Source organism: Bacillus sp. z50, from assembly GCF_058313585.1.
Map to the genome: position 1 here is coordinate 1 of NZ_JBZFQL010000009.1, position 57,671 is coordinate 57,671.

Below are 57,671 nucleotides of genomic sequence, written 5' to 3' on the forward strand. Positions count from 1 at the left end.
AAATAGTCCGGTAATGATGGCGAAGAGGCCACACCCGTTCCCATTCCGAACACGGAAGTTAAGCTCTTCAGCGCCGATGGTAGTTGGGACGCGAGTCCCTGTGAGAGTAGGACGTTGCCGGGCAATTCATATTGTTCCGCAGTAGCTCAGTGGTAGAGCACTCGGCTGTTAACCGAGCGGTCGTAGGTTCGAATCCTACCTGCGGAGCCATTTTTTTGTCCTGTTTATTGTGCTTCCATAGCTCAGCAGGTAGAGCACTTCCATGGTAAGGAAGAGGTCAGCGGTTCGAGCCCGCTTGGAAGCTCTCGAAAGTAGTTATGACTTTAACATCTTATGAATGGCCCCTTGGTCAAGCGGTTAAGACACCGCCCTTTCACGGCGGTAACACGGGTTCGAATCCCGTAGGGGTCACCAATTAATATGGAGGATTAGCTCAGCTGGGAGAGCATCTGCCTTACAAGCAGAGGGTCGGCGGTTCGATCCCGTCATCCTCCACCATTTAAACCAAAAATATTACCAAAAAATACTTGGTGAAATTATAATCCATATAGGTTATACTAACTAAGTGTTCTTCAAAAGAAGGTTTAAAACTAATATGCCGGTGTAGCTCAATTGGTAGAGCAACTGACTTGTAATCAGTAGGTTGGGGGTTCAAGTCCTCTTGCCGGCACTCTTAATATCGGAGGGGTAGCGAAGTGGCTAAACGCGGCGGACTGTAAATCCGCTCCTTCGGGTTCGGCAGTTCGAATCTGCCCCCCTCCACCATTATTTTAATAAGCTTTGAGTAATGGACAAGATATTGTCCCTTTTTTTCTTTTTGGGCTATAGCCAAGCGGTAAGGCAACGGACTTTGACTCCGTCATTCGTAGGTTCGAATCCTGCTAGCCCAGCCATTTAGAGCCATTAGCTCAGTCGGTAGAGCATCTGACTTTTAATCAGAGGGTCGAAGGTTCGAGTCCTTCATGGCTCATTTTGCGGAAGTAGTTCAGTGGTAGAACATCACCTTGCCAAGGTGGGGGTCGCGGGTTCGAATCCCGTCTTCCGCTCCAAAATTTTATACGACTATTTTAAACCTTAAATGCATTGCATTTTAAGGTTTTTTTTATTATAAAAACCATTAAGCCCTGCGATAAGAAGAATTGGCACGCATCAAAAGCAAGAATTAAACTATTCAGCTACCGTTTTATTGGTACTAAAGAGGCTCTTTACTCTTGAGAAACGATTTGCGAGACTGAACTAAGCTAATAAGGTATGATAGAAGTTAAGTGTGTACTTTTAAAACCATTATATAAGCGATCTATAGATTAAAGAGTATTAGCATAAAGGTTCGGTGAATGACATTGCCTGATCGATAGGGGAAAAGGTGCTCTTTAAGTAATGCCAGTACGTTTGAAGAAGTTAATCTGGTTATGATATATATCAACAAATCCTGTCGATTATATATAGATGTTTTATAAAGAATCTACGGTTTGTTTGAGAGGTAGGTTAATTCAAGAATAAGGCATGGGGTCAAACGTAAAGAAAAACGACATTGAATGATAAATAGTGAAGGGCACAGGAGAAAATTTATATGACTGTCTCCTGGCTGTATACTTAGTACAGTAAAAGTTGACCCTTATCCGGAATGGATGAGGCAATGAATAGGGCCTATTCATTCTGGGTCTAAATATAATGAGTGAAACTAATACCAATTGGGATTTTGTTAGCCGTCAGTGGATACCAGAGATCATCATTCCACAAAGAAAAGCAGCAACCTTTTTAGGATTACTGCTTTACATATCTTGTGTGAGTTTGATAGAGATTGATTAATGAGTCCAGTTCAGTACTTGCTTTGATGACATCAGAGTCAAGCATTGAAGTTGAAGAGGCAAGTAGTATCATTCTTTGGCGGCATTGTTCAATATCCTTCATAAGTATATGTAGTTCCAAGTCTTCACTCCTATCTGCAAGAGGTTTTGTTACCTTTATTACCCATATTTATAAAGATTAAACAGTGTGTCAATGTAAAAAACAAAAATTATTTTTTATTGAAACTTTTCTCAAGGCCAGTGCGTATAAATGCTGAAGGCCGCCAATGCGGAGGATGGACAATTTGGAAGGACTTATTAAAGAAAGAATACAGGAAGTGCTGGGTGGTAAACAACAGGCATATGAAGACATCGTTCAGTTTTATAAAGACAGAGTATTTCAATTGTGCTATCGCATGCTGGGTGACCGCCATGAAGCAGAGGATGTGGCACAGGAAGCTTTTTTACGGGCATATATGAATATACACACTTTCCAGATGAACCGAAAGTTCTCCACCTGGTTATACCGGATTGCTACAAATTTATGTATAGACCGTATACGTAAAAAGAAGCCGGATTATTATCTCGATGCAGAAGTAGCAGGTACAGAGGGGCTTGATATGTATTCACAGATTCCATCGGATACAAAGTTACCTGAGGATGAACTGGAGAGTTTAGAGCTTAAAGAAAAAATGCAAAAGGAAATTCAGAATCTGCCTGAAAAATACCGCTCAGTTATTGTATTAAAATATGTGGATGAGTTATCTCTGAAAGAAATTAGTGAAATCCTTAATTTACCGGTAGGAACCGTGAAAACACGAATTCATAGGGGAAGAGATGCACTGAGAAAATCGATGCGATCTATATAAATGAGGTGGATTAAAATGAAACAATGCCCAGAAAACATCGCAGATTATATGCATGATTATCTCGACGATGACATTAATGAAGAACATTCCAATGTGCTTCTTTCGCATATAGCAGAATGTGATGAGTGTAAGAAAACCTTTCACGAGTTGAGTAAAACAGTTGCCTTTCTTCAAAGTAACCATATTACAGCACCTAGCGGATTTACCGCAAATGTAATGAGAAATCTACCTAAACAATCGAAAAGGCGAAGGTTTGAAAAATGGCTGCAGCGCAATCCAGTGTTAATTGCCGCTTCGCTCTTTATTCTATTGATGGGCAGTAGCTTATTTTCCTATTGGGGAGAGGATGAACAGTTCTCATTCTCTAAAGACCCTAACTTGGTCGTCGAAGGACAAACTGTGATTGTTCCGGAAGGAAAGACGGTCAAAGGGGACCTTGTTGTCAAAAATGGAGATATAAAAGTTGAGGGCAAAGTCAATGGGAACGTAACGGTTATTAATGGAGATAACTATTTAGCAGGAGCTGGTGAAGTGACTGGAAATATAGAAGAGATTGATCAACTGTTTGAATGGATTTGGTTTCATACTAAGGATATAGCATCAAGAGTTTTTTAATCTATAGATAGAAATAGACCTATTTAAGGCAATCCACCGCGGATGGCCTTTTTCTTTTTCTATCAATGAATTTGGGACTGAATTCTTAGAGTTTGTGGAACAGTATGTTATAATAGTGGGGTTATACAACATAGCGGTATATACACCGTTCATGGGAAAGGACATGACTGGAGGAAATGACATGCCGTTTCTAAACAACTTTTCTTTATTAGATTATATTATCAACATAACCGACATCTTTCTCGTTTGGTTTGTTTTTTATAAATTATTGCAAATTATTAAAGGGACAAAAGCCGTACAGCTATTACGTGGAATCCTTTTAATTGTGATTGGACGCTTTGCGAGTGAAATCCTTGGCTTAAATACAATGAGCTATTTAATGGAAAATGTAATGACTTGGGGAGTTTTAGCCATCATTATTATCTTTCAGCCTGAATTACGACGAGCGCTCGAACAGTTGGGGAGAGGCCGTTTATTTTCCAGGACAAATTTTCAGGAAGAGAATGTGCAGGAGCAAACAATTGAAGCTATTATTAAATCGACAACCTATATGGCCAAGCGCCGGATTGGTGCCCTTCTTTCAATTGAAAGAGAGACGGGTCTTAATGATTATATTGAGACAGGTATACGTCTCGATTCCAGAGTGTCATCTGAGTTATTAATTAATATTTTTATACCGAATACACCACTGCACGATGGAGCGGTAATTCTGCAAAATGGCACAGTTGCTGCAGCAGCATGTTATCTTCCTTTATCTGAAAGCCCATTTGTTTCAAAGGAACTGGGAACAAGGCACAGGGCGGCGCTGGGAATAAGTGAAGTTACCGACAGCTTGACAATCGTTGTTTCGGAAGAGACAGGGAATATTTCTTTAACGAAAAACGGAGAGCTTTATCGGAATCTTTCGTTAGATGAACTGCAAAATATGCTTGAAAATGAATTGTCCATAAATAATAAAACGACCTCTTCGAATCTTTGGAATTGGAGGTCGAGAAAAGATGGATAAACTTATTTCTAGCAGTTGGTTTATGAAAATTGGGGCTTTTCTGATTGCACTATTCCTGTTTTTCTCTGTCAATAGTAACCCAATCAATAATTCCAGTAATCCTTATAATACACCTTCAAGCACAGAAACAGCCACGATTAAAAACGTGCCTGTTGAGGTTTATTATGATACCGATAATTTAATTGTCAGCGGGATACCCGAAACTCTGGATATTACGATTGAGGGACCTAAGAGTATAGTTATAACTGCTAAATCTACAATGGACTTTGAGATTTATGTAGACTTATCCGATCCTAAAATTGGTTCTCAAAAGGTACCAATCAAGGTAAAGAATTTATCGGATAAAATTAACTATACACTGACACAGGCCAATGCAACAGCAGTGGTAGAGGAGAAGGTAACAGAGAACTTCAAAGTCGAGGCTGAATTTGATAAAACACTATTAGCAGAAGGATATTCATCAGACCCGCCATATCTAAGTCCAACAGAAGTGGAAATAACGGGTGCCAAGAGCCATGTCGATAAGGTTTCTGTTGTAAAAGCAACTGTTAAAACGGACTCACATGTAACGAATGATATTCTAACTGAAGCAACAGTACAGGCATTTGATAGCAATATGAACTTGTTAGATGTGAATATTGAACCTAGTACAGTTGATATCTCGATAAATGTAAACAGTCCTTCAAAAGAGGTCAGCCTATCTGCTAAAGCTACAGGAGCACCGCCTGAAGGAGTTAAAATTGAAAGTATTAAAATTGATTCGGAGACAGCTACCATCTATGGAGGAGAATCCATTCTTAAAGATATAAAGGAGATAACGGTACCTGTTGATGTCAGCAATATTGATGAGGATACTGTAATTGAAATTCCAGTCAGCTTGCCTGATGGAGTGGTTGGATCTTCTATAGATACGGTTAAAGTGACAATTAAGATAAAGAAGGAAAATACTCAAACAATCTCGAATATACCTATTGAAATAAAGGGACTAGACAATGAGAAATATGAGGCGGAAATTCTTAATCCTTCAAAAGGGATGGTGGACCTGGCCATTGAAGGCGAGGCATCTAAGATTAAATCCCTGAAATCCAGTGATTTTGATATATTTATCGAGGTAAAAGAGTTAAATGTAGGAAACCATACAGTACCCTTAAAGGTGAATGCACCAGATGAGGTACATTGGGAACTGCCTAACAATAGTAAGACAATTACAGTGGAAATCTCAGAAAAAAGTTCAGATGGATAACAACCTACACTCTTTCATAAGACAGTTAGGTATATATAGGCAATAAAATATGAAGTGTATTAGTAGAAGGAGAGATTTTTAATGGGTAAATATTTCGGTACAGATGGTGTGAGGGGTGTAGCAAATAGCGAACTGACACCGGAGCTTGCTTTTAAGCTAGGCCGATTTGGAGGATATGTGTTAACAAAACATAATGAAAACCGTCCAAAAGTAATCATTGGCCGTGATACAAGAATATCCGGCTTCATGCTGGAAAGTGCCCTTGTAGCAGGTCTGCTCTCAATTGGAGCGGAGGTCATGCGCTTGGGAATCGTTTCAACACCTGGAGTTGCTTATTTAACAAAAGCATTAGGCGCAGAAGCAGGTGTAATGATTTCTGCCTCCCATAACCCTGTAGCGGATAATGGTATTAAATTCTTCGGATCTGATGGGTTTAAGCTTTCAGATGATCAGGAAGAAGAGATTGAAGCATTATTAGATATGGAAGAAGATCAACTCCCAAGACCAATCGGAGAAAACATTGGTAGAATCAATGATTACCTCGAAGGTGGGCAAAAATATATTCAATACTTAAAACAAACGGCGGACGAGGATTTCACAAATATCCATGTAGCCCTCGATTGTGCACACGGAGCTACTTCTTCTTTAGCAACACACTTGTTTGCTGATTTAGATGCTGATGTTTCGACTATGGGTGCTTCACCAAATGGTCTTAATATTAATGAAGGAGTCGGATCCACGCATCCAGATAAGCTGGCTGAATTTGTTCTCGAAAAGGGAGCGGATGTTGGTCTGGCTTTTGATGGAGATGGAGATCGATTAATAGCTGTCGATGAGAAAGGTAAAATCGTTGATGGAGATCAAATTATGTTCATTTGTGCAAAATACATGAAAGAACATAACCGCCTTAAGCATAATACAGTTGTTTCAACAGTTATGAGTAATATGGGATTTTATAAAGAATTAGATGTAAACCAAATCTTAAGTGCGCAGACAGCTGTTGGAGATCGGTATGTTGTAGAAGAAATGAAAAAAGGTGGATATAATCTTGGCGGAGAGCAATCAGGGCATATTATTTTCCTTGATTACAATACAACAGGAGACGGATTGCTGACAGGTGTACAGCTCATTAATATTATGAAGCTGACAGGTAAGCCACTTTCAGAACTTGCAGGCGAAATGAAAGTTTATCCACAAAAACTTGTTAATATCCGTGTAACAGATAAGCATCATGTAACGGATAATGATAAAGTGAAGGCAATTATTGATCAAGTGGAAGAGGAAATGAGCGGAAACGGGAGAATTCTTGTTAGACCGTCCGGAACTGAACCACTCGTTCGTGTAATGGCTGAGGCACCTACACAGGAACAATGCGATCAATACGTTGAGAGAATTGCCGATGTTGTAAGGGCAGAGATGGGCTTATAATAATAATCAATAACAATTAATGCATAAGGGGAACAGTTCTTCCTCTTATGCATATTTTATATATGTATAGCTGAATTATGAGATTTAAATGTATATTTTTGTAAATGTTGACGGAATGAGAGCAAATAGTGTATGCTGAAAATTGAGTTCAAAATAGAAGAGGAGGGAAGATGTTATTTAGTTATTAAAGCGCCAGGACTGGAGTAACCCAGTTGACGAGGTGGAGGTTATCGATCTTTCGGCGGATGCCTTCCGGTTGCATGCACAACTGACCCTCTTTTTACTAAATCAGTTTGGTGACAAATTGGACAGAATAAAAAGAGATGCATATATCAACTAAAAATTATTCAGAGATAAGGGGGCAAGTGTGCCCCCCTGGGCATTCTTGTTCCCTTCATCTTTTTTATAGGAGGATAAACAAGTATGTGTGGAATCGTAGGATATATTGGACATCAAGATGCTAAAGAAATTTTACTAAAAGGCTTAGAAAAGCTTGAATATAGAGGATATGATTCAGCTGGTATTGCTGTTATGAATGAGAACGGTGTACATGTGTTCAAAGAAAAAGGAAGAATAGCTGATTTACGTGAAAGCGTAGATTCATCTGTACAATCTTCTAAAGGAATTGGACACACTCGCTGGGCAACTCATGGAGTACCAAGCATAAGAAATGCTCACCCTCACCAAAGTTCGAATGGACGTTTTACGATCGTTCATAACGGTGTAATTGAGAACTATGAATTATTAAAGAGGGAGTACCTTCAAGATACTGATTTAGTGAGTGATACGGATACTGAGGTAATCGTTCAGCTTATCAGCAAATTTGTTGAAGAAGGACTTAACGTAGAAGTAGCTTTTGCAAAGGCTCTGGGTCTATTGCATGGTTCATATGCAATTGGCTTACTGGATGCACAAGATGAAGAAATCATTTATGTAGCTAAAAATAAAAGCCCATTATTAGTAGGTGTAGGTGCTGATTTCAATGTAATCGCTAGTGATGCGATGGCTATGCTGCAAGTAACAGACCAGTTTGTTGAACTTATGGATAAAGAAATTGTTCTTGTTACAAAAGATCATATCACCATTAAACAATTGGACGGTACAGTAGTTACTCGTGAGCCTTACACAGCACAGCTGGATGCAAGCGATATTGAAAAAGGAACGTATCCGCACTACATGCTAAAAGAAATTGATGAGCAGCCTTTAGTAACTCGTAAAATCATTCAAGCTTATCAGAATGAAGCGGGTGAGCTAAAAATAGACGACGCAATTATTAATGCGATAAATGAAGCGGATCGTCTGTACATTGTTGCTTGTGGAACAAGCTATCATGCTGGCCTTGTTGGAAAACAAATGTTTGAAAAAATGGCGAAAGTACCGGTAGAAGTTCATGTAGCTTCCGAATTTGGCTACAATATGCCTTTACTATCAGAAAAACCATTGTTCATTTTCATTTCCCAAAGCGGAGAAACAGCAGATAGCCGTGCCGTACTTGTGCAAGTAAAAGAGATGGGCTACAAAGCCTTAACGATTACTAATGTACCTGGGTCAACATTGTCTCGTGAAGCTGACTTTACGTTGTTATTACATGCTGGTCCTGAAATTGCGGTTGCATCTACTAAAGCATACACAGCACAAATGGCTGTATTAACAATCCTGGCGGCTGTTGTGGCGAAAGAAAAAAATCAATTAGCAGATTTTGATGTAGTAAAAGAATTGGGAATCGTTGCGAACGCAATGGAGGCTCTATGTGATGACAAAGATAAATTCGAAATGATTGCACGCGAATATCTTGCTGTTACACGTAATTGTTTCTTTATTGGACGTTCTGTCGATTATTTCGTTGGCCTTGAGGGTGCGTTGAAGCTAAAAGAAATTTCCTATATTCAAGCGGAAGGCTTTGCCGGCGGTGAACTAAAACACGGTACAATTGCCTTAATTGAAGAAGGAACACCTGTTATTGCTTTGGCAACACAGGAAGCTGTAAACTTAAGCATCCGTGGTAACGTAAAAGAAGTGGTTGCACGTGGCGCTAACCCTTGCATCATTTCCATGAAGGGACTTGATCAAGAAGGAGACGCATACGTACTTCCAGAAGTTAACCCAATGTTAACACCTCTTATCTCTGTAATACCATTACAACTAATTGCTTACTATGCATCCCTTCACCGTGGCTGTGATGTGGATAAACCTCGTAATCTAGCAAAATCGGTTACGGTTGAGTAAGGAATCAATATAGTATAAACTCAATACCCAGCTACTCTTCGTTTGAAGGGAGCTGGGTTTTTTGAATTTGATAGAGGAAATTTTAGATGTACAATTAGTAAACTCATCCTTACTAGGTTATTTCTAAAGGTTAAGACTAAATGGGCTGTACACAAGAGCAAGTATATCTGGCTTCCCAGTACAGCCTATTTGTATATTCATACTCCCTAATTTACGAAAAATATAGAGGAGAATACAAATATAAGTTTGATAGACTAATGAGTCTGCACATTTTACATATTACTAAGCCGGTAATGATTTAATTTTGTTGAAGAGTTAGTAACTGTTTTCTCAAACAAATCACTCTTATAACGGAATACTATCCTTTAATAAAATTATACAAAACTTATATTTTTTCTATATATTTTGGTTTAAGTATCCGTGATTACGTGAATATAGTAAATGATTACAAAAAACTTACAAAGGGGAAATGAAAATTGAGTATTTTACAGAAAATAGCACTTGTATTAACGATCATTGGAGCTATAAATTGGGGGCTGATAGGTTTGTTTCAATTTGATCTTGTAGCAACTTTATTTGGAGGACAGGATGCCATTCTTTCTCGAATCGTCTATGCGTTAGTAGGTATTGCTGGTTTAACTAATATTGGGTTGCTCTTTGCTCCATCAAAGGAATCACGTATTGCGGCTTAATGATAATTTTAATCTCCCCCCTCTTTAAAGAGGGGGGGTGTTTATGGGAAGATAGATGAGCTGACTAAAGATGAGGTCCTTTTCCTTGGACCTCTATTTGCCTAATGGGTGAACCTCAGGTGAGCTAATGAATTTTTATAGAGAAGAACGTAAGCGGTATATACATATTCTTGTTTAAGTTAGAAAATGGATAAAAAGTTCAAAATTGAGTAAGACACAGATAGCCCCGTGTAGTATCTTTTTATAGCTTCCCTCTTCATCCTCCTTTTAGCATAAATTTAAAAAGGTCGGCATATCGACCAAATTCATAAATGAAAATGATTGACAACATTCTGTAAAATCATGTAATGTATTATGTAACCGGTTACATATGGTACCGGTACCATATTTTGTTTGGAGATAAAATGGCTACTATAAAAGATGTTGCAAAGTATGCAGGAGTTTCTGTAGCGACTGTATCGAGATATTTAAATCAAGGCTACATAAGCGAAAAGGCACGTATGCAAGTAGAGGATGCAATTAAAGAATTAGGATATCGGCCCAGTATAATTGCTAGATCCTTGAATACAAAGCAGACAAATGCAATTGGGCTCATCATACCAGATATAACAAACCCTTTCTTTCCAGAGCTGGCAAGAGCAGTGGAAGACGCAGCATATGAAAATGGCTACACGGTTATTCTCTGCAATACAGATGAGCAGGCGGAGAAAGAACGCCAATACATTGAAACACTAACGAGAAAGTATATAGCAGGTATTATTTTGGCAACAAACGAGTTGGATAAGGAATATTACAAAAGCCTTAATGTCCCATTAGTGGCGCTTGATCGGTCAATTGGCGAAGGTTTTCCTACAGTAATGACCCAGAATATAGAAGGGGCGAAACTCGGATCTGAATTTTTGCTTAGGCAGCAAATCAATCATCTTGTTTGTTTACGCGGCCCAGATGGACTGAAGCCGGCTGATGATCGATTGAAAGGATTTTTACAAGCTACTGAAACCAGCCAGATTAAAACTACTATACTTGAGTGTCCATTTGATTTTAATGAGGCTGAGCAGATTGTTTTTAAATTATTGAAGGAGGACTCATCGATTGATGCAATTTTTGCCTGCAGTGATGTTTCGGCAATAGGAGCATTAAAAGCAGCCCATTCTCTCAAAATAACAGTGCCCGATCAATTGCAAATTCTCGGATTTGATGGGATTATGCTTGGACAGATGACGACACCTGGGTTATCGACAGTAGCACAAAATATTTATGAGCTTGGTTCTAAAGCAACTAAATTACTGATTAAACAAATTGATGGAGAATTACTCGAACAAATGACTGAATTTGTAGCTCCGCAATTAACCATAAGAGATTCAACAAAGGGGGCAATTCAATGATTACCATAATAGGGAGTATAAATATGGACTTAGTTTGCCAATCAGGGCTATTCCCTCAGCAGGGTGAAACAGTACTGGGAGAGCGGTTTGAAACAATTCCTGGTGGAAAAGGAGCTAATCAAGCAGTTGCTGCAGCCCGCTTAGGCAGCCAGGTTGCGATGATCGGTGCAGTGGGTAACGATAGCTTTGGTGACATGCTGATTGATAACCTTGAAAAAGAAAAAATTGATACAAATGGTGTAAGCAAGGTATCTGAAAGCACTGGTATAGCTAATATCATTGTGCATAATCAGGATAACCGCATTATTGTTGTGCCAGGTGCGAATTTTAAAGTAGATAAGACCTTGATAGACAAACACCGCAGGACAATTGAACGGTCAAAACTGGTCATCATGCAGCTTGAAATTCCGGTGGAAACAGTAGAATACACTTTGGATTTATGTTCCGAATTAAAGGTTCCCGTAATTGTAAATCCTGCTCCAGCCCAAAATTTCCGAGTGGAATGGATGGATAAGATTACGTTTTTAACACCTAATGAAACAGAATGCAATGTAATATTGGGTCTTTCAGCAGAACAAGCAGTTAGAGAGTACCCAAATAAATTAATAGTGACCTTGGGAGATAAAGGAGCTATGTATAGTGATGGTAATGAGATTATCCATGTAGAAGGATACAGAACGACCCCGGTTGATACGACGGGTGCAGGCGACACATTTAATGGCGCTTTTGCTCATGCCTATGTAAACGGAAAATCTCTTAATGATGCAACTCATTTTGCCAATATTGCAGCTTCGTTATCGGTTGAAGGATTTGGCGCTCAAGGCGGAATGCCTGGAATAGATGCGGTTGAGGCAAGGTTAAGGGGGAAGCTTGATGAAGAAAAAGGGAATCATTAATCGTGAATTAGCCGGTATTTTTGCCAAGCTTGGCCATACAGATCAGATTGTGATTGCTGATTGCGGACTTCCAATTCCAGATGGAACTGTATGTATCGACTTAGCCTATAAGCTCGGAGAACCAGGATTCATTCCTGTTTTGGAAGAGGTTTTAAAAGATTTGGAAGTAGAGCAGGTCTTTATAGCAGAGGAAATGAAGGAAACAAATCCTGATATAAACCACTACGTTCATGAATGCTTCAATGATATACAGAAGGTAACGCATGAGCAATTTAAAATACAAACAAAGGCAGCTAAAGTAATCATTCGTACCGGTGAAGCTTCGCCATATGCAAATATTATTTTACAGAGTGGCGTTATTTTTTAACAGAGGGTGGGTGAACGGCAAATGATTCAGATGTCCGGTATTTCAAAAGCATTCAGTGGTAATGTCGTACTCAGGGATGTCCAATTTGAATTGCTTAACGGAGAAATTCATGCGCTTATGGGAGAGAATGGAGCAGGAAAATCTACACTGATGAAAATCATGTCAGGTATTTATACGAAGGACAGCGGAGAGGTAAGAGTCGACGGTCAATTGATGGATTTTAAGTCGGCGAAGAATTCTGAGAACCAGGGTATCCATGTGATTCATCAGGAGTTAAATATTTTACCTGACCTTACCGTGGCCGAAAATCTATTTCTCGGCAAGGAACTAGAGTATGGACTTGGAGTTTTGAAACGTAAAGAAATGGAACAGGAAACAAAAAGGCTATTGAAAAAGCTAGGCCTGGATGTTCATCCACGGACCAGAGCGGGAGACTTATCGGTCGGGAAGCAACAAATTATTGAGATTGCAAAAGCGATTGCTTCTGAAGCCAAATATATTGTTATGGATGAACCTACTGCTGCCTTGACAGACCGTGAAATCCAAACCCTGTTTAAAACAGTTAGAGAGCTGAAAAGCAAGGGAATTTCATTCGTCTATATTTCCCACCGTATGGAAGAGATATTTGCAATTTGTGATCGGATTACGGTATTGCGTGATGGAGAATATGTAGGAGTGAAGGAAATCTCGGAGACAACATTCGATGAAATCGTTGCTATGATGGTTGGACGTCAGTTAGGAGAACGATTCCCTTCCAGAAATGCCAAGATAGGCAACAAGAAGCTGGAGGTGAAGGGTTTAAGTGCGGATAATGCCTTTCAGGATGTGTCATTTACCTTGCATCAAGGGGAGGTATTGGCACTCTCAGGATTGATGGGGGCTGGTAGAACTGAAATAGCAGAAGCTCTATTTGGACATAGGAAATCTACCCAGGGGGAGATTTTTATTGATGGTCAGAAGGTCCAAATTAAAACTCCCATAGAAGCTATGAAGCTTGGAATTGGTTTGGTGACAGAGGATCGAAAATCAAAGGGATTAATATTAGATTTCTCAATTAAAGAGAATATTATGTTGGCAAATTTAGAAAAGGGCTCTAAAGCTAGCGTTATACAGCCAGGCAAGGAGAATGAGTTTGTTCAAAATTACATAAATCAGTTACGAATACGCTCCTCTGGTGCAGAACAAATCGTTAAGTCTCTATCAGGCGGTAATCAACAAAAGGTTGTTATTGCCAAGTGGCTCGGCACTCAACCAAAAATTCTGATTCTGGATGAACCGACACGAGGGGTTGATATTGGCGCTAAGAAGGAAATCTATCACATTATCAATCAATTAGCCGAGGCTGGGGTAGCTATTTTAATGATTTCTTCAGAACTACCGGAAGTCATAGGTATGGCGGATAGAGTGCTAGTGATGCAGGAAGGTAAATTGACAGGGGTAGTAGAGAAGAAAGATATGACACAAGAAAGAATCATGCATTTTGCGACAGGGGGAGAGAAGATTGTCTAAAGTGAACTACAAAAAGTGGCTTTCCAAGCTAGGTCCGCTATTTGGTCTATTGTTATTAATTGTGGTAATTACAATCATGAATCCGAGTTTCTTGACGGTCTCAAATATTTTAAACGTTTTACGACAAGTTACAATTAGCGGGCTGATTGCATTTGGGATGACATTTGTGGTCTTGACTGGGGGAATTGACCTTTCTGTCGGCTCTACATTGGCATTGACCGGTGCAGTGGCAGCAAGCCTTCTTGCCAGTGGTACAGATCCAATCATAGCAATGGGTGCTGCTCTAATACTTGGGTTAATCCTGGGTGCAATTAATGGAGTGATCATTACAAAAGGAAAAGTTGCCCCATTTATTGCTACTTTAGCAACAATGACTATTTATCGCGGATTAACGCTTGTTTATACGGAAGGAAAGCCAGTTTCGGGGCTGGGTGACTCTCTTACTTTCCAAATGTTTGGTAAAGGATATTTATTAGGAATTCCTGTTCCTGTTGTTACAACAATTTTGGCCTTCGTTATATTATATTTCATTCTCCATAAGACAACTTTTGGCCGCCGAGTTTATGCTGTAGGTGGAAATGAAGACGCTTCCAAGCTATCTGGAATCAATACGGATCGAGTGAAAATTTGGGTTTACGCAATTACAGGTCTTTTAGCCTCTGTCTCAGCATTAATTTTAACATCACGTCTGAATTCAGCTCAGCCGACTGCTGGAGAATCCTATGAGTTGGATGCGATTGCCGCAGTTGTTTTAGGGGGTACTTCGCTAACTGGAGGACGTGGTTGGATATTCGGTACATTAGTAGGTGTATTGATAATCGGAGTACTGAATAATGGAATGAATTTAATTGGGGTTTCATCATTCTTCCAACAGGTTGTGAAGGGTGCAGTTATATTAATGGCAGTTCTTTTAGATCGCAAAAAACAAGCATAAAAGGGAGTGTATTAAATGAAAAAGTATTCATTAATTCTGTTGGCAGCAATGTTATCTGTTGTGTTGGCAGCCTGTTCAATGGAATCAGGAAGCAAATCAGAATCCAAGTCATCCAAGGAAAAAGGAGATATGGTTATCGGGTTCTCAGTATCTACATTAAACAATCCGTTCTTCGTGTCACTAAGCGAAGCTGCTGAAGAAAAAGCGGATAGCCTTGATGCAAAGATAACAGTAGTAGATGCTCAAGATGATGCTTCTAAGCAAGCGTCTGACGTAGAGGATTTAATTCAGCAAAAAGTTGATATGATCATGATTAATCCTGTAGATTCTTCTGCGGTTTCTTCAGCGGTTGAATCAGCTAATAGCGCTGGGATTCCAGTTATTACAGTAGACAGATCATCAGAGGGTGGAGAAGTTATATCTCATATAGCATCCGATAATAAGGCGGGCGGTAAATTAGCAGGCGAATATTTACTTACTTTAGTAGAAAAAGGTGCTCAGGTTGCTGTGTTAGAAGGGATAGCTGGTTCATCAGCTGCTATTGACCGTGGAGAAGGATTTAATGAAGCAGTAAAAGAATCAGTAGAGATTAAAGCTAGCCAAACTGCTAATTTTGATAGATCAGAAGGATTAACAGTTATGGAAAACATTCTTCAGGCTAATCCAGATATTGAAGCAGTATTCGCACAAAATGATGAGATGGCTCTTGGAGCTCTAGAAGCAATTGAAGGAAGCGGTAAAGATATTATCGTTATTGGCTTTGATGCGACAGATGATGCATTGAAAAAGGTTGAATCCGGTGAGATGGCTGCTACCGTTGCTCAACAGCCAGGTTTAATTGGTGAAAAAGCAGTTGAGGCTGCCGTAAATCATTTAGACGGCAAAGAAATCGATAAAGCTATACCTGTAGAGCTTAAGCTTATAAAAAAATAATAGATTTCTGTATATTTGTTAACTGAAAGAATAGATTTAGAGTGTCTTTACAATGGACAGTTGTCGATAGAGTCGGCAGCTGTTTTTTTGTGTGCATATTAATAAAATGGGAACTCTTTTACCCTTCAAAATCATTTGCCAGTAGATAGAAGAAAGACGTACTTTTATTGCTGTATCTTTCATATAAATATAAAACTTGGACAATATGGAGGAATGCAAATGAACTGGGATGAAGAATATGACGTTATAGTAGTAGGCAGTGGTGCGGGAGGATTGGTAGCAGCTATTACATCTGCGTATGGCGGTCTTCGCACAGCTATTATTGAAAAAGGATCTGTATGGGGTGGTTCATCGGCTTTATCTGGCGGAGGTTTGTGGATTCCAAATAATCATGTTTCGAAAAATGCTGGCTTACAGGACAGTGAAGAAGAAGCTCTTACTTATATGCAAAAAATAATAGAGGACACAGGGCCAGCATCTACGTATGAGCGAAAAGAGGCCTATGTGAAAAATGGTCACAGGATGGTAAAGTTTTTAGAGGATTTAGGGATGAAGTGGGTAGCGGGCTCATTGTATCCAGATTATTATCCTGAAAGACCTGGTGGTAAAATAGGTCGCTCCATTGAGGCGGAAATTGTTGATGCTAGGCTTTTAGCAGAGAACGAAGAGACCTTGCGAACGGGTGAGCTTGAGGCTCCGATGCCCATCTATTCCGGCAAAGTAGCCTCTTTACCAAAAGCCTTTACAAATGCAAAAGATTTTAACACGGTTGTCGGTATGTTCCTGAATGGATTTAAGCATAAGATCAAAGGTGAACATGCTATATCGATTGGAGGCGGATTGGTCAGCCGTTTACTCATAATTGCAAAGAAATATCAAGTCCCACTGATGTTATCTACACCCTTAAAGGATTTAATCATGGAGGAAGATAAAATTGTAGGGGTCGAGGCAGAAAAAGAGGGGAAACCATATTTTATCAAGTGTCGGTCAGTGATTTTGGCGGGTGGAGGATTTGAACGAAATCTGGAGCTGCGCAAAAAATATCATCATGTAGGAACAGACTGGACAGCTGCAAGTCCGGATAACACAGGAGATATGCTGTTAATCGCAGAAAAGCATAACTTAGATACTGCTTTATTGGATGATGCCTGGTGGGGACCTACAGCGATTGACGCAAGCGGTGCCCGAAAATTCCTTGTGCATGAACGTTCAATGCCACATTGTATAATAGTGGATCAAACGGGAGAACGTTATTTTAACGAGTCACAATCTTATACAGATGCTGGCCATGCGATTCTTGAAAGGCAAGAAAAGAATGGGAAAGCGATTCACTCATGGCTTATTATGGAGAGCAGACATCGAAATAAGTATTTGTTTGGTAACATGCTCCCAAGAAGAACTCCTAAAAGTGCAATTGAAAGCGGATTCTTAATTAAAGCGAATTCCATTGAAGAATTGGCGGAGAAATGCAAAATTAACATAGAGGGGTTAAAAAATACGGCTAACAGGTTTAATGATTTTTCAAAAAAAGGGTTGGATGAAGATTTTGGGCGTGGAAACTCAGTTTATGATAATTATTACGGCGATCCTACTTATAAAAATCCTAACCTGGGTGCTATTGAAAAACCGCCATTCTATGCCTGTAAAATTTATCCTGGTGATTTAGGGACAAAAGGCGGAATTGTAGCTAATGAACATGGGCAAGCTCTTCGCAATGGATTACCGATAGAAGGGTTATATGCAACTGGAAATTGTTCAGCATCCGTTATGGGACGTGTATATGCTGGTCCAGGTGCCACATTAGGACCATCAACGGTATTTGGCTATATATCCGCTAACCATATTAAAGAGAAACTACTAGTATCAGCTGAATAAGCCTTAGAGCTCGATATTTCACCAACGCACTCTGTATTAAGTATTAAAATCAACTCCGGTTTGAAAGTCTTCCTCTACTTGATAAAGGAAGACTTTTTGAGTTCGCTAAAATTCTTTCTTATTATTAGTTAAAATGATTTTTTCTATTAAATCAGCCATCATACATGCTTGTTTTTTTCCAAGATTTATATAAAGACGGTGCCTCCCTAACAAGATGAAGCTTATAATAGACTCAGGACATATTGTACTTGAAAGTAGGAATGTAATTCATGAGTTCGAATGAAGATAAACCTTTTCGGGAGATGGGGATAAAAGAAAAGATTACAACTGTGGTGATTATCTGCCTAATTGTACTCATTCCTTTGTCGTTTGTGTTGGGTGTTACTTACTTTAGTTTTGCGGGCTTTTTTAGATTGTTTGGGGGAGAGTATGACTCTCGATTTACACTCTTCCTATTTGTTGTGTTTCTCTTTTTGCTTGGTTTGGTGTTGGATTTGTTTTCAATGGTGCTTGTTAAATTATCAAAACTCTATATATCTGGGACCTACCAATTATTCGCTGTGAAGTTTCTGTTTAACTGTATCTTTAGTTGGCTGACTATTTATACAGTAGACGAATTTATGGGTCGCATTACAGTTCCTTTTATAGTGGAAATAATCGTGGTTATTTTTATGTTCTTCCTTGAAGAGGCTTTAGAGCAGAAGGAAACTTGAAAGACTATTAATATTTAAATACATATAATTGGTAAAAAATTTTATTATTAATCTGCTTAATTTTTAATTGGGAGGAGATTGTGATGGAAGAGGTTAATAGTAACGAGGTTTCAGGATATAAAGAAAAGCGAATTCGTTATTCCATTTTCAGTACAAATAAAGATTCACGTAGCCTGGCCATTATGTTTCCTGGGTTGGGATATACGGTTCATGGACCTCTTTTTCATTTTGCCACAGGGTTATATTTAAACAAAGGGATAGATGTATTGCAATTAGAGTACCCATATGGAGATTCTTTTTATGAGGATTTCACCTACAAACAGCTAGTTGAAGCGGTTATCTATGATTCCGGAGCAATGATTGATCATGCTCTGAAGGATAGAGAGTATGAAAATTTCTACCTGATTGGAAAATCACTTGGTACGATCGCGATGAGCAATGAGCTGAAAAAATCTCAATTCAAGGATGCAAAAGCTGTTTGGCTGACACCTTTACTAAAAAGAGATGATGTATGGAGTGCTATGAAAGACAGTTCTGTCAAAGGATTATGCTTTATTGGCGACCATGATCATCAATATATAGAGGATAGATTCAAACAATTGGATTATCATCCAAGTATGAAAACAAGGCTCTACCCAAAGGTGTACCACGGCATGGATTATGAAGGAGATATACTTAAGTCGATAGATGTATTAAAGGATATCATAGGTGAGATTGATCAATTTTAATTTCCATATAGGATGGAAAGTTTAAAAGCTTCATGCTGGGAGAGAAAGAATTTAAATCGTTTATGTGAATGAAATGCATAGGGACTATACCTTTTTTACATAATAAGAAAAATAAACAACTTAGGAGGATTCTTTATGAGAAAAAGAAGTATAGCAGTACTATTGGCATTCCTATGTATGTTCAGTTCACAGGTTCAGGCGGAAATTGGTCCTAAGGAAAAGGACTATTATGATAATTATCGAAGTATTTTGCAGGTTATGAAGGAAAGTATGTCTGAGGCTCCTAAAACAGGGGATCCATCGCTCGATTTTTTGTATGAAATGATTCCGCATCATGAAGCAGCTGTTTCTATGGCAGAAAATTTATTAAAATATGACGGTGCCAATAATCAGCTGAAAAGACTGGCAGATACGATAATTAAGGAACAGTTAAATGGTATAAGACAAATGGAGGAACTGAAAAATAAGCTAAAAAATAATCCTCAAGTGAATAAGCAGGCAGAAGCTGCTTATCTACAGACCTATAATAACATTTATAGCTCAATGATCACTCAATTGGAGGCTGCGAAACCAACGGGAAATGTTAATAGAGACTTCCTGACTGAAATGATTCCACATCATGAGGCTGCTATTGAAATGGGCAAAAATATATTAAGGTATACTCAAAATCCTGAATTAAGGACAATCGTACAAAAGATGATTGTTACACAACAAAGGCAAGTTGCAGAAATGAATAATTTATTAAAAACTATTCGATAAGCATAAAGAAGGTGACGTGAGAGTAAATCACGTCACCTTCTTGCTTTTTTTAGCATTCATATTAATCGTTATTGCGTGCTTCTCCGCCTTTTTTGCCGATCTCGCGGTAGAACTCTTTGTCTTGCTTTTTAGATGTAGCTTTTCCGCCTTTGCGTCCTGCTTCTTCTCTAGACATTTTGTCTGCCATAATAAATCGCTCCTTTGGGTTTATTTTAATTGTTTTGTTGTATACTCTGTATATTTCCAACGTGAGTATAGTAAAAACGCTAAATTGAGTCTTTAATTCAAATGTAACGTGTTTGTAAATAGTTGAAAAAAAGAATCCTTTTTGAGGAAATTGAAATGTATTAGTAAGTCTGTAAGCCTAATAGAGTCAACAATTCGGTTCATAAATTTCTATGTTTATACCAATATGCTTTGAACTATTTTATTAATTTAAAAGTGTATTTAAAAGATTGAGAGTTATAGGATATTCGAATTGTATTGAAGAATAAGTAAATCTATTCCTTTTTAAAACAGAATTCGCATTTATATTTGAGAGATATTGATATAATGGATGAGTTGAGACTAGAAAAGAGAGGAATAAAAGGATGCTGGGGAAATTTTTTTCATATTATAAACCGCATAAGCGGCTATTTTTGATTGACTTTACTAGTGCCATTATAGTTGCGTTGCTGGAGTTGGCTTTTCCGATGGCAGTCCAATGGTTTGTTGATGAATTGCTGCCGACAGGAAATTGGAGCATGGTCGTGACGGTCAGCATTTTATTATTAGCTGTTTATTTACTGAGTACATTCCTGCAATTTATTGTGAACTATTTGGGGCATAAGCTAGGAATAAATATTGAAACAGACATGCGACAGGAGCTCTTTAATCACGTTCAGCGGCAATCATTTCGATTTTTTGACAACACAAAAACCGGCCACATAATGAGCCGAGTGACAAATGATTTATTTGATATTGGTGAATTTGCCCACCATGGACCTGAGGATCTTTTCATCGCAATTATGACATTCTTCGGTGCCTTTGCCATCATGTTTAATATTAATCCTACTTTAGCGATCGTGGCGGTTATTCTAATTCCATTTTTAATATGGCTGGTGACATTCAGCAATATGAAAATGAACGCAGCATGGAAGAATATGTACGGAAGTATTGCTGATGTAAATGCTCGGGTGGAAGACAGTGTAGCAGGTGTGCGCGTTGTTCAATCGTTTACTAATGAAGCGTTTGAAATGGATCGCTTTGAATTGAATAACAGGTTATTCCGTTCTGCCAAGCTTGTTGCATACAAGGTGATGTCGTGGACACATTCTTCTATTTATATGATAACAAGGATGCTGACATTGTTGGTTCTTGTAGTAGGAGCCTGGCTCAGCTTTAATGGAACATTATCTTATGGAGAGTTGATAAGCTTCGTATTATATACGAATGTATTAATTAAGCCTGTTGATAAAATCAGTGCACTGCTTGAGCTATATCCAAAAGGAATGGCAGGCTTCAAGCGTTTTCGCGAGCTTATTGAACAGGAGCCAGATATACAAAATAAAGAAAATGCCATCTCAGTAAGTGGTTTGAAGGGGGATATTTCCTTCAGTCATGTTGATTTCAGCTATGATGAATCCAAACCAGTCTTACACGATGTCAATCTTGATTTAAAGGCAGGAGAAACAACTGCATTTGTTGGTCCATCCGGTGCCGGAAAAACCACGATATGCTCACTTATCCCACGTTTTTATGACGTGGATGCAGGGTCTATTAAAATAGATGGAATGGACATTCGCGATATGACAACTGAGTCACTCCGTAAACATATTGGAATTGTACAGCAGGATGTTTTTTTATTCACAGGAACCATTCGCGAGAATATTGCTTATGGGAAACTGGATGCCTCATTTGAGGAAATTGTAGAAGCGGCCCGAAAAGCTCATTTGGAAAAGATGATTGAACAGCTGCCGGATGGATACTATACGCAGATTGGCGAGCGGGGGTTGAAGTTATCTGGAGGGCAGAAACAGAGGCTTGCAATTGCACGTATGTTTTTGAAAAATCCGCCAATCCTTATTTTAGATGAGGCTACATCTGCCTTAGATACGGAAACGGAAAGAATCATTCAGCAATCGTTAAATGAATTGGCAGCGAACCGTACTACGTTAGTAATCGCACATCGCCTGGCAACCATTCGTAATGCCGACCGTCTGATTGTTGTAACTGAGGATGGGATAGCTGAAGATGGGTCATATGAAGAATTGCTGAATCAAAATGGGATATTTGCAAACCTGCATAGAATTCAATTTGGGAAAGAGACTGTTTGATAAAACATTAAAAAAACAGGTAGAAGATGAACGGCGTCTCCAATTGTTTAACAATCGGGAGCTTTGTTCAGACAGCTACCTGTTTTTTTGTATTATTAGTTGTTTACAATCTGCCTTGGAGTGCCACCATTGTGCGGTGAGTTTGGTTTAGAGTTCGGTTGGGCAGGCTTCTGTTGGTCAAATGATGATCTGTTCTTTTCGTTGTTTAATTGATTAGCTTTTTGTTTTTCTCTCACTTGTTGTTTGGCTTTTTCATTCTCTTTGGCTTGCTGCTCTTTTAACTCTTTTGCAGCCTTCTCTTTTTCTTGTTCCATTCTTTTTTGATCTTCAGCTTTTTTGGCAGCTTCTTCTGCCTTGGTGAGAGCGTCTGTTACTTCTTTCTGTAATTCAGCTATTTTAACTTTAAAGTTATTTTCCCATTTCATATAAGTTGGGTACTTACTTAGATTCTTTTTCTTTAAATCTATGGATTTTTTCTCAAGTGCAGGCAGCTTGTTTAAGTTCTTTTGGGCGTCCGTAAACTTATTTTCCTTCACTTGTCCTTCTATTAAAACGAGTAAGTTATAGCGTTCCACATCATATTTAGTGTCTTCAGCCGTACGTTTTGCTGGTGTAACATATTTCTGTGTAAACAGAGTACGAGCACCTTTGCCATAAAGCGGGGTCACTTTTTTCTGCATTTGCGTAATAGTTTGGTTTAATTTTTTATGTGAATCAGGTAATTTTGAGCTTACTATACCATCATTTATCATTTTGACTACTGCTTTGTCAGCAGTTTGAAGAGTGGATCCATATTTGACCGCATTCATAAAGGTCAATGAACGTGATGTATATGTTTTCATGGCGGTGATATCTGCCTTAATTGATTTCGTATGCTTGCTTGGCAGTTTATTTACTTTAGATTGCAGGGCTTTAATATCCTTTGTCACTGTATTATAGAGCTTCTGGTGAGCGTCTGTTATTTTTAGGTTAGAGGTACTCTTAATGTCAGTATAATAGTATTTTTCGAGTTTCTTAGCCGTTTTTAATTTAGCAGCGGAGTCTTTTTTCAATGTGGCTGCCGACTTTTTATCCCGTGCGTCTTTTAGCTTTATGCTCTCCTGTGCAACGTATAGGCCTACTCCCTGATTTTCTTTCCAAATCTGAGAAAACTGTGACACGGGTAGGTTTGTTTCACCTGCAGGTTTCCCAATCTCAGGTGTAAAGCTAGGCCTTTTTTTAGTACTGATAAACCAATCCGAAAATCCACCGCCCGAAGGGTTTTTTCCTGGATATACCAATGAGTAGCCTGTCATTTTGCCAATCTTCTTAGCGTATACATGATCTCTATTATAATTGGTTTTACTTTGTTTATAATTCCAATACAGAATACGGCCGCTGCTATGATAGGCAACAGTCATTTCTGGATTAATTTGATTAACAAATTTTACAACAGCCTTTACTTCCTTCGCTGATTCAGGTGCTTTCCCTTTATAGTTCTTGTAGCTTGGAGATTTCGGAGAGTTTTTGATTTTACCCCAATCTGCCTTATATTGTCTATTTAAATCAATCCCTTTGGCATTTGCCTTCCATCGTTTAAAGTTTTTGCTTCCATTATTCATTTTGATAATTGCTTTATGAGTGCTCTTAGGAAATGCCTTTAAACCTTGTTGCTGAAGAGTTACTCCATCAGGATTCACCATTGGAACAAACCAAATAGTGGAGGAATTAAGAAGACTTTTTGCGTTGTATCCGCTGATTTTTTTATTGCCCTTATAGGCCGCTGCATAATTTTCAATCATGTACATATTTAAGCTGGTCGTCAGCCATTCACGAGCATGATGGGAACCATTGATAAAAACATTGGTACTTCCCTTTCCAAGACCTACAGCATATATTTTTCTGCCGTATTCAGATGCACCAATTGTCTTTACTTGTACCAAATCCGGGTAAGCTTTCTTTAAGGTTGTAATGTCTTTCCCCATTTGTGTGTATGTATACGTCTTATTCGGATTGACAATCGTTTTCGAAGCAGCTTTCGTTTCCCCGGGTAGCTGAATCAAAAGTGAGAGTACTAGCATCATGACAATTAACTGACTTATTCTTTTCAAATATCCCCAACCCTTTCTAGTTTTGTAATCATTAACCATCTATAAGTATATTATATTTACTTAGTTAGCAGAACTTTAAGATATAGGATTGTCGAAAATTTGGTTATTTTGGAGGGATACCTAGAGTTTGTTGTCTAGCTACTAAATTTTATAGGTCAATATCACTGTTAGAAAGAATAAGACAATGGATACAGTAAATTCCTATTCATTTTTATATAGAGAGGTATAGAGACATTGTTGGGGGGATTTTTTATCCAGTAGATTTATAAACAAGAAGTTTTGCTTCCGCCATTTGCAGGGTAGATATACTCTCATTTATAGTGAATCTTTGGAGGTGCGGATTTGGCTATTCTGTCTATACCAATTTTAACAGCAGTTTCAGTTTATGAACTCCAAAAAACAGCCTGGACGTTTAATCAGTCCAGGCTGTTTCAACTTATTCTATTAAATTGCTTCTTGCTGTGATTCAGCAGGAGGGGAGAATGCTTTTTCTGATTTTGAGATTACCACTGATGCAAGAGCATTACCCAGTACGTTTACAACCGTTCTACCCATATCAAGGATACGGTCAATACCAGCGATGAACGCTAAACCTTCAACTGGAATACCTACAGTACCTAGGGTAGCTAATAAGACAACGAAGGAGACTCCGGGTACGCCTGCTATACCTTTAGAGGTAATCATTAACACAAGCATTAGAGTTACTTGCTCCATTATGGATAAATCAATATTGTACATTTGTGCAATAAACAGTGCTGCTAAGGCTTGATAAAGAGTAGAACCATCCAGGTTAAAGGAATAACCTGTTGGAATAACAAAGGTAGCAATATGCTTTGGACAGCCCTCTTGTTCCATCTTATCCATGATTCTAGGTAAAACGGCTTCAGAGCTTGCTGTAGAGAAAGCAAGGATTAGTTCGGCTTTTAACACTTTAAACAATCTGAAAATACTGTAGCCGACTGCCTTGGCAATTAATCCTAAAATAATGATCACAAAGAAAATCATCGTTCCATAGACCGTTATAACTAACTTACCTAAGGGGATAAGAGATTCCAATCCAAATTTAGAAATTGTAACACCAATTAATCCAAATACACCAATCGGTGCAAATTTCATAATGAGGTTAGTTATATAAAACATAATCTGGGCCACGCCATCAAAGAAGTTATAAACAGGCTTTGCTTTATCACCTACAGCAGCAACACCAAGTCCAAAAAGGACAGAGAAGAAGATAATAGCAAGCATATCTGTTGTAACAAATGCTTCAAATGGGTTGGCTGGGACAATATGAACGATCATATCAATAATAGATTGATCTTCCTTAGCTTCAGCAGACCCAACATAGCTGGATATATCCGTTTGCTCCAAATTTTCCATGTTTACGCCTTTTCCGGGCTGGAAAATATTTGCGGATACTAGTCCGACAACAATGGCTACCATAGTTACACATACAAAGTAAAGTAACGATTTACCACCAAGTTTCCCGACTGCTTTTATGTCTCCAACGCCAGCTATAGCAACAATAATACTTGAGATAATGATAGGTACGACAATCATTTTAATTAAATTGAGGAAAATATCTCCAAGCGGCTGTAGGTACGTTTGTGCAGTTGTGTTCTCATAAAAAATTGCACCAACAATAATTCCTAATACTAAGCCGATTAAAATTTGAGTAGCTAATGAAAATTTAAGTTTAGATGTTTTCATATAGTTAGCTCCCTTCTTTGGATGTTTTTTAGGATAAAAGCGTTTCGTGTTGAAATTCTTACTTCCTATCTATCATAAAGAGGAATATTAAAAGAGTGCGGATAGAAAGAGAGAGCAAGAAATATGAGTAGTTAGCTATGTAATAAACTAACTAAATCCTTTTAGACAGAATTAACAAAACAATAGAGGTATTACCACGGAGAGGCAAATTTAACAGCTAAGGGTATTAATGGCACAATAAACACATTTTAACACAAATGTTCAGAAAAGAGGAAATTTGAGAAACCGAGCATTTAAGATAGTATATTTAGGACTGGTAAATTAAAAGGTAAGGGTAGACTTCATTACAGAACTGTACAAGAAAATATATACATCAATGTTATTTAACAGTTGTTTTCAGGACTTAGGACACATTTTTAAAAATAATTGTTTATTTTTGGGAATGGATGGTATGGAGATACAAAAGGAGGAAGCGATCTATGTTAAAGAAAAAAGGGATGTTCTTCGTACTGTTCATACTAATTTTATTGGTAGCCTGCAATAAAGACGTAGCCGAGCAAACAACGAATGATACAAAGAATAGTGGCTCGGATAAGGTAGAGAGTAAAGTGATAGATATATACAATAATAAAGAAGAGAATATTGGAACAGCAGAGCTTAGTGAGGTAGCGAAGGGAGTAGTGATAGAACTGAAAGCAGATGGACTGCCGCCAGGACTGCATGGATTCCATTTTCATGAAACAGGAAAGTGTGAGGCACCTAGTTTTGAGACTGCAGGCAGTCATTTTAATCCAACTGATGCGAAGCATGGCATGGAGCACGAGGATGGTCCGCATGCCGGCGATCTTCCTAATTTGGAAGTGGGTGAGGATGGGTCCGTTAATGTGACGGTAAACGCAGAAAATGTGTCACTATCTAAAGGGGCCGATGCTGCTTTAGTAGATTCTGATGGAACCGCCTTGATTATACATGAAAATCCAGATGACGGAAAAACTCAGCCAACAGGCGATGCCGGTGATCGGTTGGCGTGCGGAGTCGTAAAATAAAATGAATCATAGGAAGAGTGTCATAAGGAGAGAAATATCAGGTAGGCTGAATCGTACTGGTTCAGCTTTTCTTTTTAACCAGTAATTTTTTATAAAAAAGAGATTAGACAGGGGTTCTCTCTTGAATTATAGTAAATAATATACATATTAATCCCGTATTGGAGGTATTACATCAATGACAGAACCTCTTTTTTTAAAACCTGTCTTTCAGGAGAGAATTTGGGGTGGAACAGAGCTGAAAACTAAATTTGGCTATGAGATTCCATCTGAACATACAGGTGAATGCTGGGCGATATCCGGTCATAAAAACGGCCCGTCCATTATCGAAAATGGCCCTTATGCAGGCAAGACTTTAATCGAATTGTGGAATGAGGAACGCCATTTATTTGGTGAGATGGAAGGGAATGTGTTCCCTCTGTTAACAAAAATATTAGATGCCAATGCAGATTTATCCGTGCAGGTTCATCCGAATGATGAATATGCAAACATTCATGAAAATGGTGAACTTGGCAAAACAGAATGCTGGTATATCATTGATTGTAAGGATGGCGCTGAAATGATTTACGGGCATACCGCGCAATCCAAGGAAGAGTTTGCTTCCATGATTGAGAAGGGCGAGTGGAATCATTTACTGCGTCGCGTTTCCATAAAGCCAGGAGATTTCTTCTATGTTCCAAGTGGAACGGTCCATGCTTTATGTGAAGGGACGCTTGTACTTGAAACACAGCAGAGCTCAGATACAACCTACCGTGTATATGACTACGACCGCACGGACCAAAACGGACAAAAACGAGAGTTGCATATTGAAAAATCAATTGATGTGAGTATGGTGCCGCATCAGGATGCAGAAGTGCAGGTTTCCAAGACCGTATTGCCAGGGGCAGAATTGACTACGTTTGTGGAAACGGAGTTTTTCTCAGTTTATAAATGGGATATTAGTGGATTATCTTCATTTGACCAGAATCAGCCCTTTATGCTTTTTAGTGTTATTGATGGAGAAGGGGCTCTTAGAATGAATGAGGAGACTTATCCGTTAGAAAAAGGTGCTCACTTTATTCTTCCATCGGGTACAGGTAATTTTGAACTTGAGGGGAATCTTTCCTTGATTGTGTCACATCCATAAAGAGAAGCGTAAGGGGAATATCCTCTTACGCTTTCATTTTTTCTGTGAATCGCTTTGTGATTTGCTGAGGTCTTGTTATTGCACCGCCTACAACAACAGAATGGGCACCAACCTCTAAACAGCGCTTAGCCATTTCAGGAGTTAGAATATTTCCTTCTGCAATGACTGGGATTTTGACGGTTGATACAAGATCCCGCAATAATTTGAAGTCATCATTATAAATGAATTTCCCCTTTGAATAAGGTGTATAACCAACTAGTGTGGTTGATATACAATCAAATCCAATTCGTTCTGCTTCAATTGCTTCGCCCAGAGTGGAGATGTCAGCCATAAGTAATTGATTAGGGAAGTGCAGGCGAAGAGATTGGACAAAAAATTCAAGTTCCACATTAGATGGTCTGGGACGATAAGTTGCATCCATCGCGATCATATCTGCTCCGGCAGATACAATATCGCTTACCTCTCGGAGCGTCGGAGTGATATAGACAGGTGAATCAGGATATTCACGCTTCACAATTCCTATAACAGGTAAGGGGACCTCCTGTTTGATTGCAACGATGTCATCATGTGAGTTGGCGCGTATTCCGCCAGCACCCCCCTGCATGGCAGCAAGCGCCATTTTCCCCATAATCATTGGGCTGTGCAGCGGTTCATCTTCAAGTGCTTGGCATGAAACGACTAAACGTCCTTTGATAGCCTGTAACATATGTAATCAAGACCTCCTGTAATAAATATACGAGTTACTATCCAATTCTATTTTACACAGTTGAGCTAATCATGTTTAGGATAATTAATTAAATATTATCCTGCGTTGTAATCTGTTGAGAGAGGAGTTGATTTTGTATGAAAAATATTTCACTTTATATGAGTGCTACATTAAGAGATATACCAGAAGCTATCTTACCAAGCGGTTTTAATTTTCGACTGTTCAGAGAAGGTGATGAACAATATTGGGCTGAAATCAATACGGCTACAAAGGAGTTTACCAATATGAAATCCGCTCTGAAACGGTTTGAGTCTGAATTTATGCCATATAGGATAGAGGCGAAAAAAAGGGTAATCATTCTTGAGACAGACGAAGGAAAACCGGTGGGAACCGCTGCTGCCTGGTTTGGCGATTTTAACGGTAAACAAACTGGCAGGCTACATTGGGTTGAAATACTGCCTGAATATCAGGGAAGGAAATTAGGTAAACCCCTTGTAATAAAGGCACTCGAAATTCTGAGCTCTTTCCATAATGAAGCCTATCTGAAAACCCAGACAACGAGTCTGACTGCTATCCATATTTATCTTAAACTCGGGTTTAAGCCGGTCATCAGAAACGCTGAGGATCAGGAGGGGTGGAACTTAGTGTTTTCTCATTTTCAATGTAAAAAATAGCGGTCCTGTTGACTGCCTTTTTAGATATGGATAAAAAATATATCAAGAAGATGATAAACATCTTTTTCGAATATTACTTGCAATAAGTGTGCTTGGAACAAATTATCCATACCTACGAGATAAGCTAATGTACATACTATCTAGTGAAACCGCCGTATGGAAAAGATTCCCGTTTCGTGGAAACGGGTGGAATTGAGGGGCATTCTTTTTTGTAAGAATAGTAGTGATAGAATTAATAATAGTGTAAAGGAGGGAACTCGTTGAATCAGGAATTTTTATATATTGTCATCATTATTGCACTCGGTTACCTTCTAAAAAGGACTGGAATTCTAAAGGAATCTGATGGAGAGGTAATTTCGAGAATCATCTTTAACATCACCTTGCCATCCCTAGTCATTGTATCCCTGCAAACCTCCACTATAACGGTATCTTTATTGGGAATCACTCTTATTGTTATTCTTTACGGGATTCTTTCTACAATAGTGGCCTATTTTGTGTTTAGGAATGAGACACGTGAGATTAAAGGAACTTTTATGATGCTTGCCTCAGGATATAATGTCGGACTGTTCGCCTTTCCGCTTGTTGAGGCCTTTTGGGGCACAGAGGGATTACTGTATTTTGGTATGTTTGATGTTGGTAATTCTTTTATTGTATTTGGATTGGCCTATATAGTAGGAAGTTATTTTTCTGAAAATGGAATGAAGCTGGAGGGGCGCGCCATCCTTATGAAATTTGGTAAGTCCATTCCTTTAATGACATACATTGTTATGAGTATCTTGAATTTTGGTCATATCCAGCTTCCATCGGCGCTTTTAGAAGTAGCAACAATCATATCTAAAGCGAATATGCCACTGGCCTTATTGCTGCTCGGAATATATTTGAAATTTTCTTTTGAAAAACAGTATATACGCCCAATTATAAAATACTTATCATTCCGATATGGCTTTGCATTGCTGGTCGGTATTTCATTATATTTTGTTCTTCCAGTTGATGATATGTTTAAATACACGATACTACTCGGTTTAGTCCTGCCAATTGGCCTCGCTGTTATACCGTATGCCCATGAATTTAAATATCGAACGACAATGATGATAGGTACGGTCTCAAATTTATGTATCCTCATCAGCATGATCTTAATGTATTTATTTTCCCTGTTTATTTTATAAGTACAATAGAAAACCCCTTTTTCAGCTATGTGAAAAAGGGGGCCTTTACATCTATATTAATTGATGGGGGTTACCAGTTGGAAGCCATCTTGCTCGATTTTTACCGGATGAGCCTGCTCCTTTGTTTTGTGGATAAGAGAGCGGTCTGCCAGCACGCTTTGAATTCCTCTCAGCATGAGGTTCAGAGAAAACAAGCTAAGTATAAAACCAAGTGATGGGCCAAGGACAATCCATTTATTGTAACGCAGTTCATGATAGGAGAGACCGATCATCCCGGACCATTCATGTGAAAGAGAGGTGGCAACATTATAAGGATCACTCATTGGAGCACTAAGGTCTATTGTTTCATAACCCCCAATCACGCACATAAAAGCGCCTAGCTGAACTAGCAGCACTAATGATTGGGCGATTTGCTGAAGAAAAATGACAATCAACCTTGATCTTAAATGATGCCTAATATGGACCTTTACAATCCACCATTTAGATCCTCCCAACAGACGGGATGCATCGATGAATTCATTTTTTAAGTAATACCGAAGTTCATCTCCTATTACGGAGGTTAAAGGAAGAAAGGTAATCAATGAAAGCATTAAGCATTGCTGAAAAATCACATCTATTCCACTTTCAGATATAAAAAACATCATGGCAATCAATATGGTTGGAATAAAACGAAATGCTCGAGTCAAAGGTTCTATTACCCAGTTGAAACGCTGATGATACAATCCATATAAGATTCCACTTCCCATTCCTAAAAACATCCGCAAAAGTCCAATTAATACAGCAATGAATAATGTATATTTAGCTCCTTCAATTACGTTCCAAAATGTATCCTGACCAAGTCTGTCTACACCGAAGGGATGCGTTAAGCTTGGTGGATAAGCCGGTTGATCAACAAGTTTTCCATCTTCATAAATAAGCTCAGGCGGAGGCTCGAGATGCGGTTTAATCCAAGCGGGATAGAGAAGGCTGGTTACAATAAGGATGAATAAAAATAGAAAACCAATCATAAAAGAAGGATTTTTAAGTAATTTTTTTATCATCCGTGTTCACCGCCCATCACTCGTTTTACAATCGTTTTCCCCCATATATCTAATAAATAGAAGGGGATAAATAAGAAGGTCAATCCTACAGCTATAAACTTGATGTCCAGCCCGTTTATAAAGGAGAATAGTCCATCCATATTTAATAAGCGCTCCAGAATGAGCAGGCTTGAGATGATGAACCACAGTAGATATTGCAGATTTGAAAAAATAGTGATTGTCGTGTTGCGAAGGATATGTTTGAAAAATATCTCTCTTTTGGACAAGCCCTTTGCATAAGCATATTCCACATACATCTTTTGTTGCTCTTCACTGACAGATAAATCAATCATTTGGAATAGCATAAAAATCGGCAAGATAGATAGAGCGATAATAGGTAGAAGGTAGACATGATCTTCTCCTAAAGCAACGGGATCCAGAATGAGCAAGCCTGTTTTTTTGAAAATCCATATTGAAAATAATTGAATCGCGAAGATCATGATGACATCTGGGATAGACTGAATAAAGAAGGCAATTTCACGAAAAAAATTCTGAAGGATTCTTGGTGAAAAGTAATGGAATACTTCAAATAATAGAGCGGCAATAAATGTTGCTAGTAAAGTGCCTCCTAAAATAAGAAGTGAATAAATAAACGGGTCTTTGAGACTGACCCAGAACAGTGAAAATTTCGGTATTCCTTGAGAAAAACTATAGTCTACCATGATTTGAATTTGATCGATAAATAAAAATGCCTCATAAATATCCTTGGCCTGGTTTGAGAAAGCCTTCCACCAGCTAATGGATGGATCTGCATTATTCCATACCCATAAAGAACTAAAAAAAAGAATAATAAGGTTTATAGCCAGAATGGTTAATATAAAATCTAATAAATGGGCAGAAATTTTTTTAAACTGTTTCATATGTATATTCACCTACTCCAACATGCTTTCTATATTGGCAAAATCTGAGACCAACTCCCATGACTTGTGTTGGCTTTTGCCATCTGTTTCTTTATCAAAGGTTGTCAAAATTCCATACATAACAATCCCGTCCACTTTTTTTCCGTCATATGTATAAGACCTGTATCCCAGACTGTCTTCTCTGATATACTCTCCAGATTCTCCATATATCTCTTTTACAGAAGCGGGTTGTTTATCAGGTACAAAGAGGACTTCAAGTTTATACTGCTCTGAAATTTTAGGGCGTTTGAATTCATATTTTATGTAGCCGTCTTCTTTGACTTTTGTTTCACCTTCCCATGCGATTTGGTCACTGCCGTTTTCTTTTAAGGTCACATGGAGAATAGAATTTTCATGAAGTGTACTTGAAAGTGATAAAATAACACTTCTATCACTATATTCCTTTATTGATCCCATAATTAAAACATCCTGTCTCAATTGGCCTCTGCATCCTATTAAACTGCAGAATAGGGAAATTATGAAAACTCCCATAACCCACTTCTTAAGCATCTCAATCTACCCCCCTTTTTATCCCGGTATGTTGGCACTATAATGTTCATTCTATCCAAAGATTAATCAATATGTAAACAAAATATTTGGAATTTTTAATTAATCGATTGATTAAAAAAATACAGCTTCCATTTGGAAGCTGCATTCCTTTTATCTATTTAAATCGCTTATCCCTGGAGCGTGCTCGTTTGGCATTTCCGGTAGCTGTGGAACAGGGAATCCTTGCGGTGGAGGAGTGACTGACAAGGTTCCACCGTTTCTGCTCGGTGTTTGTCCCTGGAAAACTTCGGCGATTCTAGTTGGATCTAATCGGAAGTTAAACTGAGCATTATGGAAGCCCATATCCACGAACTTTTTGCATTCAGGATATTTATTTATATCATAATTTGGAACAGGGAAAATTTTGCCCCAATCCACACCTAAGGTTTCAAGTGCTTTAGCAAAAGCATTTTGATGAGCATTATCCCGGACAATTAAAAACCCGAGAGTCTCACGAAACGTTTGATTATTACTCATTTCATATATTCTTGTTTTCTGAAGTACACCTGTTGATTCGAGCATCAAATTATTCAGCAGATTAGCAATTAAATTACCATGGTCATAAACCCATGAGCCATTCCATGGATTGCCGCCTGCATCTACTGGAAGAGATGACTGAGCTCCCATAATATAATGGTGTGGATTGGCATGTTTGATTGCTTCATCTAGAGGAGCTCCATCTGAGCCACCATCACCAGGTTGTGAAGAAAGGCCAGAATCATTTAATAGTTGATTAATGGTGTTCTGAACAAGCTCGACATGACTGATTTCTTCTAAAAAGATCCCTCGAAGCAAATCCTTATACTGAGTGTCTTTGCCCCTGAAATTGTTACTCTGAAAGAAAAATTGCATCATTGTGCGCATTTCACCAAATTGACCGCCTAAGGTCTCCTGTAAGACTTTAGCAGCAGCAGGATCTGGCTTATCTGGTTTAATTATATTGATTAGCTCTTCTTTGTAATAATACATGCAGGCTTCTCTTCTTTCTTAATGAATTTATTAGTCAGTTGTCGTTACAACATGAAGAGGAGGCGGAACTAACCAGCCTTTTTCTTTGTTTATTTTTAATAATGCGGCCCCGAATTGTGCCTTTTTCATATGGAATTGTCCAAACATTAAGCCGATGTCTTCACGAATACATTGAGCCATTGCCTGAGCACAGGCAACGAGTCCAGCAGCAATATCAGCCGATACAAGTCCAGAAACCTCTTGATCTGTAAACCGTGCACCAGGAGGAATAGCCTCGATTTGGCTTTCCGGTTTTTCAGGTGGTGCAGGCGGCAGAGCAATACCATTATGTTTTAGTAATTCCTGCAGTTGTTTTACATCTGATCTAGCATTGGCGATCATGTCATCTAATAAATCTTTTAAATCATCATCACCAGTATGGTTTTTAAGGGTTTGAAAGCCAGGAATCATGGCCTGTGCACCCATTAATTGTGACCATACAGCAAATACCTCACCATAATGCATTGGTTCTTTTTGCGGATTTCCACTTAAAATGCCCATTAATCAGTCGACTCCTTATATTTAAATTTGAAGAACTCATCTGTTAATATGAACCAATTAACTACCAATTATACGTAAAAGAGGCAACCGATTGAACGGCTGCCTCTACATTGAATATTTTAATGATGGTGTCCATGTCCGCCTTTATGAGGGTTTGTTATTTCAAAACCTGGTTCAGGTAGATGGAAGTACTTAATCCACACTCCATCCAGGAATTCTTCTCGCTTATCAAGCAAGACATCAATATCCTTATCAGTCTTAACAATTTCGTCATGCTCAGTTGGTGTACTCAATTCAATATCATAGTGAGCATGGTCGCCATGCATATGGGAAATCACTACACGAATCATTTTCCCGTCGGCTTCCTCTGTACTCAATAATTTTTTTAATTCTTTGGCGGCATTCCGATTTATTTTACAATTCATTCTATCTCCTCCAATCTACTAGATCTCTTATAAGTGTAACTTAAAAATTTCCATTATTAAAATAATGAAGTATAATATAACCATAAAACTAGTTTTATGGTTATGTGAAGAGGAGGGGAATGTAAATGTCTTGGGTCATGAAAACAGATCATCGAATGCGCTGTATATGCGAAGAAGGTAAACAACAGCTACCAGCCGTTCATAATGAACAATCATTACTGGAGCTAGTAGAAATGTTTAAGGCACTTGGTGATTCTACTCGCCTGGAGATTCTGTCATTATTATTAATTGAAGATTTATGTAAATGTGAAATTGTTACAGCTCTTTCGCTTCCTAATTCCACGGTCAGCCATCATATTAAAATTATGGAAAAAGGCGGAGTTATTAAAGGAAGAAGAGAGGGGAAATATACAATTTATCGATTATGCGAAGAAAGGCTGGAGTCAATTATCAGCTTTTTACGTAAGCAGTAAAAAAGATAGGGGGAAACAAGATGAAGGGTGCTTATAACTTAACAGAAAATGCAATCTCCTCATCTCTTCTGAAGCTTTCCGTTCCTATAATAGCAACAAATTTTATTCAAACCACATATGGAATGGTCGATATGATTTGGGTTGGCAAGCTTGGCAGCGGTCCAGTTGCTGCCATAGGTACGGCAAGTTTCTTCGTTAATTTGGCGCTGGCTCTTGCAACAATGGTCTCGATTGGGAGCGGAGTCAAAATCGCTCATTGTATGGGGGCGAACAAAAAAGAGGAAGCGGCAGAATACATAAAAAACGGGTTTATCATGTCACTGATCCTGGCTATTTTATATACGCTTGTTGTATTTATCTATAAAGATTCATTTATTGGCTTCTTTGAGCTGGGCGATTCTCAGGTGGAGAGAATGGCTGTGCAATTTTTAGTCATCTCTATGATTGGTGTTATATTTTCTATTATAAATTTACTGTACAGTATGATTTTAAATAGTATGGGAAACAGTAAAACGCCATTTCGCGTCTACACTATTGGTTTTCTCGTTAACATGATCTTGGATCCTTTTTTAATTTTTGGGATCGGATTTATACCTGGAATGGGGGTTGTTGGAGCTGCGCTTGCAACATTAACAGCAAACATTATTGTTACGCTCCTTTTCTGGTTTAATTCTAAACGATTCATATCATTAGGGAGCCATACAAATTGGAATGGACGTAAGATGATAGAAGTAATTAAAATGGGGATTCCAATTACAGTCCAAAGAGTAGTATTCATCGGCATATCCATCATTATTGCAAAGATTATTGTGCAATGGGGAGCAGAGGCGATTGCTGTTCAAAAAGTTGGTATCCAAATTGAGTCGATTTCCTATATGACTATTGGGGGGCTGCAGGGTGCGATTGCCGCCTTTATTGGACAAAACTATGGTGCAAACAAAATGGACCGAATCCATGCAGGGTATAAAATAGCATTGGCTATGACCATAGGGTTCGGTTTACTTACGTCACTACTATTTATCCTGTTTCCAGAGCAGCTTTTTTCTATTTTTATCAGTGAGCCTGATAGTATAAAACTCGGAGCAGACTATATGAGAATCCTTGGATACTCGCAGGTATTTATGTGTATGGAGCTTTTAACAGTCGGAGCATTTAATGGGTTGGGGAAAACCTATATTCCGCCTATTTTTAGTATCACCTTTACAGTGCTCAGAATCCCGATGGCCATCCTTCTTTCCGTTCCATTTGGATTAAATGGGGTATGGATGAGTATCGCAATCAGCAGTCTTTTGAAGGGTGTTGTATTGGTAATTTGGTTTATGTTTACATTGCGAAAAATAAAAAATAAGACAGCAAGAATACACGCATAAGAACGGTTGGTAAGGAGAGTACATATATGACAAATATAGACCATAGACTTCTAAAGCTCATGAAAGAAAAACACCTATCGGAAACATTGTTTAGGGGAAATTTTGGCCTTGAAAAAGAAAATAATAGGGTTCATAAAAATGGGACATTAGCTTTAACACCACACCCGTCTTCATTCGGTGACAGAGCAAAGCACCCGTACATTACAACCGACTTTTCTGAGTCTCAGATAGAGATGGTGACTCCGGTGTTCCCGACGATTGATGAGGCGTTTGAGTTTCTGGAAAATATACATGATATTGTGAGTTTAGAATTATCTAAGCAAGGAGAATACTTATGGCCAGGCAGTAATCCTCCTATTCTTCCCGATGAATGCTTGATTCCAATCGCCAAGCTGGAAAACGATCAGGAGACCGAGTACCGATATAAACTTGCACAGAAATACGGAAGAAAAAAGCAATTAATAAGCGGTATCCATTACAATTTCTCGTTCTCTGACGAACTATTGCACGTATTGTATGATGAACAATCCAGCCATAAAACATATAAAGAGTTTAAAAATGATATTTATTTAAAAATCAGCCGTAATTTTAACCGCTATCGAGATTTATTGGTTGATGTGACTGGGGCCAGTCCAGTGTTTCATAATACTTATAACCAAGACTGCGTCTTAAGGGCAGAGCAATTAAATCAAGGAAGTTATTATCTCCCTCAAGTTCATTCATTTAGAAACAGCGTATGTGGTTATAAAAATCGAAAGGACTACCAGGTTTCCTATCAATCAGTTGAAGAATATGTTGAGGATATTCACAATTTGATTCAGAAACATGAATTGTTGAGCGCAAAAGAATATTATCATACGCTCCGCTTGAAGGCAGGTGCTGGTGAAGATCCCCTGCAAGGTCTTTTAGATAAAGGGATTCAATATATTGAGATTCGGTTGTTAGATTTGAACCCTCTGTTTAAAATCGGTACAAGTAAAGAGAATCTCTATTTCATTCACTTATTTATTTTGTATATGCTTCTGCTTGAAGAAGAGGAAAAGACCGATTTGAATTATTTATCCATCATAGCTGGAATGAAGGAAATGGCACGAGAATTATCTCTAGCTGATAAATACATCCATATACTGGTCGAAGTTGAAAATATGCTAATTGATCCGGAACTCTCTTATGCAGCAAGAATAAAGGAAGGTATAAAGCAGTCATCCTACGAATTGTTTCATATGAAACATTCTTTTGATTATTTACACGAAAGTGAAAAACATTCATTCACTTTATTGGGATATGAGGATATGGAGCTTTCAACGCAAATTTTAATTAAAGATGCTATTAAAAGAGGAATAGGAATCGAGATTGTTGATCGAGATGAAAACTTTATTGCTTTATCTGATGGGAAGAAAACAGAGTATGTGAAGCAGGCGACCAAAACATCGCTCGATTCATACAGTACTGTTTTGGTTATGGAGAATAAGCTTGTTACGAAGAAGATTCTTCGAAATGCTGGGATGAGAGTTCCGAATGGAGGGGCCTATCAATCACTAGAGGAAGCAGTTATGGATTATGAGAAATATAAGGCCAAGCAAATTGTAATCAAGCCGAAATCAACAAATTTTGGTTTGGGAATTACGATTTTCAAAGATTCATTTTCAAAAGAGGACTATGAAAAAGCATTAGGGATGGCTTTTCTTCATGATCGTACTGTGTTGGTTGAGGAATTCCTCAGTGGAAAGGAATATCGGTTTCTTGTAATGGGAGATGAAGTGACAGGGATCCTTCATCGTGTCCCAGCCAATGTGAAAGGTGATGGACAATCCAGTATTGCTGAATTGGTTACAGCGAAAAATAAAGATCCTTTACGGGGAAAGGGCTATAAAACACCCTTGGAGAAGATTCAGTTAGGGGAAAGTGAAGCACTTTTCCTAAAGGGACAGGGAAAGGATTTCGATTATATCCCGGCGGAAGGAGAGCTTGTTTATTTAAGAGAGAATTCTAATATCAGCACTGGCGGGGATAGTCTAGATCTTACTGATGCTATATCAGGGAGCTATAAGGAATTGGCCATTCAAGCTGCAAAAGCTGCTGGTGCTACAATCTGTGGAGTCGATATGATGATTGATGATCCGACTGCCAATGTCAGTGAACAAAATTATGGAATTATCGAACTTAATTTTAATCCTGCGATCCATATTCATTGTTATCCTTACAAAGGAGAAAATAGAAGAGCAGGGGAGCGAATTCTTCAATTACTTTTTGGGAAGTAAAAAGCGGCCGCAGCAGGTTTAGTAATATCTGTTGCGGCCTTTTGCTAAATATAAGAAAATAAACTCCTGCCATATTGATTTAGGCAGTCATGCTGAGACAAGCATCAGCGCATTTGAAGCAAGCCCCGGCACATTTTTGGCAATGGTCATGATCGTGCTTTTGACATTCCTCGCCGCAAGCTTTACAAATCACTGCACAAAGATTACAGATTTCTTTTGCAAAAGGACTGTTAGATTGCATTGATTTAACCGCCAATGCACAAATGTCCGCGCATTCTCGATCCAGGCGGATGCAATCTGCCATCATCTTCATGTGATCCTCTTCTAAGCAAGCATCGAAACATACATTACAAGCATCTATACATTCAATACAGGCATCTATACAGACTTGGTACATGTCTTTATTCATAAAAAAACCTCCTCATTAAAAATGGTTATATCCCTATCTATTCACATTCCCTTGCTGGAAGGGAATAAACTCAATATGGATGTTGACGTTCGCTAATCTCATTAAAATATCTAAAATGCTTTGACTCTAACGTTACGTCATCATTTACGATATAGGAAGGGAGGGGTGAGAGAGGTGTATAAGATAAAGGAAGTCTCCGAGCTTGCTGGAGTCAGTGTTAGAACTTTACATTATTATGATGAAATTGATCTGTTAAAACCAGCTCATATTGAGGAGAATGGATATCGTTTATATAATGAGGGAAATTTAGCACGCCTTCAGCAAATATTATTTTTTAAAGAAATGGACTTACCGCTAAATAAGATCAAAGCTATTCTGGATGATCCCCAATTTGACCACTTGGATTCCTTGATGAAACATAAAAAGGTTCTGGAGGAAAAGCAGAAGCGGCTGGAGAAAATTATTCAATCCATAGATCAGACCGCCCAGGCAATTAAAGGAGGAAGGAAAATGTCAAGGCAGGATATGTTCGAGCCATTTGATATGAGTAGAGTTGAAGCACATCTAAAAAAGTATGAAAAAGAAGTTAAGGAAAAGTATGCAGACACGGAGGCATTTCGCCAATCCCAGCAAAAAACAAATGGCTATCAAGCAGATGATTGGAAGGCAATTGAAATAGAAAGACAACAAATTTATCAGTCTTTAGCTGAATTAATGGACCGGGATCCTGCGGATAGTGAGGTTCAACAAATCGTCCATGAATGGCGAATGCATATTTGTAAACATTTTTACAATTGCACACCGGAAATATTTAAAGGGCTTGGCGAGATGTATATTTCTGACAAACGTTTTACTGATAATATCGATAGTACAAAGCCGGGGCTTGCCCGATATTTACATGATGCTATTCAAATCTATTGCCGCTAATTAAATAGAATGACGTATAGGTGCCTGAAAAGATAGGCACCTATTTTTTATAAAATTTAAAAATCTTATTTTGCTATATATTTTTGTTGATGTTTCCTAAAAATGTTGTATAATAATCTGAGTTTGGTAGTAAACATTAAGTTTGATAATAATAAACTTTCTCTAGTTAGAGTTTACTTATAATAAACGAAATTGAGGTCATACCATGTTAATGGAAATCGGAAGCAAAATTAAAAATTTAAGATTAAAAAAAGGTCTGACTCAAGAAGAACTTGGTGAAAGAACAGATTTAAGTAAAGGGTATATTTCACAACTTGAAAGAGGTCTCAGTTCACCATCTATCGAAACATTCTTCGATATACTCGAGGTTCTCGGCTGTACCCCAAAGCAATTTTTTGATGAGGAAGAACGTGAACAAAAAGTAGTATACGGAAAAAATGATACGACAGATTTTATAGATGAAGATCGGGGTTATCAAATCCAATGGCTTGTTCCAGAATCAAATGAAAAAGAAATGGAACCCATATTGCTTACATTGCAGGAAAAGGGAGAGTTCAAAAAATTTGAGCCCTCACTTTCAGAGACATTTGGCTATGTATTAAAAGGGAGAATCATGATAACACTCGGCAGAAGGACATACTTTGCCAAGGCAGGAGAAGCAATTTATTTTAACGCAACCGAAGAACATCAGATAATTAATGATTTCAACGGGATTTCAGAATTATTGCTTGTAGCGACGGATTCTTATCTATAATTAATATCCACAAGAAGGAGTAATGAACATGAATGATCATACAATTATTCGTTTTGAGAACGTCACGAAGCAATATGATGACGATCCAGCGGTATTAAATGATGTTAGCTTTGAAATTGAAAGAGGGAAATTCTATACACTCTTAGGACCATCAGGTTGCGGAAAAACGACGATTCTCCGCTTAATTGCCGGATTTATGCAGCCCTCTGAAGGAAAGATTTACTTTAACGGTAAATTAATAAATAATGTCCCGGCCAATGAGCGCCAGGTAAATACAGTATTCCAGGATTACGCCCTATTTCCACATCTAAATGTATTTGAAAATGTTGCATTTGGTTTACGCATTAAAAAAATGAAAAATGCAGACATTGCCAAGAAAGTGACAGAAGCATTACGCTTTGTTAACCTGGCTGGTTATGAAAACCGTGAAATTAAAGAAATGTCCGGTGGACAGCGTCAACGTGTAGCCATTGCCCGTGCGATTGTAAACGAACCGGAAGTAATCTTACTTGATGAACCTTTATCGGCGCTCGATTTAAAGCTTCGTACTGAAATGCAATATGAATTGCGTGAGCTTCAACGCCGCCTTGGTATTACCTTCATCTTTGTTACGCATGACCAAGAAGAAGCATTGGCGATGAGTGATGAGATTTTTGTTTTGAACAAAGGCAGAATTCAGCAAAGCGGTACGCCAACTGATATCTATGATGAGCCTGTTAACCGATTCGTCGCAGACTTTATCGGAGAATCCAATATTGTTCCCGGTAGAATGATTGCCGACTATATAGTAGAATTTGCAGATAAACGTTTTGACTGCGTAGACGGCGGTTTCAGAGAAAATGAGTCTGTAGAAGTGGTAATCCGTCCTGAGGATTTAGAGATTACTACACTCGAACAAGGAAAAATGCAGGTACGCGTTGATTCCCAATTATTCCGTGGTGTTCACTATGAAATTTGCTGTTTTGATGAAGCAGGTAATGAGTGGCTAGTACACTCTACGAAAAAAGCGGTTGTTGGGGAAGAAATTGGGTTGAGTTTTGATGAAGAAGCCATTCATGTCATGCTGCCGGGGGAAACGGAAGAAGAATTCGATAAACGCTTAGAAGCATATAATGAGGCCGGCCATGAAGAATAAAGCGAAAACTCTCTATCTGATTCCATACTCTATTTGGATTGCATTGTTTGTTGTATTCCCGATTATCCTGGTTGTCTATTACTCCTTTATTGGGATTGACGGCCAATTCACGTTGGATAATTACAGCAACTTCTTTACACCAGTCTATTTGAAAATGACATTAAGTTCGTTTTGGTATGCTTTCTTAGTTACAGTTATTTCTTTATTAATTGCATACCCAACGGCATTTTTATTAACGAAAACAAAGCATAAGCAATTATGGCTCTTATTAATTATCTTACCAACCTGGATTAATCTACTTTTAAAAGCATATGCCTTTATTGGTATTTTTGGCACATATGGTGCTGCCAACGCCTTTTTAGAGGTTTTTGGAATAGGAACAAAGCAAATTCTATTTACTGATTTTAGTTTCATCTTTGTTTCTACCTATATATTTATACCGTTTATGCTATTGCCAATTTACAATGCGCTAGAGGAAATGAACCAATCCTATGTAGATGCAGCCAGTGATCTTGGAGCATCCAAATGGATGACTTTCCGCCGTGTCATTTTCCCTCTGACACTCGACGGAGTGAAATCAGGTGCACAGGCTGTCTTTATCCCAGCCCTGTCATTGTTTATGATTACTCGTTTGATTGCAGGTAACCGAGTGATTACATTGGGAACAGCAATTGAACAGCATTTTCTCGTTACGCAAGATTGGGGAATGGGAGCTACGATAGCGGTATTCCTAATTATCGCAATGGCATTAATCATGATTCTGACAGGCAGAAGAAAGTGAGGGATGGACAATGAAAAAGAAATTTAAGCTATCAAATCTATATCTAATCTTAGTGTTTGCCATCCTTTATGCACCAATTTTCTATCTGATGTTCTATTCATTTAACAGCGGCGGAAAAATGCATGGCTTTGATGGTTTTACGCTGCAATGGTATAAAGAAGTATTCGCCGATACGCGATTGCTTATTATTGTGTTGAATACACTGGTTATTGCTCTGCTTTCAGCTACAATTTCTACAGTGATTGGTGTTTTTGGAGCACTGGCCATACATGAGGTACGCAAGAGAAGGACGAAAAATACATTACTTTCCTTGAACAATGTTTTGATTGTAAGCCCTGATGTCATTATTGGTGCTTCCTTCTTAATTATGTTCACCATTATTGGGATTAAACTTGGCTTTATGTCCGTTCTTTTATCCCATATTGCTTTCAGTGTTCCGATTGTTGTAATTATGGTATTGCCTAAACTTCAGGAAATGAGCCCGACATTGATCGATGCGGCTCGTGACTTGGGGGCGAGCCAGTGGAATGTGCTGACAAAGGTTATCCTGCCTTACATCACATCCGGTATTTTTGCTGGTTTCTTTATGGCATTGACCTATTCACTGGATGATTTTGCCGTAACCTTCTTCGTGACAGGGAATGGATTCTCCACACTATCCGTAGAAATCTACTCCATGGCTCGTCAAGGTATATCGTTAACGATTAATGCATTATCAACCTTGCTATTCTTATTTACAATTTTATTGGTTATTGGATATTACTTTATTACACAAAGAAGCACCAAGCCGCGAATGGGGGTTAAGGAATGAGCAAGCTAACCCGTACCCTGATTCTGATTTTGGTTGTATCATTCGGCCTTTTATATTTGATCAATCGATTAAATGCACATGAAGGATATGCCGGAGATAATACCTTAACGGTTTACAACTGGGGAGATTATATCGATACGGATTTAATTGAAAAATTTGAAGAGGAAACAGGCATTAAAGTCATATACCAAACCTTCGATTCAAACGAAGCGATGATGACGAAAATCGAACAGGGCGGTACGTCCTATGATGTAGCTGTTCCTTCAGAATATGCAATCAGCAAAATGAAGGAAGAAAACCTGTTGATTGAAATAGATCACGATAAAATACCAAATTTAAAGCACATTGATTCTCGCTTCCTAGACCTTTCCTTTGATAAGGGAAATAAGTATTCCATTCCATATTTTTGGGGAACAGTCGGAATTGCTTATAATACAAAGCTCCTTCCGAATAAAGAATTCAAAAGCTGGAATGATTTATGGGACGAAGAATTAGAAAATAAAATCTTGCTTGTTGATGGTGCACGTGAAGTCATTGGAATGGGATTGAATAGCCTTCATTATTCATTAAATGACACGAATGAAGAGCATTTGCAGGAAGCTAAGGATAAATTAGATACATTAACTCCGAACATTAAAGCAATCGTGGGTGATGAGATCAAAATGCTTCTCGCTCAGGAGGAGGCAGCAGTCGGGCTGGTTTGGTCCGGTGATGCAGCTGATATTATGTGGGATAATGAAAACATTGATTATGTAGTGCCGGAAGAAGGCTCTAATCTCTGGTTTGATAATATGGTTATTCCGAAAACATCCAAAAATGTGGACGGAGCACACCAATTCATTAACTTCATGCTGGATCCTGAAAATGCTGCTCAAAACGCAGACTATGTAGGCTATTCCACACCAAATAATGCAGCGTTAGAAATTTTAGGAGAAGAAGTTTCAGGGGATGAACGCTTCTATCCACCTGCTGAGCTAACAGACCGACTTGAGGTCTACGATAATCTCGGCAAAAAGATGCTCGCGCATTATAATGAACTTTTCCTTGAATTTAAAATGCATAAAAAATGACACTTTGAAAACCGATTTCACCTGGGGGTGGGGTCGGTTTTTCTGTTTATCTAAAGAAATGATTTTCTTGAAGTAGCCAGCAAACCAGAATGTAAAAGAGGGACGTAAAATTATGTTATATTTTTCACAATCCAAAAGGAATTTTGCCAGCCATGAACGAAAGAGTAATGTATTAACTTATTAAGGAGGAAAAATACTTGTCCAACACTCTGAATCAATTTGAAATAACTTCAATTTATCACATTACCAATAGAGGGGTTAGAAAGGAGCCAATATTCCATAATATGATCGATAAGCATAGATTCATGATTATTCTTGCTGAAGCCCATAGTAAATATGATTTTAAACTCCATGCGTACTGCCTTATGAACAACCACTTTCACCTTCTCTTAGAAACCTCCAATTCTCCTTTAAGCAAAATCATGCAAACCATTCAACAAAGATATGCCATGTATTTTAACCATACCTACAAATCTCAGGGGCATGTATTTCAAGCAAGTTACTATTTCAGAATCGTTGATAGCTCAAATGATTTTTTAAATGTCAGTAAATATATCCATATAAATCCTGTTGTGGCAGGATTGGTTACAAACCCTCAGGATTATCAGTGGAGCAGCTATGCCACATTCTCCAATCACTCACCTCGCAATCATCCACTAATCGAAACGGATATTACCTATTCTTTATACCCAAATAATTCAAAAGAATTATATAAAAAATTCATTGAAAAACAATCATAATGGTTGTCATAGACTAAAAGGTGCTCATTCATTGAGCACTTTTTTTGTGGAAGAGCATATGAGCATTTCTGGTCCACCTTTATGCAGTCATAAAAAGTTCCCTATATTATGTGGAAGGTGGGTGAAAGGCAGGTGAAGTCCGGGGGAAAGCTGAGCTCTAGCCGAGCTATGAGGCACCTATGAACCAGCTATACCGGGGTAAAGGAGGGTGAAAGGCGGTTGAAGTCCAGAGGGAAGCACCTATCCCCGAGCTATGAGGCACCTATGAACCAGCTATACCGGGGTAAAGGAGGGTGAAAGGCGGTTGAAGTCCAGAGGGAAGCACCTATCCCCGAGCTATGAGGCACCTATGAACCAGCTATACCGGGGTAAAGGAGGGTGAAAGGCGGTTGAAGTCCAGAGGGAAGCACCTATCCCCGAGCTATGAGGCACCTATGGACCAGCTATACCGGGGTAAAGGCGGGTGATAGGTAGTTGAAGTCCAGAGGGAAGCACCTATCCCCGAGCTATGAGGCACCTATGGACCAGCTATACCGGGGTAAAGGCGGGTGATAGGTAGTTGAAGTCCATGACGAAGCTAAAATACGTAAAAAAACCCTCCCATTGATGGAGGGTTCAACATAGTTAGGGATATTATAACTGACTTCCAAAGAACTCTCGTGTCCGTTCTTCTTTAGGATTTTCAAATATTTGCTCAGGAGTGCCTTTTTCCAGGATGTTTCCTTCGTGCATAAAGAGGATTTGGTCAGCAACTTCGCGTGCAAAGCCCATTTCGTGAGTGACAATAACCATCGTCATTCCATCCTGGGCGAGTTCCTTCATGGTGGTCAATACTTCACCAACCAGCTCTGGATCCAGGGCAGAGGTTGGTTCATCGAATAGCATGATATCAGGTTTCATCGCCAGGGCACGGGCGATGGCTACACGTTGCTTTTGTCCACCGGATAGTTTATTTGGGTAAACATCTGCCTTGTCATCAAGGCCAACCTTTTTTAATAGCTCTAATGCTTCTTGTTTAGCTGTATCTTTGGCTATTTTCTTTACCATAATAGGTGCTTCAATTATATTTTCCAGTACAGTCTTATGAGGAAAGAGGTTAAAGTGCTGAAAGACCATCCCGATTTTTTGGCGTACTTCATTAATATTATGGGTTGTTGTTTCGATTTGTTCACCTTCAATAATGATGGAGCCGCTATCCTTTTTTTCAAGATAATTTAAGCAGCGCAGCAATGTACTTTTACCAGATCCGCTTGAACCAAGTAAACAGACAACATCGCTTTCATAGACAGTCAAACTAATATCTTTTAATACATGCAGATCTCCAAAGGATTTATTCAGATTTTCGACTTTTATCATTTCTCGTAATTCATTCATTTTTGTTTCCCCCTCTTACTAATCGCTAATTGCCATTCTTTTTTCAAGTGCTCGAAGACCCAGTGTTAACACAGCAACCAATATTAGATAGTAGACAGCAACAATGAGTAAATAGGTCATCTCGTCAAAATTATTGGATCCGAGAGTGGTCGCCACATTAAACAGCTCATTCAATGAGATGAAAGCAGCGAGAGAAGAATCCTTTAGACCGATAATAAATTGGTTACCGAGTGGCGGGAGGGCTCTTCGTAAGGCTTGAGGGAAAATGATTCGGCGCATGGCGAGTCCGCGTGTCATACCAAGCGAGCGGCCAGCCTCCATTTGTCCTTTATCAATGGATTGAATTGTTCCCCGGAAAATCTCAGCAATATAGGCCCCGTTATGAAAGGCGAGAGCCAATGATGCTGCCCAGAAATCCGGTATAAGAAAGATGCCGCTGAACCCAAAATAAAGAATGAAAATTTGGACAATTAACGGGGTTCCGCGAACAAGATATATATAAGCATCGGAAATGTAACCGAGCAATTTAATTTTCGAGATTTTAAGTAAAGCTACAAATAGTCCTATTATAATTCCGATTATGATGGAGACGACAGTCAATTCAAGAGTTAACAGAAGTGCATCGAAGAATACCCCGCGGGTATCAACTAATGTTTGAAAAAAGTGTGATAAATCTTGCAATCGTAACAGCTCCCTTTCATTCTTTATTATCTGGTTTTTGAGTAATATCTTCGCCAAAGTATTTCATACTAATTTTTGATAGAGTACCGTTTTTGCGCAGTTCCTCAAGTGCTTTATTAACCTCTTCAAGAAGTTTTGGATTATCCTGTGGAAGCACTATAGCTTGCTCACTTCGTTCAATCAGCTGTTGTCCAACAATTTTGAAGCCTTCTTTGGCAGCGGTTTTCCCAGTGACAAAATCGGTAATGACAGCATCATGTCGGCCATTGCTTAATGCCTTGAGTGCAGTCACATCACTATCGTATGTTTTAATATCAGATGTATATCTGCTCGCAGTGTCTGCATATGTAGATCCTTTGGCGGCTGCAACTTCTTTCCCTTTTAAATCTTCAACTGTCTTGATATCACTGTCTGGACGGGTGAAAATTTGTGGTCCTGAATAGTAGTAGGGAGTGGAAAAGAGGACGAATTTTGAACGTGCCTCATTAATGGTATGGCTGGCCACTGCGGCATCAGCTCTCCCAGTTTTTACACCTTCAACAATTCCCTTGAATTTCATTTGTTTTTGGACAGGCTCAAGCCCCAATTGTTTAGCGATGGCTTCCCCAACTTCAATATCAAAGCCAGTCATTGTCATATCATCGTTCATATAGCTGAAGGGCTTAAATTCCCCGGAAGCGGTGAAAACGAATTGATCGTTATTAATCAATTCTGCCCCGCTTGCCATTTGCTCCTTTTCTGCACAGGCAGTCAAGGAACCTAGCAGAAGGAGTAGAAAGATAAACGGAAGAATATTTTTTTTCATTCCAGTTGAATCTCCTTTCAGTGTCAATAGAGCTTGCTTTCTAACTAAATACCCATTAATGCCAGTAATTAACCAAAATACTAAAAAACAACTTTATTGGAATAGCAAATAGTAAGAAGAAGGACCTGTATGTCATCATAGAATACGCTGAGATTTTCAGGTATACTGATACTAATTAATAGGGAATAAATAGTATAAAGAAGAAGCTGAAAGATGAATTTATCGCTGATATAGATTTGAATAACTTAAGGAGTGATTTTCAGATGGAATATGATGATAAAGTCAAAAACCGTATTAAGAGGATGGAAGGTCAATTACGCGGGATACTTAAAATGATGGAGGATGGAAAAGATTGCAAAGAAGTCGTGACTCAGTTATCTGCGGTAAGGTCTGCAGTAGACAAGACAATTGGAGTCATTGTCAGCAGTAACCTTATTGAGTGCGTAAAAAATGCGGAAGATGTAGAGAAGGAAAAGTTAGTGAATGAAGCAGTGCATCTGTTGGTCAAAAGTCGCTGAGAGTTTCGGTTGGCTTTTTTTAATAAAATTTGATATACCTATAGGGGTAATGTTACGTTGAAATCTTAAAGGAGGCGGAATCAGTACGATGAAAACAATTGAGCCACAAGAAGTGGAAGCAAAACTAGCTGAAGGGCAGTCCTTAAATATTATTGATGTTCGTGAAGTAGATGAAGTACGTAACGGGAAAATTCCAACAGCGGTTAATATTCCATTAGGCCTGCTTGAATTTCGGATGAATGAGTTAGATAAATCAAAAGAATATATAGTTGTTTGCCATGCAGGAGGAAGAAGCGCCAGAGCTGTTCAGTTCCTTGAATCTGAAGGATACGATGTGACCAATATGAATGGTGGCATGCTAGAGTGGGAAGGGAAAACTGAATAATAAGAAAAGACGAGAACTTGGGGTCTATCCCATTCTCGTCTTTTTTGCAATCATTTTTTTGAAATTAATTGAGTTCAGGTGAATTAATAGAATCCTAATGTTTTTATTGATGTCCATATCAGTTTACTGGATCCAATTAAATTCTTTGCTCCTACATAATAGGAAAATCCAAATGTAATCAACAAAATCTTAATAAAAATGGGTTCATAATACTAACTTACTATTCTAGCAATAAGCATACAACCATTCAGTGTGTATGCTCCTTTTATTATTTACTCAGATGCTTTTTTCACTTCAATATATAAAAGATGGTGATCTTCAGCATCCTCTACAGTAAAGATGAATCCATCCTCTTCCAATGTATCCCCAATGGCTGCATCGATTTTATGAGTTAAAAACCAACCGCCTAATGTATCTACATCCGGATAGTCCATTTGTATTCCAAGCAAATCCTCAATCTCAGACAATAGCATTTTTGCATCTAGAATATAATGATAGTCACCTATTCTACGAATCTCTGGTAGCTCATCTGTATCGAACTCATCGCGGATTTCCCCAACGATTTCTTCAAGAATATCCTCAACCGTAACAATACCGGAAGTACCGCCGTACTCATCAAGTAACACGGCTATGTGTATGCGTTCCTTCTGCATTTTCACAAGTAAATCGTGAATAGGAATCGTTTCAATTACCGTGATAAGTGGTTTAACATAATCACGGATTGGCATATCTGTTTTCAAACCGCTTCTAAGACTGGCTGTTAGTAATTCTTTAACATTCACAAATCCAATAATCGTATCTTTATCTCCATCTGTAACGGGATAGCGCGTATATTGTTCATTATTTAAAGAAGCAACAATATCTTCTAAAATATCATCCTTTTGAAACGTTTGAATTTCTGTTCGAGGCACCATGATTTCTCTGGCAATCCGATCATCAAATTCAAAGATATTGTTTACATATTTAAATTCAGATTGATTGATTTCTCCCTTTTTATAACTGTCAGTCAGAATCATCCGCAACTCTTCTTCAGAATGGGCAATGTCTCCTTCGCTAGCCGGTTTAATGCCAAATAGGCTTGTGATAAATCGGGCAGAATGGTTCAATGCCCATATAATCGGAAACATCACTCTATAAAACATAATAAGCGGCCGTGCGAAATTCATTGTAATCGTTTCTGCTTTTTGAATCGCAACGGATTTAGGCGCCAATTCTCCCACTACAACATGTAAAAAGGTAATAATAGAAAATGCAATCACAAAGGAAATAATACTTGCTACAGAATCCTGGATGTGCAATTTTTCAAATAGGGGATCAATGAGATGTTTAACGGTGGGCTCCCCAAGCCAACCGATCCCTAATGATGTAATCGTAATCCCAAGTTGTGTCGCTGACAAATATTCATCTAAATGTGTTACGACCCTCTTGGCTGCCATTGCTTTTCGATTTCCTTCTGCAACAAGCTGATCTATTCTGGTCGCACGGACCTTAACAATGGCAAACTCTGATGCCACAAAGAACATCGTACTCACCAATAAAAATAAAAGTAAAACTATATTAACTATGTCCATCGTCTCCATTCAATCTCTTTACCCGTCCGGAGTAAAGATTCACCTCCTGACAAATATCCCTTTGTATATTTCTTCACCATCAGGAACGGGTTTAAACTTTTTTGCGACATATGGGAAAAAATACACATATAAACAGGATACTCCTGTAAGTGACTTTGCTCAATCTTTATGATACTCTTTAAATAGAAAGAATCATGAATGGTGGGCATTCATGATTCTGCAAAAGCCACTCCTTAACGGAGACGAGTATTGATTTTTTTAGGCCTCACTATCTTTTTAGAGCAGTGAGGTCTATTTTTTATTATTTATCGTGATTACTGTTAGAAGTAAGGTGGCAAAGCTGAATGTTACCATAAATGTCTCAAAGATTGACATGGGACATCACTCCATTTCGGATGGTTGGTGTCTGCTTAATGGAAGTGACTTTTGCTAGTTCATTATAGCATACATTTAGTAACAATAAGAACAAGTGTTCGTTTTAAGTGGAAATAATGACTTTCGACTCATCAAAAAAGCCGAGATATATTTATCCCGACTTGGATTCCAATGGTTTTTCTGAAATAATAATCCCATCATCATCAGCATACACAAATTGTCCAGGAGTCCATTCTACGTTTCCGAATGATAGTGTTCCGCCTTTTGTACCTTCGCCTCTCTTTTTACTTTTAAATGGGCATGTTCCAATCGCTTTTATTCCAACTTCTATATGGGCCAAGTCAGCTGAATCCCGGACACAGCCATTAATAATGATTCCGTTTATTTTTCTCTCAGCTGCAATGGCTGCCAACTGGTCACCCAATAATGCACAATTTAGAGAGCCCCCACCATCTACAACTAAAATAGTTCCAGGCTCAATCGTTTCCAAGCTTTCTTTTACCATTGAATTGTCTTCATATACCTCAACGGTTCGTATTTCGCCCTGAAATTCCTTTTTCTTACCATAAGAATAGAAAGGGGTTTTACATAGACTTAACCTGTCAGCGTACTCATCACATAAATCAGCCGTTTTCATGGAAACATCCTTTCAAAATTTAGTTGCAAGTTAATTATATTGAATTTTCTGTAAATTTTCCATTTATTAAGAGATGAATGTTTCTAAATACCGGCTTCATGGGAATATAAGAGATACAAGTTTTCTGAAGATAAGGAGAAAAAATAATGAGTATGTTTAATAAGGTACTATTTATTTACAATGGTTCTGCCGGTCAGACAGAAACAGATCGGGCACTTGCCGCCGTACTCCCTGTAATTAGTACTGAAACGAAAGAATTAAAAGTGGTGCAAACGGAAGAGGCAGGTGAAACCAAAAAAATCTGTCTTAAGCTTGGGGAAGAATATGACCTTGTTATTATCCTTGGTGGAGATGGAACGGTACATGAAGCTGTCAATGGGCTTGCTGCTCTGGATAAGAGGCCTGTTTTAGCTATTTTGCCGGGTGGTACATGTAATGATTTCAGCAGAATGCTTAATATCCCGCAAAATCTAAAAAAAGCGGCAGAGACAATCATGAGTGGCCAACAAGTTCCGGTAGATGTAGGAAAAGTTAATGATGACCACTACTTTCTTAATTTTTGGGGGATCGGGCTAATCACCCATACATCAAGCAATATTGATGAAAACCAAAAGAGATTAATGGGGAAAATGAGTTACTTTATTAGTGCATTACGAACGGTGAAAGAGGCAGAGACATTTCATTATAAAATGAAGACTGATCAAGGTGAGTATGAAGATGAGGCAGTCATGATCATGGTGCTGAATGGGAAATTCATTGGATCTAATCAAATCCCTCTGCCATCCATTAATATGGATGATGGATTATTTGATGTATTAGTAGTGAAAGAATCATCATTTGGTGCGTTTCTTGATTTATTTTCACTTAATTCTCCTGATATAAACCTAAATGATGCTGAAACGAGGCTGTTTCATTTGCAGACCAAATCATTGTCAATTGAAACAGAAGAAGTGCTGGACGCGGACACAGATGGCGAAATTTATTTGGAAACTCCAGCAACTTTGGAAATCCTAAAGCATCATATACACATGATTAAGGGTTATTAGTACCTTGGGGTTACAAAGTACTTCTTTTCCTTTAAAATGGTAGAAAAGCCAGAATCGGAAGTGAGTCTATGTCTAAGTTGATAGAAAATACACCATTTCCCCGTACAAGAGAGGTGCTACGTACTGACATGCGCGAATTGGGGTTAAAAAGAGGTATGAATGTCCTTGTTCATTCCTCGCTATCATCAGTTGGATGGGTGAATGGAGGGGCTGTTGCCATTATTCAGGCATTGATGGATACTGTTACAGAAGAAGGAGCCATTATCATGCCGGCTCAATCTGCGGATTTGTCGGATCCGGCTGAATGGTTGAACCCACCAATCCCTTGGGAGTGGTGGGAAACCGTGAGAAATACAATGCCAGCTTTTGAACCTGCTATTACACCTACATATGGCATGGGGAAAATTGCAGAGCTATTTCGTACATATCCAGGTGTTTTAAGAAGCAACCATCCAAATGTTTCGTTTACTGCATGGGGTAAGCGTAATGGTGAAATCCTTGCCAATCATCAATTGGAAAATGGATTGGGTGAAGGATCTCCACTAAGAAAACTCTATGATTTAGATGCTCATGTCCTGTTTATCGGAACGAGCTATGAAACGAACACCTGCTTTCATCTGGCAGAGTATCGATCTGGTACCAGGGAAGTAATCCAAAAAGGTACTCCCATTTTTGTAGATGGAGAGCGGAAATGGGTGGAGTATACGGATATTGAATATGATGATACTGAATTTGATACAATCGGAAATGCTTTCGAACAACAGTACTCTGTTAGGAAAGGTAAAATCGGCAGTGCTGATTCCAAGTTATTTTCCTTTTGCGAGGCAGTTGATTATGCAGTAGAATTTTTTAAAAATGAAGCGAAGGCGAAGGTTTAGCTTTATAGTTGATTACCCAAGAATGAGAGTCTTTTATTTGCCATGTCTTTTTTACTTGGTGGCTGTCTCCGGCTTGATTAAACTTCCTCACTGATCTCCACATCTATCCTGTACAAAAAGAGGCTTTCCCAATAACTTGACTATGGGAAAGCCTCTTGGATTATTTATTCTACGTGCTGCATATCATTTTCGAATAAAAGTTCCATTTTACCATCATGAAATTCAAGCTTCGTTAAACTTGTATTCCCTGGCGGTGTCGCTTTAAAGACATCTGAAAGTGGTGTGTTTTTAATATGCGTAAGCAGAACACGCAGGAAAATAGAATGGGTCACAATAAGGATGGTACCGGAAGGGTTTTCGTTTATAATTCTTTCGAACACATCGACAGCTCTTTTCTTGAGCTGATTAAAGGTTTCACCTGTTTCTGTCTCAAATAAATGTGGCGTTTCCCAAAAGATTTTAAATTCCTCAGGAAATTCTGCCTCAATCTCATCTCTAATGCGCCCGTCCCAATCTCCAAAATGCATTTCACGTAAGTCATCTTCCTTAATCAGGCTAATCTCACGATCACCGATGATATATTGAGCTGTTTCATAAGCACGTTTTGATGTACTGCTGTACACTTTATCAAGTTTTACATCAGCAAGCCTCTTTCCAAGAGCTTTTGCATCATTAATACCTTTTTCGGTCAGTTCGCCATTTCCCCAGCCTTGCATAATACGATTGACATTCCATTCTGTAAGTCCATGTCTAGTTAAGTAGATTGTTAGCAACGTACATGTCTCCTTTGCAATTTGTGAATAATCATAAGTATAACGCAATCAAGGTTGGATAGAAAAACAATGGATTGTCAGTCTAATTTTAAAAAGATCGATCATAAGTGATAAACGTTGAAGAATATACTATAGGGGGGTATAGTATATTTAATAATAGAAAAACGGGAGGGAGGTCACTATGAGCGAGATAGAGAATACTGAAGATATGGGTAATCATTGCCATCATGACCAAGAACGAAAAAGCCATCATTCTGATAACGTAAAAAAAAATTTGATCAGTCGTTTAAATAGGGTTGAAGGGCAGATTAGAGGGATTAAAGGCATGATTGAAAAGGATGTATATTGCGATGATATTATAACCCAGATTGCAGCTACACAATCAGCCCTGAATGCTGTTGGAAAGTTGATGCTTGAAGGCCATATGAAATCATGTGTGGCAGAAAGAATTCAACAGGGTGATATGGAAGTACTCGATGAAGTATTAATTACCATACAAAAATTAATGAAAAAATAGGAGGAATTTAAAATGGAAACAACGATCTTAAATGTAAAAGGTATGTCCTGCGGGCATTGTGTGAAAGCAGTCGAAGGCAGTGTAAGTGAGTTAAACGGAGTTAGTTCTGTGAAGGTTACATTGGATACGGGAAAAGTGGAAGTCCAATATGACCCGGCAATGGTTAATCTAGAAACAATTAAAGAATCTATTGATGAACAAGGATATGATGTCGATTAATATATGATTAGAATGAATAGGCTAAGCCACGCCCTATTTAAATAATGCAAGTTCAACAATAAGGTGGTGAGTTTATGAAGCATGTCCATTTGCAGATTACGGGAATGACCTGTGCCGCCTGTTCAGCAAGGATTGAAAAGGTACTGGGGAAAATGGAGGGAGTTAAAGAGGTAAATGTGAACTTAGCCACTGAAACATCTGCTATTCTTTATGATCCTACTCTCTTATCAGCGAACGATTTAAGAGGAAAAATAGAAAAGCTAGGGTACGGGGTTACGACTAGAGTATCGGAACTAATGATTACCGGAATGACCTGCGCCGCCTGTTCAGCAAGAATTGAAAAGGTATTGAACAAGACGGAGGGTGTCTTAATTGCCAATATAAATCTGGCCTTGGAATCAGGCACGATTGAATATTCTAGCAGTGAGTTATCTGAGGAAGATCTCATTGCCAAAATAGAAAAACTAGGCTATGGTGCTTCACCAAAGGAACAGCATAAACAGGAAAGTGAAGACCCGAGGCAATCGGCTATAAAAAAACAACAGCTTAGGTTTATAGCAGCTGCTTTCCTTTCATTGCCACTATTATGGACGATGGTAGCCCATTTTTCTTTTACCTCCTGGATGTATATACCGGATATTTTACTGAATCCGTGGGTTCAGTTGGCTTTAGCGACACCTGTTCAATTCATTATTGGTTGGCAATTTTATAAAGGGGCCTATAAGGCTCTGCGAAATGGCAGTGCCAACATGGATGTATTAGTGGTGCTTGGTACATCTGCTGCCTATTTTTATAGTTTATATGAATCTATAGTAAAAAGTGGGCATCATCATGCTGAGATGCCGCATCTTTATTTTGAAACAAGTGCCATTTTAATAACTTTAATTTTACTGGGTAAATTATTTGAGGCTAAGGCAAAAGGCCGTACATCAGATGCGATTAAGAAGATGATTGGCTTGCAGCCTAAAACGGCGATTGTCATTCGTGATCAAAAAGAAGTGAAAGTTCCGCTTGCCGATGTAGTAGTAGGGGACTTAATCTATGTGAAACCCGGAGAGAGAATTCCAGTAGATGGTGAAGTGCTCGATGGCAGCTCAGCTGTGGATGAATCCATGTTAACGGGTGAAAGTGTTCCGGTTGATAAAAATCCAGGGGACCAAGTCTTCGGAGCCACCATTAATAAAAATGGTGCATTAAAGATGAAAGCCATTAAAGTGGGTAAAGATACAGCCCTATCCCAAATTATTAGAGTGGTTGAACAGGCACAGGGTTCGAAAGCTCCAATTCAGCGGTTAGCGGATAAAATATCAGGTATCTTTGTTCCGATTGTAGTGGGAATAGCCGTTTTGACATTTATAACATGGTATTTTATCGTGGATCGTGGAAATTTCACTACGGCACTAGAAAATATGATTGCTGTTCTTGTAATAGCCTGTCCATGTGCGTTAGGGTTGGCTACGCCGACATCCATAATGTCTGGGTCTGGCCGGGCAGCTGAATTTGGTATTTTATTTAAAGGCGGAGAGCATTTAGAGACCGCTCATCAGATTAATACCGTACTGTTGGATAAGACAGGGACAATAACGAATGGTAAACCGATTTTAACGGATATTATACCAATCGGAAATTGGGAGCAGGAAAAACTGTTAAAACTCATAGCGGCAGCAGAGAAACCATCCGAGCATCCTCTAGCACAGGCAATAGTCGAAGCAGCCCATGAACATAAACTGGAGCTTACAGAGGCAGTAGATTTTCAAAGTACTCCTGGATTTGGAATTCGCGCTTCTGTTGGGCAGGATAAAGTCCTGGTAGGAACGAGAAAATGGATGACGGCTAATCAGCTTGATATCACCTCAACTCAGCCTTTTATGGAGGATCTTGAGAAAGAAGGGAAAACGGCGATGATTG

56 protein-coding genes, 9 tRNA genes, 1 rRNA gene and 1 pseudogene (1 of these 67 running past the window's edge) are annotated in these 57,671 nt (G+C 38.6%); 49 read left to right on the plus strand and 18 right to left on the minus strand.

Annotation, left to right across the window (positions count from 1 at the left end; translation table 11 throughout):
- Nucleotides 1–6: 6 nt before the first annotated feature.
- The 10 genes from rrf to AC4G3N_RS17830 all read left to right on the plus strand — a co-directional run bounded on the left by rrf (nt 7) and on the right by AC4G3N_RS17830 (nt 1,049).
- A 5S ribosomal RNA gene (rrf, locus tag AC4G3N_RS17785) occupies nt 7–123 on the plus strand.
- 12 nt (nt 124–135) lie between these two features.
- Nucleotides 136–210, plus strand: a tRNA-Asn gene (locus tag AC4G3N_RS17790).
- Between the two features lie 21 nt (nt 211–231).
- Nucleotides 232–304 (plus strand) — tRNA-Thr (locus AC4G3N_RS17795).
- A 35-nt stretch (nt 305–339) separates the two neighbouring features.
- A tRNA-Glu gene (locus tag AC4G3N_RS17800) sits at nt 340–414 on the plus strand.
- A gap of 8 nt (nt 415–422) precedes the next feature.
- Nucleotides 423–498: transfer RNA gene (locus AC4G3N_RS17805), tRNA-Val, on the plus strand.
- 99 nt (nt 499–597) lie between these two features.
- Nucleotides 598–670, plus strand: a tRNA-Thr gene (locus AC4G3N_RS17810).
- Between the two features lie 11 nt (nt 671–681).
- Nucleotides 682–765 (plus strand) — tRNA-Tyr (locus tag AC4G3N_RS17815).
- 53 nt (nt 766–818) lie between these two features.
- Nucleotides 819–893, plus strand: a tRNA-Gln gene (locus tag AC4G3N_RS17820).
- A gap of 4 nt (nt 894–897) precedes the next feature.
- Nucleotides 898–970, plus strand: a tRNA-Lys gene (locus AC4G3N_RS17825).
- A gap of 4 nt (nt 971–974) precedes the next feature.
- Nucleotides 975–1,049 (plus strand) — tRNA-Gly (locus AC4G3N_RS17830).
- 715 nt (nt 1,050–1,764) lie between these two features.
- Here AC4G3N_RS17830 and AC4G3N_RS17835 read toward each other — a convergent pair.
- On the minus strand, nt 1,765–1,929 hold the full coding sequence (locus AC4G3N_RS17835; RefSeq protein WP_077247995.1) for an aspartyl-phosphate phosphatase Spo0E family protein: 165 nt from the start codon (nt 1,927–1,929) through the stop codon (nt 1,765–1,767).
- 154 nt (nt 1,930–2,083) lie between these two features.
- On the opposite strand from AC4G3N_RS17835, the gene sigW reads away from it, so the two are divergent.
- The 17 genes from sigW to AC4G3N_RS17920 all read left to right on the plus strand — a co-directional run bounded on the left by sigW (nt 2,084) and on the right by AC4G3N_RS17920 (nt 19,965).
- Entirely contained in the window at nt 2,084–2,656 is a 573-nt protein-coding gene (gene sigW, locus AC4G3N_RS17840) for an RNA polymerase sigma factor SigW (protein WP_375138423.1), read from the plus strand.
- A gap of 15 nt (nt 2,657–2,671) precedes the next feature.
- Nucleotides 2,672–3,271, plus strand: a complete 600-nt coding sequence (locus AC4G3N_RS17845) for an anti-sigma factor family protein (protein ID WP_140462300.1) — start codon at nt 2,672–2,674, stop codon at nt 3,269–3,271.
- Nucleotides 3,272–3,452: 181 nt separating this feature from the next.
- Nucleotides 3,453–4,277, plus strand: a complete 825-nt coding sequence (cdaA, locus tag AC4G3N_RS17850) for a diadenylate cyclase CdaA (RefSeq protein WP_066102658.1) — start codon at nt 3,453–3,455, stop codon at nt 4,275–4,277.
- Complete coding sequence (locus AC4G3N_RS17855) at nt 4,270–5,520, plus strand: CdaR family protein (protein WP_066102655.1); 1,251 nt, start codon at nt 4,270–4,272, stop codon at nt 5,518–5,520. Before cdaA ends, AC4G3N_RS17855 begins: the two co-directional genes overlap by 8 nt.
- 81 nt (nt 5,521–5,601) lie before the next feature.
- Nucleotides 5,602–6,948 carry a phosphoglucosamine mutase gene (glmM, locus tag AC4G3N_RS17860; protein ID WP_066102649.1) on the plus strand — a complete coding sequence of 449 codons (1,347 nt, stop codon included), beginning with the start codon at nt 5,602–5,604 and terminating at the stop codon, nt 6,946–6,948.
- 423 nt (nt 6,949–7,371) lie between these two features.
- Nucleotides 7,372–9,174: a glutamine--fructose-6-phosphate transaminase (isomerizing) gene (gene glmS / locus AC4G3N_RS17865; RefSeq protein ID WP_491090890.1), complete on the plus strand. Its 1,803-nt coding sequence runs from the start codon at nt 7,372–7,374 to the stop codon at nt 9,172–9,174.
- A 476-nt stretch (nt 9,175–9,650) separates the two neighbouring features.
- On the plus strand, nt 9,651–9,866 hold the full coding sequence (locus tag AC4G3N_RS17870) for a DUF378 domain-containing protein (protein ID WP_066102643.1): 216 nt from the start codon (nt 9,651–9,653) through the stop codon (nt 9,864–9,866).
- 404 nt (nt 9,867–10,270) lie between these two features.
- A complete protein-coding gene (locus AC4G3N_RS17875; RefSeq protein ID WP_066102639.1) occupies nt 10,271–11,251 on the plus strand; it encodes a LacI family DNA-binding transcriptional regulator in 981 nt (326 codons plus the stop codon).
- Nucleotides 11,248–12,147, plus strand: coding sequence for a ribokinase (rbsK, locus tag AC4G3N_RS17880; protein ID WP_066102636.1), 900 nt, complete (start codon nt 11,248–11,250; stop codon nt 12,145–12,147). The genes AC4G3N_RS17875 and rbsK overlap by 4 nt, the downstream gene beginning before the upstream one ends.
- Nucleotides 12,125–12,514 (plus strand): D-ribose pyranase, encoded by a 390-nt coding sequence (rbsD, locus tag AC4G3N_RS17885; RefSeq protein WP_066102633.1) that lies wholly within the window; start codon nt 12,125–12,127, stop codon nt 12,512–12,514. The genes rbsK and rbsD overlap by 23 nt, the downstream gene beginning before the upstream one ends.
- A gap of 21 nt (nt 12,515–12,535) precedes the next feature.
- Nucleotides 12,536–14,023: a sugar ABC transporter ATP-binding protein gene (locus AC4G3N_RS17890; RefSeq protein ID WP_491090894.1), complete on the plus strand. Its 1,488-nt coding sequence runs from the start codon at nt 12,536–12,538 to the stop codon at nt 14,021–14,023.
- A 1-nt stretch (nt 14,024) separates the two neighbouring features.
- Nucleotides 14,025–14,957, plus strand: a complete 933-nt coding sequence (locus AC4G3N_RS17895; RefSeq protein ID WP_491090935.1) for an ABC transporter permease subunit — start codon at nt 14,025–14,027, stop codon at nt 14,955–14,957.
- Nucleotides 14,958–14,972: 15 nt separating this feature from the next.
- Nucleotides 14,973–15,890 (plus strand): ribose ABC transporter substrate-binding protein RbsB, encoded by a 918-nt coding sequence (rbsB, locus tag AC4G3N_RS17900; RefSeq protein WP_066102624.1) that lies wholly within the window; start codon nt 14,973–14,975, stop codon nt 15,888–15,890.
- A gap of 219 nt (nt 15,891–16,109) precedes the next feature.
- Nucleotides 16,110–17,765: an FAD-binding protein gene (locus AC4G3N_RS17905; RefSeq protein WP_491090896.1), complete on the plus strand. Its 1,656-nt coding sequence runs from the start codon at nt 16,110–16,112 to the stop codon at nt 17,763–17,765.
- Nucleotides 17,766–18,034: 269 nt separating this feature from the next.
- Nucleotides 18,035–18,478, plus strand: coding sequence for a YrvL family regulatory protein (locus AC4G3N_RS17910; protein ID WP_139892855.1), 444 nt, complete (start codon nt 18,035–18,037; stop codon nt 18,476–18,478).
- Between the two features lie 83 nt (nt 18,479–18,561).
- The gene (locus tag AC4G3N_RS17915; protein ID WP_066102615.1) at nt 18,562–19,206 is read left to right on the plus strand and encodes a hypothetical protein; all 645 of its coding nucleotides are present in this window, start codon (nt 18,562–18,564) and stop codon (nt 19,204–19,206) included.
- Nucleotides 19,207–19,341: 135 nt separating this feature from the next.
- Entirely contained in the window at nt 19,342–19,965 is a 624-nt protein-coding gene (locus AC4G3N_RS17920) for a DUF305 domain-containing protein (protein ID WP_066102612.1), read from the plus strand.
- Between the two features lie 64 nt (nt 19,966–20,029).
- Here AC4G3N_RS17920 and AC4G3N_RS17925 read toward each other — a convergent pair.
- Nucleotides 20,030–20,152 (minus strand): annotated as a pseudogene (locus AC4G3N_RS17925) (KGG domain-containing protein); the annotation flags it as partial.
- Nucleotides 20,153–20,555: 403 nt separating this feature from the next.
- Here AC4G3N_RS17925 and AC4G3N_RS17930 point away from each other — a divergent pair.
- Complete coding sequence (locus AC4G3N_RS17930) at nt 20,556–22,280, plus strand: ABC transporter ATP-binding protein (RefSeq protein ID WP_139892857.1); 1,725 nt, start codon at nt 20,556–20,558, stop codon at nt 22,278–22,280.
- 95 nt (nt 22,281–22,375) lie between these two features.
- Here AC4G3N_RS17930 and AC4G3N_RS17935 read toward each other — a convergent pair whose 3' ends face one another.
- Both AC4G3N_RS17935 and AC4G3N_RS17940 read right to left on the minus strand, forming a co-directional pair.
- The gene (locus AC4G3N_RS17935; protein WP_491090899.1) at nt 22,376–24,370 is read right to left on the minus strand and encodes a M14 family zinc carboxypeptidase; all 1,995 of its coding nucleotides are present in this window, start codon (nt 24,368–24,370) and stop codon (nt 22,376–22,378) included.
- Between the two features lie 444 nt (nt 24,371–24,814).
- Nucleotides 24,815–26,077: a cation:dicarboxylate symporter family transporter gene (locus AC4G3N_RS17940; RefSeq protein WP_066102597.1), complete on the minus strand. Its 1,263-nt coding sequence runs from the start codon at nt 26,075–26,077 to the stop codon at nt 24,815–24,817.
- Between the two features lie 479 nt (nt 26,078–26,556).
- Here AC4G3N_RS17940 and AC4G3N_RS17945 point away from each other — a divergent pair, with 479 nt between their 5' ends.
- Both AC4G3N_RS17945 and manA read left to right on the plus strand, forming a co-directional pair.
- Nucleotides 26,557–27,123 (plus strand): superoxide dismutase family protein, encoded by a 567-nt coding sequence (locus AC4G3N_RS17945; protein ID WP_066102594.1) that lies wholly within the window; start codon nt 26,557–26,559, stop codon nt 27,121–27,123.
- Nucleotides 27,124–27,298: 175 nt separating this feature from the next.
- Nucleotides 27,299–28,246, plus strand: coding sequence for a mannose-6-phosphate isomerase, class I (manA, locus tag AC4G3N_RS17950; RefSeq protein WP_066102591.1), 948 nt, complete (start codon nt 27,299–27,301; stop codon nt 28,244–28,246).
- A gap of 25 nt (nt 28,247–28,271) precedes the next feature.
- Here the strand turns inward: manA and AC4G3N_RS17955 are convergent, their stop codons facing one another.
- A complete protein-coding gene (locus AC4G3N_RS17955; protein ID WP_066102587.1) occupies nt 28,272–28,952 on the minus strand; it encodes an N-acetylmannosamine-6-phosphate 2-epimerase in 681 nt (226 codons plus the stop codon).
- Between the two features lie 137 nt (nt 28,953–29,089).
- On the opposite strand from AC4G3N_RS17955, the gene AC4G3N_RS17960 reads away from it, so the two are divergent.
- Nucleotides 29,090–29,626, plus strand: coding sequence for a GNAT family N-acetyltransferase (locus tag AC4G3N_RS17960; protein ID WP_066102583.1), 537 nt, complete (start codon nt 29,090–29,092; stop codon nt 29,624–29,626).
- 260 nt (nt 29,627–29,886) lie between these two features.
- The gene (locus AC4G3N_RS17965; RefSeq protein ID WP_490553610.1) at nt 29,887–30,792 is read left to right on the plus strand and encodes an AEC family transporter; all 906 of its coding nucleotides are present in this window, start codon (nt 29,887–29,889) and stop codon (nt 30,790–30,792) included.
- A 56-nt stretch (nt 30,793–30,848) separates the two neighbouring features.
- Here the strand turns inward: AC4G3N_RS17965 and AC4G3N_RS17970 are convergent, their stop codons facing one another.
- From AC4G3N_RS17970 to AC4G3N_RS17995, 6 genes are all read right to left on the minus strand, one after another.
- Entirely contained in the window at nt 30,849–31,832 is a 984-nt protein-coding gene (locus AC4G3N_RS17970) for an ABC transporter permease (RefSeq protein ID WP_066102578.1), read from the minus strand.
- Entirely contained in the window at nt 31,829–32,731 is a 903-nt protein-coding gene (locus AC4G3N_RS17975; protein WP_139892861.1) for an ABC transporter permease subunit, read from the minus strand. The genes AC4G3N_RS17970 and AC4G3N_RS17975 overlap by 4 nt, the downstream gene beginning before the upstream one ends.
- 12 nt (nt 32,732–32,743) lie before the next feature.
- Nucleotides 32,744–33,280 (minus strand): hypothetical protein, encoded by a 537-nt coding sequence (locus tag AC4G3N_RS17980; protein WP_140462293.1) that lies wholly within the window; start codon nt 33,278–33,280, stop codon nt 32,744–32,746.
- A 150-nt stretch (nt 33,281–33,430) separates the two neighbouring features.
- Nucleotides 33,431–34,288, minus strand: coding sequence for a manganese catalase family protein (locus AC4G3N_RS17985; RefSeq protein ID WP_066102570.1), 858 nt, complete (start codon nt 34,286–34,288; stop codon nt 33,431–33,433).
- 30 nt (nt 34,289–34,318) lie between these two features.
- Nucleotides 34,319–34,828, minus strand: a complete 510-nt coding sequence (locus tag AC4G3N_RS17990) for a DUF3231 family protein (protein WP_066102568.1) — start codon at nt 34,826–34,828, stop codon at nt 34,319–34,321.
- A 119-nt stretch (nt 34,829–34,947) separates the two neighbouring features.
- On the minus strand, nt 34,948–35,253 hold the full coding sequence (locus AC4G3N_RS17995; RefSeq protein WP_066102565.1) for an iron-sulfur cluster assembly accessory protein: 306 nt from the start codon (nt 35,251–35,253) through the stop codon (nt 34,948–34,950).
- A 125-nt stretch (nt 35,254–35,378) separates the two neighbouring features.
- On the opposite strand from AC4G3N_RS17995, the gene AC4G3N_RS18000 reads away from it, so the two are divergent.
- Genes AC4G3N_RS18000 through gshAB form a run of 3 tightly spaced genes read left to right on the plus strand, consistent with a single transcriptional unit; the run spans nt 35,379 to nt 39,357 of the window.
- Complete coding sequence (locus AC4G3N_RS18000; RefSeq protein ID WP_491090905.1) at nt 35,379–35,726, plus strand: ArsR/SmtB family transcription factor; 348 nt, start codon at nt 35,379–35,381, stop codon at nt 35,724–35,726.
- Nucleotides 35,727–35,746: 20 nt separating this feature from the next.
- Nucleotides 35,747–37,096: an MATE family efflux transporter gene (locus AC4G3N_RS18005; protein WP_066102559.1), complete on the plus strand. Its 1,350-nt coding sequence runs from the start codon at nt 35,747–35,749 to the stop codon at nt 37,094–37,096.
- Between the two features lie 26 nt (nt 37,097–37,122).
- Nucleotides 37,123–39,357 (plus strand): bifunctional glutamate--cysteine ligase GshA/glutathione synthetase GshB, encoded by a 2,235-nt coding sequence (gene gshAB / locus AC4G3N_RS18010; RefSeq protein WP_066102556.1) that lies wholly within the window; start codon nt 37,123–37,125, stop codon nt 39,355–39,357.
- A gap of 79 nt (nt 39,358–39,436) precedes the next feature.
- On the opposite strand, the gene AC4G3N_RS18015 is transcribed toward gshAB, so the two are convergent.
- Nucleotides 39,437–39,766: a four-helix bundle copper-binding protein gene (locus AC4G3N_RS18015; RefSeq protein ID WP_066102553.1), complete on the minus strand. Its 330-nt coding sequence runs from the start codon at nt 39,764–39,766 to the stop codon at nt 39,437–39,439.
- A 174-nt stretch (nt 39,767–39,940) separates the two neighbouring features.
- Between AC4G3N_RS18015 and AC4G3N_RS18020 the strand changes: the two genes are divergently transcribed.
- From AC4G3N_RS18020 to AC4G3N_RS18050, 7 genes are all read left to right on the plus strand, one after another.
- Nucleotides 39,941–40,693: a MerR family transcriptional regulator gene (locus AC4G3N_RS18020; RefSeq protein WP_139892864.1), complete on the plus strand. Its 753-nt coding sequence runs from the start codon at nt 39,941–39,943 to the stop codon at nt 40,691–40,693.
- Between the two features lie 211 nt (nt 40,694–40,904).
- Nucleotides 40,905–41,447, plus strand: a complete 543-nt coding sequence (locus tag AC4G3N_RS18025) for a helix-turn-helix domain-containing protein (protein WP_066102679.1) — start codon at nt 40,905–40,907, stop codon at nt 41,445–41,447.
- A gap of 28 nt (nt 41,448–41,475) precedes the next feature.
- Nucleotides 41,476–42,582: an ABC transporter ATP-binding protein gene (locus AC4G3N_RS18030; protein WP_066102548.1), complete on the plus strand. Its 1,107-nt coding sequence runs from the start codon at nt 41,476–41,478 to the stop codon at nt 42,580–42,582.
- Entirely contained in the window at nt 42,572–43,363 is a 792-nt protein-coding gene (locus AC4G3N_RS18035) for an ABC transporter permease (RefSeq protein ID WP_066102545.1), read from the plus strand. Before AC4G3N_RS18030 ends, AC4G3N_RS18035 begins: the two co-directional genes overlap by 11 nt.
- A 10-nt stretch (nt 43,364–43,373) precedes the next feature.
- Nucleotides 43,374–44,174 (plus strand): ABC transporter permease, encoded by an 801-nt coding sequence (locus AC4G3N_RS18040; protein WP_066102542.1) that lies wholly within the window; start codon nt 43,374–43,376, stop codon nt 44,172–44,174.
- Complete coding sequence (locus AC4G3N_RS18045) at nt 44,171–45,244, plus strand: ABC transporter substrate-binding protein (RefSeq protein WP_139892865.1); 1,074 nt, start codon at nt 44,171–44,173, stop codon at nt 45,242–45,244. The genes AC4G3N_RS18040 and AC4G3N_RS18045 overlap by 4 nt, the downstream gene beginning before the upstream one ends.
- Before the next feature lie 197 nt (nt 45,245–45,441).
- Complete coding sequence (locus AC4G3N_RS18050) at nt 45,442–45,984, plus strand: REP-associated tyrosine transposase (protein ID WP_491090910.1); 543 nt, start codon at nt 45,442–45,444, stop codon at nt 45,982–45,984.
- Between the two features lie 633 nt (nt 45,985–46,617).
- Here AC4G3N_RS18050 and AC4G3N_RS18055 read toward each other — a convergent pair.
- From AC4G3N_RS18055 to AC4G3N_RS18065, 3 genes are read right to left on the minus strand one after another with little or no spacing between them, the layout of a single operon-like run.
- Nucleotides 46,618–47,358 (minus strand): amino acid ABC transporter ATP-binding protein, encoded by a 741-nt coding sequence (locus AC4G3N_RS18055; protein ID WP_066102530.1) that lies wholly within the window; start codon nt 47,356–47,358, stop codon nt 46,618–46,620.
- Between the two features lie 18 nt (nt 47,359–47,376).
- Entirely contained in the window at nt 47,377–48,039 is a 663-nt protein-coding gene (locus AC4G3N_RS18060) for an amino acid ABC transporter permease (RefSeq protein ID WP_066102526.1), read from the minus strand.
- Between the two features lie 16 nt (nt 48,040–48,055).
- A complete protein-coding gene (locus AC4G3N_RS18065; protein WP_066102523.1) occupies nt 48,056–48,844 on the minus strand; it encodes a transporter substrate-binding domain-containing protein in 789 nt (262 codons plus the stop codon).
- Between the two features lie 263 nt (nt 48,845–49,107).
- Between AC4G3N_RS18065 and AC4G3N_RS18070 the strand changes: the two genes are divergently transcribed.
- Both AC4G3N_RS18070 and AC4G3N_RS18075 read left to right on the plus strand, forming a co-directional pair.
- Entirely contained in the window at nt 49,108–49,362 is a 255-nt protein-coding gene (locus AC4G3N_RS18070; RefSeq protein ID WP_066102520.1) for a metal-sensitive transcriptional regulator, read from the plus strand.
- An 88-nt stretch (nt 49,363–49,450) separates the two neighbouring features.
- Complete coding sequence (locus tag AC4G3N_RS18075; RefSeq protein ID WP_066102518.1) at nt 49,451–49,747, plus strand: rhodanese-like domain-containing protein; 297 nt, start codon at nt 49,451–49,453, stop codon at nt 49,745–49,747.
- A 272-nt stretch (nt 49,748–50,019) separates the two neighbouring features.
- Here AC4G3N_RS18075 and AC4G3N_RS18080 read toward each other — a convergent pair whose 3' ends face one another.
- Both AC4G3N_RS18080 and rraA read right to left on the minus strand, forming a co-directional pair.
- Nucleotides 50,020–51,318 (minus strand): hemolysin family protein, encoded by a 1,299-nt coding sequence (locus AC4G3N_RS18080; RefSeq protein ID WP_066102677.1) that lies wholly within the window; start codon nt 51,316–51,318, stop codon nt 50,020–50,022.
- 526 nt (nt 51,319–51,844) lie between these two features.
- Complete coding sequence (gene rraA, locus AC4G3N_RS18085; protein ID WP_066102514.1) at nt 51,845–52,330, minus strand: ribonuclease E activity regulator RraA; 486 nt, start codon at nt 52,328–52,330, stop codon at nt 51,845–51,847.
- A gap of 146 nt (nt 52,331–52,476) precedes the next feature.
- Here rraA and AC4G3N_RS18090 point away from each other — a divergent pair, with 146 nt between their 5' ends.
- Nucleotides 52,477–53,376: a diacylglycerol/lipid kinase family protein gene (locus AC4G3N_RS18090; protein ID WP_225983639.1), complete on the plus strand. Its 900-nt coding sequence runs from the start codon at nt 52,477–52,479 to the stop codon at nt 53,374–53,376.
- Between the two features lie 68 nt (nt 53,377–53,444).
- Nucleotides 53,445–54,254 carry an AAC(3) family N-acetyltransferase gene (locus tag AC4G3N_RS18095; RefSeq protein ID WP_066102509.1) on the plus strand — a complete coding sequence of 270 codons (810 nt, stop codon included), beginning with the start codon at nt 53,445–53,447 and terminating at the stop codon, nt 54,252–54,254.
- 164 nt (nt 54,255–54,418) lie between these two features.
- Here AC4G3N_RS18095 and AC4G3N_RS18100 read toward each other — a convergent pair whose 3' ends face one another.
- Nucleotides 54,419–55,027 (minus strand): histidine phosphatase family protein, encoded by a 609-nt coding sequence (locus AC4G3N_RS18100; protein WP_175354241.1) that lies wholly within the window; start codon nt 55,025–55,027, stop codon nt 54,419–54,421.
- 181 nt (nt 55,028–55,208) lie between these two features.
- On the opposite strand from AC4G3N_RS18100, the gene AC4G3N_RS18105 reads away from it, so the two are divergent.
- The 3 genes from AC4G3N_RS18105 to AC4G3N_RS18115 all read left to right on the plus strand — a co-directional run.
- Nucleotides 55,209–55,544 carry a metal-sensitive transcriptional regulator gene (locus AC4G3N_RS18105; protein WP_491090916.1) on the plus strand — a complete coding sequence of 112 codons (336 nt, stop codon included), beginning with the start codon at nt 55,209–55,211 and terminating at the stop codon, nt 55,542–55,544.
- Nucleotides 55,545–55,556: 12 nt separating this feature from the next.
- Nucleotides 55,557–55,763, plus strand: coding sequence for a copper chaperone CopZ (copZ, locus tag AC4G3N_RS18110; protein ID WP_139892872.1), 207 nt, complete (start codon nt 55,557–55,559; stop codon nt 55,761–55,763).
- A 74-nt stretch (nt 55,764–55,837) separates the two neighbouring features.
- Nucleotides 55,838–57,671 carry the 5' portion of a heavy metal translocating P-type ATPase gene (locus AC4G3N_RS18115; RefSeq protein WP_491090919.1) on the plus strand. Its footprint extends 578 nt past the window's final position, so only the first 1,834 of its 2,412 coding nucleotides appear in the window; its start codon is at nt 55,838–55,840; the stop codon falls past the right edge of the window.

Excerpts from the sequence above, each read along its gene's own strand:
- sigW (WP_375138423.1), top strand. The coding sequence starts at position 2,084 with ATGGACAATTTGGAAGGACTTATTAAAGAAAGAATACAGGAAGTGCTG.
- AC4G3N_RS17845 (WP_140462300.1), top strand. The coding sequence starts at position 2,672 with ATGAAACAATGCCCAGAAAACATCGCAGATTATATGCATGATTATCTC.
- cdaA (WP_066102658.1), top strand. The coding sequence starts at position 3,453 with ATGCCGTTTCTAAACAACTTTTCTTTATTAGATTATATTATCAACATA.
- AC4G3N_RS17855 (WP_066102655.1), top strand. The coding sequence starts at position 4,270 with ATGGATAAACTTATTTCTAGCAGTTGGTTTATGAAAATTGGGGCTTTT.
- glmM (WP_066102649.1), top strand. The coding sequence starts at position 5,602 with ATGGGTAAATATTTCGGTACAGATGGTGTGAGGGGTGTAGCAAATAGC.
- glmS (WP_491090890.1), top strand. The coding sequence starts at position 7,372 with ATGTGTGGAATCGTAGGATATATTGGACATCAAGATGCTAAAGAAATT.
- AC4G3N_RS17875 (WP_066102639.1), top strand. The coding sequence starts at position 10,271 with ATGGCTACTATAAAAGATGTTGCAAAGTATGCAGGAGTTTCTGTAGCG.
- rbsK (WP_066102636.1), top strand. The coding sequence starts at position 11,248 with ATGATTACCATAATAGGGAGTATAAATATGGACTTAGTTTGCCAATCA.
- rbsD (WP_066102633.1), top strand. The coding sequence starts at position 12,125 with ATGAAGAAAAAGGGAATCATTAATCGTGAATTAGCCGGTATTTTTGCC.
- AC4G3N_RS17890 (WP_491090894.1), top strand. The coding sequence starts at position 12,536 with ATGATTCAGATGTCCGGTATTTCAAAAGCATTCAGTGGTAATGTCGTA.
- rbsB (WP_066102624.1), top strand. The coding sequence starts at position 14,973 with ATGAAAAAGTATTCATTAATTCTGTTGGCAGCAATGTTATCTGTTGTG.
- AC4G3N_RS17905 (WP_491090896.1), top strand. The coding sequence starts at position 16,110 with ATGAACTGGGATGAAGAATATGACGTTATAGTAGTAGGCAGTGGTGCG.
- AC4G3N_RS17910 (WP_139892855.1), top strand. The coding sequence starts at position 18,035 with ATGAGTTCGAATGAAGATAAACCTTTTCGGGAGATGGGGATAAAAGAA.
- AC4G3N_RS17915 (WP_066102615.1), top strand. The coding sequence starts at position 18,562 with ATGGAAGAGGTTAATAGTAACGAGGTTTCAGGATATAAAGAAAAGCGA.
- AC4G3N_RS17920 (WP_066102612.1), top strand. The coding sequence starts at position 19,342 with ATGAGAAAAAGAAGTATAGCAGTACTATTGGCATTCCTATGTATGTTC.
- AC4G3N_RS17930 (WP_139892857.1), top strand. The coding sequence starts at position 20,556 with ATGCTGGGGAAATTTTTTTCATATTATAAACCGCATAAGCGGCTATTT.
- AC4G3N_RS17940 (WP_066102597.1), bottom strand. The coding sequence starts at position 26,077 with ATGAAAACATCTAAACTTAAATTTTCATTAGCTACTCAAATTTTAATC.
- AC4G3N_RS17945 (WP_066102594.1), top strand. The coding sequence starts at position 26,557 with ATGTTAAAGAAAAAAGGGATGTTCTTCGTACTGTTCATACTAATTTTA.
- manA (WP_066102591.1), top strand. The coding sequence starts at position 27,299 with ATGACAGAACCTCTTTTTTTAAAACCTGTCTTTCAGGAGAGAATTTGG.
- AC4G3N_RS17955 (WP_066102587.1), bottom strand. The coding sequence starts at position 28,952 with ATGTTACAGGCTATCAAAGGACGTTTAGTCGTTTCATGCCAAGCACTT.
- AC4G3N_RS17960 (WP_066102583.1), top strand. The coding sequence starts at position 29,090 with ATGAAAAATATTTCACTTTATATGAGTGCTACATTAAGAGATATACCA.
- AC4G3N_RS17970 (WP_066102578.1), bottom strand. The coding sequence starts at position 31,832 with ATGATAAAAAAATTACTTAAAAATCCTTCTTTTATGATTGGTTTTCTA.
- AC4G3N_RS17975 (WP_139892861.1), bottom strand. The coding sequence starts at position 32,731 with ATGAAACAGTTTAAAAAAATTTCTGCCCATTTATTAGATTTTATATTA.
- AC4G3N_RS17980 (WP_140462293.1), bottom strand. The coding sequence starts at position 33,280 with ATGCTTAAGAAGTGGGTTATGGGAGTTTTCATAATTTCCCTATTCTGC.
- AC4G3N_RS17985 (WP_066102570.1), bottom strand. The coding sequence starts at position 34,288 with ATGTATTATTACAAAGAAGAGCTAATCAATATAATTAAACCAGATAAG.
- AC4G3N_RS17990 (WP_066102568.1), bottom strand. The coding sequence starts at position 34,828 with ATGGGCATTTTAAGTGGAAATCCGCAAAAAGAACCAATGCATTATGGT.
- AC4G3N_RS17995 (WP_066102565.1), bottom strand. The coding sequence starts at position 35,253 with ATGAATTGTAAAATAAATCGGAATGCCGCCAAAGAATTAAAAAAATTA.
- AC4G3N_RS18000 (WP_491090905.1), top strand. The coding sequence starts at position 35,379 with ATGTCTTGGGTCATGAAAACAGATCATCGAATGCGCTGTATATGCGAA.
- AC4G3N_RS18005 (WP_066102559.1), top strand. The coding sequence starts at position 35,747 with ATGAAGGGTGCTTATAACTTAACAGAAAATGCAATCTCCTCATCTCTT.
- gshAB (WP_066102556.1), top strand. The coding sequence starts at position 37,123 with ATGACAAATATAGACCATAGACTTCTAAAGCTCATGAAAGAAAAACAC.
- AC4G3N_RS18015 (WP_066102553.1), bottom strand. The coding sequence starts at position 39,766 with ATGAATAAAGACATGTACCAAGTCTGTATAGATGCCTGTATTGAATGT.
- AC4G3N_RS18025 (WP_066102679.1), top strand. The coding sequence starts at position 40,905 with ATGGAAATCGGAAGCAAAATTAAAAATTTAAGATTAAAAAAAGGTCTG.
- AC4G3N_RS18030 (WP_066102548.1), top strand. The coding sequence starts at position 41,476 with ATGAATGATCATACAATTATTCGTTTTGAGAACGTCACGAAGCAATAT.
- AC4G3N_RS18035 (WP_066102545.1), top strand. The coding sequence starts at position 42,572 with ATGAAGAATAAAGCGAAAACTCTCTATCTGATTCCATACTCTATTTGG.
- AC4G3N_RS18040 (WP_066102542.1), top strand. The coding sequence starts at position 43,374 with ATGAAAAAGAAATTTAAGCTATCAAATCTATATCTAATCTTAGTGTTT.
- AC4G3N_RS18045 (WP_139892865.1), top strand. The coding sequence starts at position 44,171 with ATGAGCAAGCTAACCCGTACCCTGATTCTGATTTTGGTTGTATCATTC.
- AC4G3N_RS18055 (WP_066102530.1), bottom strand. The coding sequence starts at position 47,358 with ATGAATGAATTACGAGAAATGATAAAAGTCGAAAATCTGAATAAATCC.
- AC4G3N_RS18065 (WP_066102523.1), bottom strand. The coding sequence starts at position 48,844 with ATGAAAAAAAATATTCTTCCGTTTATCTTTCTACTCCTTCTGCTAGGT.
- AC4G3N_RS18070 (WP_066102520.1), top strand. The coding sequence starts at position 49,108 with ATGGAATATGATGATAAAGTCAAAAACCGTATTAAGAGGATGGAAGGT.
- AC4G3N_RS18075 (WP_066102518.1), top strand. The coding sequence starts at position 49,451 with ATGAAAACAATTGAGCCACAAGAAGTGGAAGCAAAACTAGCTGAAGGG.
- AC4G3N_RS18080 (WP_066102677.1), bottom strand. The coding sequence starts at position 51,318 with ATGGACATAGTTAATATAGTTTTACTTTTATTTTTATTGGTGAGTACG.
- rraA (WP_066102514.1), bottom strand. The coding sequence starts at position 52,330 with ATGAAAACGGCTGATTTATGTGATGAGTACGCTGACAGGTTAAGTCTA.
- AC4G3N_RS18090 (WP_225983639.1), top strand. The coding sequence starts at position 52,477 with ATGAGTATGTTTAATAAGGTACTATTTATTTACAATGGTTCTGCCGGT.
- AC4G3N_RS18095 (WP_066102509.1), top strand. The coding sequence starts at position 53,445 with ATGTCTAAGTTGATAGAAAATACACCATTTCCCCGTACAAGAGAGGTG.
- AC4G3N_RS18105 (WP_491090916.1), top strand. The coding sequence starts at position 55,209 with ATGAGCGAGATAGAGAATACTGAAGATATGGGTAATCATTGCCATCAT.
- copZ (WP_139892872.1), top strand. The coding sequence starts at position 55,557 with ATGGAAACAACGATCTTAAATGTAAAAGGTATGTCCTGCGGGCATTGT.